At 71.3% G+C, this 55,580-nt stretch carries 52 protein-coding genes and 1 pseudogene (1 of these 53 running past the window's edge); 22 read left to right on the forward strand and 31 right to left on the reverse strand.

The window, feature by feature from the left end; all coding sequences use genetic code 11:
- Window positions 1-12: 12 nt before the first annotated feature.
- Window positions 13-480: an SgcJ/EcaC family oxidoreductase gene (locus tag ACFO0C_RS07185; RefSeq protein WP_378065749.1), complete on the reverse strand. Its 468-nt coding sequence runs from the start codon at window positions 478-480 to the stop codon at window positions 13-15.
- A gap of 202 nt (window positions 481-682) precedes the next feature.
- Entirely contained in the window at window positions 683-1,126 is a 444-nt protein-coding gene (locus ACFO0C_RS07190; protein ID WP_378065750.1) for a MarR family winged helix-turn-helix transcriptional regulator, read from the reverse strand.
- A gap of 72 nt (window positions 1,127-1,198) precedes the next feature.
- On the opposite strand from ACFO0C_RS07190, the gene ACFO0C_RS07195 reads away from it, so the two are divergent.
- Complete coding sequence (locus ACFO0C_RS07195) at window positions 1,199-1,573, forward strand: cupin domain-containing protein (RefSeq protein ID WP_378065751.1); 375 nt, start codon at window positions 1,199-1,201, stop codon at window positions 1,571-1,573.
- 297 nt (window positions 1,574-1,870) lie between these two features.
- Here ACFO0C_RS07195 and ACFO0C_RS07200 read toward each other — a convergent pair whose 3' ends face one another.
- On the reverse strand, window positions 1,871-2,824 hold the full coding sequence (locus ACFO0C_RS07200; RefSeq protein WP_378065752.1) for an aldo/keto reductase: 954 nt from the start codon (window positions 2,822-2,824) through the stop codon (window positions 1,871-1,873).
- A 333-nt stretch (window positions 2,825-3,157) separates the two neighbouring features.
- On the opposite strand from ACFO0C_RS07200, the gene ACFO0C_RS07205 reads away from it, so the two are divergent.
- Window positions 3,158-3,520, forward strand: a complete 363-nt coding sequence (locus tag ACFO0C_RS07205; RefSeq protein ID WP_378065753.1) for a hypothetical protein — start codon at window positions 3,158-3,160, stop codon at window positions 3,518-3,520.
- A gap of 6 nt (window positions 3,521-3,526) precedes the next feature.
- Here ACFO0C_RS07205 and ACFO0C_RS07210 read toward each other — a convergent pair whose 3' ends face one another.
- From ACFO0C_RS07210 to ACFO0C_RS07255, 10 genes are all read right to left on the reverse strand, one after another.
- Window positions 3,527-3,727, reverse strand: coding sequence for a hypothetical protein (locus tag ACFO0C_RS07210; RefSeq protein ID WP_378065754.1), 201 nt, complete (start codon window positions 3,725-3,727; stop codon window positions 3,527-3,529).
- Between the two features lie 52 nt (window positions 3,728-3,779).
- Window positions 3,780-4,604 carry a class I SAM-dependent methyltransferase gene (locus ACFO0C_RS07215; protein WP_378065755.1) on the reverse strand — a complete coding sequence of 275 codons (825 nt, stop codon included), beginning with the start codon at window positions 4,602-4,604 and terminating at the stop codon, window positions 3,780-3,782.
- Window positions 4,601-5,920 carry a GH1 family beta-glucosidase gene (locus tag ACFO0C_RS07220; RefSeq protein ID WP_378065756.1) on the reverse strand — a complete coding sequence of 440 codons (1,320 nt, stop codon included), beginning with the start codon at window positions 5,918-5,920 and terminating at the stop codon, window positions 4,601-4,603. The genes ACFO0C_RS07215 and ACFO0C_RS07220 overlap by 4 nt, the downstream gene beginning before the upstream one ends.
- Window positions 5,920-6,927: an ABC transporter ATP-binding protein gene (locus ACFO0C_RS07225; protein ID WP_378065757.1), complete on the reverse strand. Its 1,008-nt coding sequence runs from the start codon at window positions 6,925-6,927 to the stop codon at window positions 5,920-5,922. The genes ACFO0C_RS07220 and ACFO0C_RS07225 overlap by 1 nt, the downstream gene beginning before the upstream one ends.
- Window positions 6,924-8,009: an ABC transporter permease gene (locus ACFO0C_RS07230; protein WP_378065758.1), complete on the reverse strand. Its 1,086-nt coding sequence runs from the start codon at window positions 8,007-8,009 to the stop codon at window positions 6,924-6,926. Before ACFO0C_RS07230 ends, ACFO0C_RS07225 begins: the two co-directional genes overlap by 4 nt.
- Before the next feature lie 4 nt (window positions 8,010-8,013).
- The gene (locus tag ACFO0C_RS07235; RefSeq protein WP_378065759.1) at window positions 8,014-8,994 is read right to left on the reverse strand and encodes an ABC transporter permease; all 981 of its coding nucleotides are present in this window, start codon (window positions 8,992-8,994) and stop codon (window positions 8,014-8,016) included.
- Window positions 8,991-10,073 (reverse strand): ABC transporter ATP-binding protein, encoded by a 1,083-nt coding sequence (locus ACFO0C_RS07240; protein ID WP_378065760.1) that lies wholly within the window; start codon window positions 10,071-10,073, stop codon window positions 8,991-8,993. The genes ACFO0C_RS07235 and ACFO0C_RS07240 overlap by 4 nt, the downstream gene beginning before the upstream one ends.
- A gap of 90 nt (window positions 10,074-10,163) precedes the next feature.
- The gene (locus ACFO0C_RS07245) at window positions 10,164-11,852 is read right to left on the reverse strand and encodes an ABC transporter substrate-binding protein (protein ID WP_378065761.1); all 1,689 of its coding nucleotides are present in this window, start codon (window positions 11,850-11,852) and stop codon (window positions 10,164-10,166) included.
- Between the two features lie 174 nt (window positions 11,853-12,026).
- Entirely contained in the window at window positions 12,027-13,028 is a 1,002-nt protein-coding gene (locus ACFO0C_RS07250) for a LacI family DNA-binding transcriptional regulator (RefSeq protein WP_378065762.1), read from the reverse strand.
- Window positions 13,029-13,182: 154 nt separating this feature from the next.
- A complete protein-coding gene (locus ACFO0C_RS07255; RefSeq protein WP_378065763.1) occupies window positions 13,183-14,025 on the reverse strand; it encodes an NAD-dependent protein deacetylase in 843 nt (280 codons plus the stop codon).
- Window positions 14,026-14,122: 97 nt separating this feature from the next.
- Between ACFO0C_RS07255 and ACFO0C_RS07260 the strand changes: the two genes are divergently transcribed.
- The 3 genes from ACFO0C_RS07260 (at window position 14,123) to ACFO0C_RS07270 (ending at window position 16,338) form a co-directional block, all read left to right on the forward strand.
- Window positions 14,123-14,455, forward strand: a complete 333-nt coding sequence (locus ACFO0C_RS07260) for a hypothetical protein (protein WP_378065764.1) — start codon at window positions 14,123-14,125, stop codon at window positions 14,453-14,455.
- 342 nt (window positions 14,456-14,797) lie between these two features.
- Window positions 14,798-15,184, forward strand: coding sequence for a hypothetical protein (locus ACFO0C_RS07265; protein ID WP_378065765.1), 387 nt, complete (start codon window positions 14,798-14,800; stop codon window positions 15,182-15,184).
- Between the two features lie 92 nt (window positions 15,185-15,276).
- A complete protein-coding gene (locus tag ACFO0C_RS07270) occupies window positions 15,277-16,338 on the forward strand; it encodes an App1 family protein (RefSeq protein ID WP_378065766.1) in 1,062 nt (353 codons plus the stop codon).
- Here ACFO0C_RS07270 and ACFO0C_RS07275 read toward each other — a convergent pair.
- On the reverse strand, window positions 16,335-16,508 hold the full coding sequence (locus ACFO0C_RS07275; RefSeq protein ID WP_378065767.1) for a hypothetical protein: 174 nt from the start codon (window positions 16,506-16,508) through the stop codon (window positions 16,335-16,337). The two genes, ACFO0C_RS07270 and ACFO0C_RS07275, sit on opposite strands and share 4 nt — an antisense overlap.
- 17 nt (window positions 16,509-16,525) lie before the next feature.
- Here ACFO0C_RS07275 and ACFO0C_RS07280 point away from each other — a divergent pair, with 17 nt between their 5' ends.
- Window positions 16,526-17,176 (forward strand): hypothetical protein, encoded by a 651-nt coding sequence (locus ACFO0C_RS07280; protein ID WP_378065768.1) that lies wholly within the window; start codon window positions 16,526-16,528, stop codon window positions 17,174-17,176.
- Window positions 17,177-17,291: 115 nt separating this feature from the next.
- Window positions 17,292-20,222, forward strand: a complete 2,931-nt coding sequence (locus ACFO0C_RS07285) for a helix-turn-helix transcriptional regulator (protein WP_378065769.1) — start codon at window positions 17,292-17,294, stop codon at window positions 20,220-20,222.
- A gap of 393 nt (window positions 20,223-20,615) precedes the next feature.
- Here the strand turns inward: ACFO0C_RS07285 and ACFO0C_RS07290 are convergent.
- A pseudogene (locus tag ACFO0C_RS07290) lies at window positions 20,616-21,995 on the reverse strand (DEAD/DEAH box helicase); the annotation flags it as partial.
- Between the two features lie 127 nt (window positions 21,996-22,122).
- Between ACFO0C_RS07290 and ACFO0C_RS07295 the strand changes: the two are divergent.
- Window positions 22,123-22,977, forward strand: a complete 855-nt coding sequence (locus ACFO0C_RS07295; protein WP_378065771.1) for a sigma-70 family RNA polymerase sigma factor — start codon at window positions 22,123-22,125, stop codon at window positions 22,975-22,977.
- A 53-nt stretch (window positions 22,978-23,030) separates the two neighbouring features.
- Here ACFO0C_RS07295 and ACFO0C_RS07300 read toward each other — a convergent pair whose 3' ends face one another.
- Complete coding sequence (locus tag ACFO0C_RS07300; RefSeq protein ID WP_378065772.1) at window positions 23,031-23,558, reverse strand: hypothetical protein; 528 nt, start codon at window positions 23,556-23,558, stop codon at window positions 23,031-23,033.
- Window positions 23,559-23,733: 175 nt separating this feature from the next.
- On the opposite strand from ACFO0C_RS07300, the gene ACFO0C_RS07305 reads away from it, so the two are divergent.
- Complete coding sequence (locus tag ACFO0C_RS07305) at window positions 23,734-26,037, forward strand: HelD family protein (protein WP_378065773.1); 2,304 nt, start codon at window positions 23,734-23,736, stop codon at window positions 26,035-26,037.
- 315 nt (window positions 26,038-26,352) lie between these two features.
- On the forward strand, window positions 26,353-27,288 hold the full coding sequence (locus ACFO0C_RS07310; RefSeq protein WP_378065774.1) for a GNAT family N-acetyltransferase: 936 nt from the start codon (window positions 26,353-26,355) through the stop codon (window positions 27,286-27,288).
- A gap of 173 nt (window positions 27,289-27,461) precedes the next feature.
- Here ACFO0C_RS07310 and ACFO0C_RS07315 read toward each other — a convergent pair whose 3' ends face one another.
- Window positions 27,462-28,385: a sigma-70 family RNA polymerase sigma factor gene (locus ACFO0C_RS07315; RefSeq protein WP_378065775.1), complete on the reverse strand. Its 924-nt coding sequence runs from the start codon at window positions 28,383-28,385 to the stop codon at window positions 27,462-27,464.
- Between the two features lie 666 nt (window positions 28,386-29,051).
- On the opposite strand from ACFO0C_RS07315, the gene ACFO0C_RS07320 reads away from it, so the two are divergent.
- Window positions 29,052-29,552 carry a DUF456 domain-containing protein gene (locus tag ACFO0C_RS07320; RefSeq protein WP_378065776.1) on the forward strand — a complete coding sequence of 167 codons (501 nt, stop codon included), beginning with the start codon at window positions 29,052-29,054 and terminating at the stop codon, window positions 29,550-29,552.
- Window positions 29,553-30,138: 586 nt separating this feature from the next.
- Here the strand turns inward: ACFO0C_RS07320 and ACFO0C_RS07325 are convergent.
- Together ACFO0C_RS07325 and ACFO0C_RS07330 are read right to left on the reverse strand one after the other, a co-directional pair.
- Window positions 30,139-31,605: a D-alanyl-D-alanine carboxypeptidase family protein gene (locus ACFO0C_RS07325; protein WP_378065777.1), complete on the reverse strand. Its 1,467-nt coding sequence runs from the start codon at window positions 31,603-31,605 to the stop codon at window positions 30,139-30,141.
- Complete coding sequence (locus tag ACFO0C_RS07330) at window positions 31,602-32,033, reverse strand: hypothetical protein (protein ID WP_378065778.1); 432 nt, start codon at window positions 32,031-32,033, stop codon at window positions 31,602-31,604. Before ACFO0C_RS07330 ends, ACFO0C_RS07325 begins: the two co-directional genes overlap by 4 nt.
- 184 nt (window positions 32,034-32,217) lie before the next feature.
- Between ACFO0C_RS07330 and ACFO0C_RS07335 the strand changes: the two genes are divergently transcribed.
- Window positions 32,218-32,568 carry a histone-like nucleoid-structuring protein Lsr2 gene (locus ACFO0C_RS07335; RefSeq protein ID WP_378065779.1) on the forward strand — a complete coding sequence of 117 codons (351 nt, stop codon included), beginning with the start codon at window positions 32,218-32,220 and terminating at the stop codon, window positions 32,566-32,568.
- Window positions 32,569-32,744: 176 nt separating this feature from the next.
- On the opposite strand, the gene ACFO0C_RS07340 is transcribed toward ACFO0C_RS07335, so the two are convergent.
- The 4 genes from ACFO0C_RS07340 to ACFO0C_RS07355 form a co-directional block, all read right to left on the reverse strand.
- Window positions 32,745-33,623 (reverse strand): LLM class flavin-dependent oxidoreductase, encoded by an 879-nt coding sequence (locus ACFO0C_RS07340; RefSeq protein WP_378065780.1) that lies wholly within the window; start codon window positions 33,621-33,623, stop codon window positions 32,745-32,747.
- A 15-nt stretch (window positions 33,624-33,638) separates the two neighbouring features.
- Entirely contained in the window at window positions 33,639-34,118 is a 480-nt protein-coding gene (locus tag ACFO0C_RS07345) for a MarR family transcriptional regulator (protein ID WP_378065781.1), read from the reverse strand.
- 77 nt (window positions 34,119-34,195) lie between these two features.
- Entirely contained in the window at window positions 34,196-35,338 is a 1,143-nt protein-coding gene (locus ACFO0C_RS07350; RefSeq protein WP_378065782.1) for a PP2C family protein-serine/threonine phosphatase, read from the reverse strand.
- A 229-nt stretch (window positions 35,339-35,567) separates the two neighbouring features.
- Window positions 35,568-35,954 (reverse strand): ATP-binding protein, encoded by a 387-nt coding sequence (locus ACFO0C_RS07355; protein WP_378065783.1) that lies wholly within the window; start codon window positions 35,952-35,954, stop codon window positions 35,568-35,570.
- Between the two features lie 130 nt (window positions 35,955-36,084).
- On the opposite strand from ACFO0C_RS07355, the gene ACFO0C_RS07360 reads away from it, so the two are divergent.
- Together ACFO0C_RS07360 and fgd are read left to right on the forward strand one after the other, a co-directional pair.
- Window positions 36,085-37,884, forward strand: coding sequence for a sigma-70 family RNA polymerase sigma factor (locus ACFO0C_RS07360; protein ID WP_378065784.1), 1,800 nt, complete (start codon window positions 36,085-36,087; stop codon window positions 37,882-37,884).
- A gap of 45 nt (window positions 37,885-37,929) precedes the next feature.
- Window positions 37,930-38,928 carry a glucose-6-phosphate dehydrogenase (coenzyme-F420) gene (fgd, locus tag ACFO0C_RS07365; protein ID WP_378065785.1) on the forward strand — a complete coding sequence of 333 codons (999 nt, stop codon included), beginning with the start codon at window positions 37,930-37,932 and terminating at the stop codon, window positions 38,926-38,928.
- Between the two features lie 76 nt (window positions 38,929-39,004).
- Here the strand turns inward: fgd and ACFO0C_RS07370 are convergent, their stop codons facing one another.
- On the reverse strand, window positions 39,005-40,351 hold the full coding sequence (locus tag ACFO0C_RS07370) for a glycosyltransferase (protein ID WP_378065786.1): 1,347 nt from the start codon (window positions 40,349-40,351) through the stop codon (window positions 39,005-39,007).
- Between the two features lie 193 nt (window positions 40,352-40,544).
- On the opposite strand from ACFO0C_RS07370, the gene ACFO0C_RS07375 reads away from it, so the two are divergent.
- The 5 genes from ACFO0C_RS07375 (at window position 40,545) to ACFO0C_RS07395 (ending at window position 44,349) form a co-directional block, all read left to right on the forward strand.
- Window positions 40,545-41,396, forward strand: a complete 852-nt coding sequence (locus tag ACFO0C_RS07375) for an LLM class F420-dependent oxidoreductase (RefSeq protein WP_378065787.1) — start codon at window positions 40,545-40,547, stop codon at window positions 41,394-41,396.
- Entirely contained in the window at window positions 41,393-42,052 is a 660-nt protein-coding gene (locus tag ACFO0C_RS07380) for an HAD family hydrolase (protein WP_378065788.1), read from the forward strand. Before ACFO0C_RS07375 ends, ACFO0C_RS07380 begins: the two co-directional genes overlap by 4 nt.
- 35 nt (window positions 42,053-42,087) lie before the next feature.
- On the forward strand, window positions 42,088-43,734 hold the full coding sequence (locus tag ACFO0C_RS07385) for a sodium:solute symporter family protein (RefSeq protein WP_378065789.1): 1,647 nt from the start codon (window positions 42,088-42,090) through the stop codon (window positions 43,732-43,734).
- A gap of 13 nt (window positions 43,735-43,747) precedes the next feature.
- Window positions 43,748-44,008, forward strand: a complete 261-nt coding sequence (locus tag ACFO0C_RS07390; RefSeq protein WP_378065790.1) for a hypothetical protein — start codon at window positions 43,748-43,750, stop codon at window positions 44,006-44,008.
- Window positions 44,009-44,097: 89 nt separating this feature from the next.
- Window positions 44,098-44,349, forward strand: coding sequence for a hypothetical protein (locus tag ACFO0C_RS07395; protein WP_378065791.1), 252 nt, complete (start codon window positions 44,098-44,100; stop codon window positions 44,347-44,349).
- Window positions 44,350-44,353: 4 nt separating this feature from the next.
- Here the strand turns inward: ACFO0C_RS07395 and ACFO0C_RS07400 are convergent, their stop codons facing one another.
- The gene (locus tag ACFO0C_RS07400; RefSeq protein ID WP_378065792.1) at window positions 44,354-45,439 is read right to left on the reverse strand and encodes a PQQ-dependent sugar dehydrogenase; all 1,086 of its coding nucleotides are present in this window, start codon (window positions 45,437-45,439) and stop codon (window positions 44,354-44,356) included.
- Window positions 45,440-45,532: 93 nt separating this feature from the next.
- On the opposite strand from ACFO0C_RS07400, the gene ACFO0C_RS07405 reads away from it, so the two are divergent.
- The 3 genes from ACFO0C_RS07405 (at window position 45,533) to ACFO0C_RS07415 (ending at window position 49,553) form a co-directional block, all read left to right on the forward strand.
- The gene (locus ACFO0C_RS07405; RefSeq protein WP_378065793.1) at window positions 45,533-47,053 is read left to right on the forward strand and encodes an alpha/beta hydrolase; all 1,521 of its coding nucleotides are present in this window, start codon (window positions 45,533-45,535) and stop codon (window positions 47,051-47,053) included.
- A gap of 70 nt (window positions 47,054-47,123) precedes the next feature.
- A complete protein-coding gene (ggt, locus tag ACFO0C_RS07410) occupies window positions 47,124-48,914 on the forward strand; it encodes a gamma-glutamyltransferase (RefSeq protein WP_378065794.1) in 1,791 nt (596 codons plus the stop codon).
- Window positions 48,915-48,971: 57 nt separating this feature from the next.
- Window positions 48,972-49,553, forward strand: a complete 582-nt coding sequence (locus ACFO0C_RS07415; protein WP_378065795.1) for a hypothetical protein — start codon at window positions 48,972-48,974, stop codon at window positions 49,551-49,553.
- Window positions 49,554-49,557: 4 nt separating this feature from the next.
- Here the strand turns inward: ACFO0C_RS07415 and ACFO0C_RS07420 are convergent, their stop codons facing one another.
- The 6 genes from ACFO0C_RS07420 to ACFO0C_RS07445 form a co-directional block, all read right to left on the reverse strand.
- Window positions 49,558-51,708, reverse strand: coding sequence for an ATP-binding protein (locus tag ACFO0C_RS07420; RefSeq protein WP_378065796.1), 2,151 nt, complete (start codon window positions 51,706-51,708; stop codon window positions 49,558-49,560).
- Window positions 51,709-51,900: 192 nt separating this feature from the next.
- Entirely contained in the window at window positions 51,901-52,581 is a 681-nt protein-coding gene (gene trmB / locus ACFO0C_RS07425) for a tRNA (guanosine(46)-N7)-methyltransferase TrmB (protein WP_378065797.1), read from the reverse strand.
- A 42-nt stretch (window positions 52,582-52,623) separates the two neighbouring features.
- Complete coding sequence (locus tag ACFO0C_RS07430; RefSeq protein ID WP_378065798.1) at window positions 52,624-53,604, reverse strand: TolB family protein; 981 nt, start codon at window positions 53,602-53,604, stop codon at window positions 52,624-52,626.
- Between the two features lie 402 nt (window positions 53,605-54,006).
- Window positions 54,007-55,026, reverse strand: coding sequence for a DMT family transporter (locus tag ACFO0C_RS07435; RefSeq protein ID WP_378065799.1), 1,020 nt, complete (start codon window positions 55,024-55,026; stop codon window positions 54,007-54,009).
- Between the two features lie 138 nt (window positions 55,027-55,164).
- Entirely contained in the window at window positions 55,165-55,290 is a 126-nt protein-coding gene (locus ACFO0C_RS07440) for a hypothetical protein (protein ID WP_378065800.1), read from the reverse strand.
- A 134-nt stretch (window positions 55,291-55,424) separates the two neighbouring features.
- Window positions 55,425-55,580, reverse strand: the end of a protein-coding gene (locus ACFO0C_RS07445; protein WP_378066076.1) for a hypothetical protein. 459 nt of this gene lie beyond the right edge of the window; only the last 156 of its 615 coding nucleotides appear in the window; its start codon lies beyond the right edge, outside the window; the stop codon is at window positions 55,425-55,427.

A 55,580-nucleotide genomic window follows, 5' to 3' on the forward strand; every position in this document is an offset into this window, starting at 1 on the left:
TGCCGCCCGGCGTCAGGTCAGGAGCTGCTTGGTGGCTGCCTGGGGTGACAGCTCGGCGGTGTGGGCGGCGGCGGCTTCGGGGTGGCCGTGGTACTGGGCCGGGGTGCTCTGGAACAGGACGATCCGCCAGCCCGGCAGCCTCAGCTCGGCCACCAGGGTCTGCACCGCGTTCAAAGCGGGATCGAGCGTGTCCCCGCCCGGCGGGATCATGCCGGCGACGGATCGGAGCAGGACGGCTCCGGGGCCCAGGGCACGGAGGTCACGGATCCTTGCCACGAAGGCGGCGGTCGGATGATCCTGGAAGATCGGCCCGAGGTGTTTGCCGACGTCGACTCCGTCCACTTGGCTGCCGTCGAACCCGACGAGTGCCCCGTCTTCGGCGAACAGACCGGCGAACCGCTCGGCGTCCCGGTCGTTCCACGCAGTGAGCAGATTCCGGTAGAGCTCACGGACGGCTGCTTCGGCACGAGTCTCACCCATGCCGAGAACACTCCCACGCCGGCGGCGTCAGCGGCGACCACTCCTTCGGCTGAGCCGATTCCCGCTCGTTGCGGTGGCGGCTGCGCCGACTCGTGGTTGTCGTGGTGGCGGCGGCGCCGGTTGGTGGTTGTCGTGGTGGCGGCTGCGCCGATTCGTGGTTGTCGTGGTGGCGGCTCAGGCGATTCCCGGTTTCGGTGGTGGGTTACCAGACGGGGCGGATCCGGCCGGGGGTGGCCAGGTGGGCCAGGGCGGTTCTCAGGGCGATCAGTTCGGCGGGCGTCAGGGCGGCGGCGAGCGGGGCCAGCGTCTGGGCCGCGGCATCGTCGGCCGCTCGCGTGCAGGCGTGACCCTTTTCGGTCAGAACCAGGAGGCGTGCTCGGGCGTCGGTGGGGTGGGGGCGGCGTGCCACGTACCCCTTGGTGATCAGCTCCTCGGCCATCTGGCTGGCCGCCTGTTTGGTGATCTCCAGGTGTTCGGCGAGTTCGGTGACGGTGGCGCCGGTGCCGGACAGACGGACGAAGGCGAATCCGTGCGCGGGGCGCACGTCGGTGAACCCGGCGGCCCGGACCCGGGAGTCGATGCCGTCGACCAGCGCACGGGCCGCGCTGAGGAGAAGCACCGGGAGGTCTTGGAGATCGTCACTCACGAAAGCAGTTTGACACAGAAGTCAAGCTGCTTGACTATTTGGTCAAGTGGCTTGACTAAGTGAGGAGTGGGAGTGTCGATCTATCGCGGTACCGAGGCAGTGGTTCACCGGATGCACGGGAGCGTCTTCCACGCGTTCGCCTCGCCGTCCACCGGCAGCCGGGAGCTGTGCACCTGGCGGGTGGAGATCGCGGGCGGGGTGAGCGGTGTGCCGCACCGGGTGGGGCGTGACGAGGTGCTGATGGTGTCGGCCGGTGAGTTGTCGGTCAGCCTGGACGGCGTCGCCGGCCGGGTCGGTGCCGGTGACGTGCTGGTGGTGCCGGCCGGCACCGAGTTCCGGGTGAGTAACGAGGGCGCGGAGACCGCCGAGGCCTGGGTGGTCACCAGTGCCGGCTTCGAGGCGACCCTCCCGGACGGGACCACCATCACCCCGCCCTGGGTGAGCTGACCTGCGGCCGTTCCCGCCGGAGTGCGGTTCGACGATCTTGCCCGGCTGGTTGTCACCGTTGTCTCCGGCCTCGTGAGGCAGCGTGACGGCCAGCCGTAAAGATCCGGCTGGTTCTCGCCGTTGTCTCCGGGGTTGTGAGGCAGCGGTGGCGGCCGGCCGGGCAAGAGCCGGCCGCTGGGCGGGTGGTCAGGGGCCGGCCGGGCAAGAGCCGGCGGGCCGGTGATCAGGGGCCGGTCGGGCAAGAGCCGGCGGGCGGGTGATCAGGGGCCGGCCGGGCAAGAGCCGGCGGGCGGGTGGTCAGGGGGTCAGGGCGGTGACGGCCTTCAGCTCGTCGCTGGTCAGGGGGCCGCGCGCCTCGGCCGCGAGGCATTCGGCGAGTTCGGCGCGGTTCTTGACGCCGAGGATGACGGTGGCGACACCCGGGACGCTGAGGGCGTACCGGTGGGCGAGCGAGGCCGGGCTCTCGCCGAGCGAGGCGGCGAGATCCCGGAACGGCGCGGCCCGCGCGAAGTTGACGGCGGCCGGGTGATCGGCGGGCACCTCCCGGTCCAGGGCGTCCGTGAGGGACCCGGCGGCCACGACCCGGATGGCGGTGACGGCGACCCCGGCTCCGGCGGCCGCCCGGACGAGGCCGGCGTTGTCGGGCCGGACGTCGTCGCCGTGGATCCAGAGGTCCCCGCTCTGGTCGAGGGCGTTGACCACGATCTGGGCCGTGTCCGGCCGGGGTGTCCCGGCGAAGGTGTCGAGCAACGGTTCCGGATCGCCGACGGCGGTGATGCCCCAGGCCCGGATCAGCCCCTCGTCGCGCAGTGACTCGAACACCGGGACGATCTCCTCACGGTATCCGGAAGGCGTGACGGTTCCGGAGAGGACGGTCCCGGCCTGCCGGAACTGGGTGTGCAGGACCAGCACGTCGAGGTGGTCGCGTTCCAGCCGGGTCAGGCTGGCGTGCAGGCTGCTCCGGATCCGGGCCGCGAAGTCGCGCCCGTCGTCGTCGGGCAGCTGCACCTTGCTGGTGATCATGACGTCGGAGGCCCGCCCGCGGAGTGCGTCGGCCACGGCGACCTCGGACTCGAAGCCGGAGCCGTAGCTGGGCGCGAGATCGAGCATGGTGATGCCCGCGTCGAGTGCGGCGTGGACGGTCGCGACCGCTTCCGCCCGGTCGGTGCCACCCCAGACGCCGCCGATTCCGCCACCACCGAGAGTGAGCGCGCTGACACTGCCGAGTCGCCCGAAGGCACGTGATTCCATGATGTTCTCCTCTTCGTTCCCGGCTGTCCGAATCGACCGTAGAACCTGGAGCGCGCTCCAGATCAAGTCCTCGGCGCGAAGGATCAAGTCCTTGACTCGATTCGGCGCGCCGTCGGCGAAGAGGTGTCCACCACGTGAATAATCCGTGCTTCCGCGCGCCTCAACCAGGGAGGATGGCGCCCGCGGGAAGGGGGAGCGGTGGATGTCGTGACGCAGTGGGTGACTACCGAATGGACCAAACGCTCCCGGGGTGGTCCGGGAGCCGCACGTCGGAGCGAGGTGCCTCAGGGCTTCCGCCTGCCCGGGAAGAGGCGCGGGGTGGTGCACGAGGTGATGATCACCGAACGTAATGACTTCCAGCCGATCGAGTCGTTCGGCGCGGAGCCTCCGGAGCGCGAGCCGGGCCTCGCGCGTTCCGGTCTGCGGCTGGTCCGGGCGGACAAGGGGGTACGGGTGGAACTGCTCCTGGCCCGCCACGGCGCCCCGTCGCGAGCCCGCCGTCCACCGGCGGTGTGGCTGGCGCCGGGCGAGTGGCTGCGCTGGCAGGTGAACTACCGGATGTCGTGGCCGGTGATCGAGGGCGGCCGCTGGGAGTACAAGCAGGACACCCTGAACATCGCGGTGGGCCCGGCCGATCCGGAGCTGTTCTTCGGCGAGCCCACCCGACACATCGACGAGAGGGGTTTCCTGAGGTGACGAGCCCTACTTGCTGGGCTCCGGAACATCACAGGTGACCTTGGGGTTGACGCCCATCCAGTTGAGCGGGCCGGCGACGGTGGTGACGATGACCGTGCCGGCTTCCGCGCAACTGGCGTCTTCACTGTCGGAGAAATAGCCACGCTCGTAGGCGGCGATGACGCCGAGGACGAGCCAGATGACGATGAGAACCGCACCGATACGCATTGAGAGCCTCCAAACCGGGGATGAGCGGCTCATACCCCGGCGGCGGCGATCATTAAACGGGCTTGCGGGCCTGCAGCGTGTACGTGTGCGGCAGCCGCTCCGGCTTCTCGGTGAGCTGCCACTCCTTGTTGTCGAGCTTGCGCATCCGCCCGGGCAGGGCCTCCCACGGCACACTCTGGTGCTCCTCCAGCCCGGTGAGCACCAGCCCGGCCTCGAGGACCGCGGTGACGATCTCGCCGAGACCGTGGTTCCACTCGTGGGTGAGACTGTGCTGGAACTGGTGGTCGGACTCCACATAGGTGCCCGGCTCGTCCCAGACCTGTGGCTCCACCTGCTCGAAGTAGGGCTCGGTGATGGAGAGCAGCCCGTCGGTGCGGTAGTAGTCGAGCGCCCACAGCACCGGGTGCCCCTCGCGGATGAACAGCCGGCCGCCGGGCGCGAGCAGTGACGCCACGGTCTGCGCCCACCGTTTGATGTCGGGCAGCCAGCCGATCGCCCCGATCCCGGTGAACACCAGGTCGAAGTCGCCGTCGAGCACGGACCGGGCCTGGTAGACGTCGCTCTGGACGAACGGGATGTCGGCGCCGGCCCGGGACGCGATGGACCGGGCCTGGTCGAGGGACTCGCCGGAGAAGTCGAGGCCGGTCATCCGCGCGCCGAGCCGGGACAGCGAGATCGTGTCGGTGCCGATGTGGCACTGGAGATGCACCCCGCGCAGCCCGGCCACGTCGCCGAGCCGGGGTAGGTCGAACCGCACCACGTCGCTGATGTAGGCCGGGTCGTCGACGAAACTCTGCACCCGGTAGCCGGGCGACGCCGCGTGGGGCGCCGCCCGTTCGTTCCACAGAGCCTTGTTGATCTCGATGTAGTCCGTCATGGGGCGGACGATATGCGATCCCTGAACCACAGCGCACTGCGTTTAGGCGTACGCCGCTGGGTCTCGTAGTCGACGTGGACCAGGCCGAACCGTTTCGCGTACCCCTCGGCCCATTCGAAGTTGTCCATCAGCGACCAGGCGAAGTATCCGCGCACGTCAGCGCCTTGGGCGCGGGCCGCGGCGACCGCGTCGACGTGGGCCGCGAGGTACGCGGTCCGTTCGGTGTCCTCGACGAAGCCGTCGGCGTCCGGGTGGTCGGGGTAGACCGCGCCGTTCTCGGTGACGACGAGCGGATACCCGTAGTCGCGGTGCAGGCGCAGCAGCAGCGTGGTGAACCGGTCCGGGGTGATCGGCCAGCCCAGATCGGTCTGCGGCACGTCCGGTTTGATCTCCCGCACCACCGGCAGCCCGGACGCGTCGACGGTGTTGCCGTCCAGGTCGCGTCCGGCGAAGTCCTGCCCGAAGTAGAAGTTGACTCCGAGCGTGTCGATCTGGGTCCGGGAGATGATCTCCAGGTCGCCGTCGCGGACCGGCAGTTCGATACCGCGGACGGCCAGGTCGGCCAGCACGTCCTCCGGGTAGCGGCCGTGCTTCAGCGGGTCCAGGAAGATCCGGGCCACGTTGCCGTCGGCCCGCCACGCCGCCGCCACGTCCAAGGGGTCGTCGGAGGCGGGGGTGGCGGTGCCGATGTTCAGCGGGATGCAGATGTTGTTGTCCGGCCGCTTGATCATGTTGGCGATCAGCCCGTGTGCGAGCAGCAGGTGGTGAGCGGCCGCCGCGGCGACCGCCGGCTCACGCCGCCCGGGGGCGAACACCCCGTACTCGTAGCCGAGATAGGCCACGCACCAGGGCTCGTTGACCGTCCCCCAGTTGCGGACGCGGTCGTTCAAACGGTCGAAGACCATCTCGGAGTACTCGGCGAGCCGGTACGCGGTGTCCCGGTTGCCCCAGCCGCCGGCGTCCTCCAGCTCCTGCGGCATGTCCCAGTGGTAGAGCGTCAGCCACGGTTCGATGCCGTTGGCCAGTTGCTCGTCCACCAGCCGGTCGTAGAAGTCGAGGCCCTTGGCGTTGGCCGGGCCGCGCCCGTGCGGCTGGACCCGCGTCCACGACACCGAGAACCGGTAGGCGTTCACGCCCAGGCTCTTGATCAGGCGTACGTCGGACGGCATCCGGTGGTAGTGGTCGCACGCCACGTCGCCGGTCTCGCCGACGACGTCACGGGCGAAGGTGTCCCAGATCGACGCGGTCCGCCCGTCCTCGGCGGCCGCGCCCTCGATCTGATAGGCCGACGTGGCCACCCCCCATGTGAAGTCCATCAGCCCACCGGCTCCTCGGTCGGGTGCAGCCAGCAGGCGACCGACCGGGTCTTCCCGTCACCGGTGCCGGGCCGCCCGAGCACCGGGATGTTGCCGGCGCACGGGTCGAACGCCTTCGGGCACCGCGGGTGGAACGAGCATCCGGTCGGCATGCCCTTGAGGTCGGGCGGCGATCCCGGGATGCCGGTCAGCTCACGGCGCGGGCCCCTCAGCGCCGGGAAGGACCCCAACAGACCTTTGGAGTACGGGTGGAGCGCGTCCTTGTAGATGGCCGAGGCGGGTGCCTCCTCCACGATCCGGCCGCCGTACATGATCGCGATCCGGTTGGAGAACTCCACCAGCAGCGACAGGTCGTGCGTGATGAAGATGACCGAGAAGCCCAGCCGCTCGCGCAGCTCGATGAGCTGGCCGAGGATCTGCCGCTGCATGACCACGTCGAGTGCCGTGGTCGGCTCGTCCATGATCACGACCTGCGGCTGGAGGATCAGCGCCATGCCGATCATCACGCGCTGACGCATGCCGCCGGAGAGCTGGTGCGGGTAGGCGTCCATCCGGTCCGGGCCGATGCCGACGAGCTTGAGCATCTCCCGGGCGCGGGCGGTGCGCTCGCTCTCGGTCATCTTCGGCTCGTGGGCCTGGAGCACGTCGGTGAGCTGGGTGGAGATCTTGTGTACCGGGTTCAGCGAGTTCATCGCACCCTGGAACACGATCGCCGTCTCGGCCCACCGGAACTTGCGGATCCGGTCGTCGGAGAGCGACAGCACGTCGTACGGGTCACCCTCGGCGGGGTGGTAGATGACCTGGCCGCCGGTGATCACGCCGGGCGGGGCGAGCAGACGGGTCATGCCGTAGGCGAGGGTCGACTTGCCGGATCCGCTCTCCCCGGCCAGGCCCAGCACCTCGCCCCGGTGCAGGGTCAGGTTCACGTCGCGGACCGCGCGGACACCCTGCTCGCCGAGGCCGTACCCGACGTTGAGGTTCTTGATCTCCAGCACCGGGTCGCTCATGACGCGGCTTCCTCTCGTACGACCGCCGTGACGCCGTTGTGGTCCACCGCCGGGATCGGGCGGGCGTGGGTGTGCGGCTCGGGGGAGTTGCTCAGGACCGGCGTGAAACCGATGCGCATGCGGACCGTACGCCCGGAATTGGTCTTGATCTTGGTTTTGCCGGCACTGCGGAGCCGGGGGCTGACGAACTCGTCGATCGCGAAGTTGATCAGCGAGAGCGCCGTGCCGAGGATCGCGATGGCCAGGCCGGCCGGGACGAACCACCACCAGGCGGAGCGGGCGAGCGCCTGCTGGCCCTGCGCCCAGAACAGGATGGTGCCCCAGTTCCAGGTGTTGCTGGAGGTGATGCCGATGAAGGCCAGGGTGATCTCGGAGAGCACCGCGAAGATGACCGTGCCGACGAAGCCGGAGGCGATCACCGCGGTCAGGTTCGGCAGCAGCTCGAAGATGATGACCCGCCAGCTGCGCTCACCGGTGGCGCGGGCCGCCTCGACGTAGTCGCGCCGGCGCAGCGAGAGCGTCTGCGCGCGCAGCACCCGGGCGTTCCAGGACCACGAGGTGAAGCCGATGACCAGGGCGACCACCATCTCCCCGGCGTTCTCCATGATCGACGTGACGATGATGATCAGCGGCAGCGCCGGGATCACCAGGAAGACGTTGGAGAGCGCGGAGAGGGCCTCGTCGGTCTTGCCGCCGACGTAGCCCGCGGTCACCCCGATGATCACCGACAGGATCGTGGCGACGATGCCGGCCACGAACCCGACGAAGATCACACTGCGGGTGCCGACCAGCAGTTGGCTGTAGACGTCCTGGCCCAGGTGGGTGGTGCCCATCCAGTGGTCGGCCGACGGGCCCTGCATCAGGTCGGGGCCCCGTGCGCCCGGGTCGAACGGCGCGATCCACGGGCCGATGATCGCCAGCAGGATGTAGATCCCGAGGACCACCAGGCCGGCCGCGGCCTTGCGGTTGCTCAGGAACAGGAACTTGCGGCGCTTGGCCTTCCCGGGCTTGCCGGGCTCCGGCTGGGCCATCGACCCCTGACCGGGGATGACCTGCTCGATGCTCGAAGTGGGGATCGTCATCGGGTCAGCCCTCCTTGCGGGTGCGCGGGTCGAGGAGCAGGTAGGCGATGTCCGCGAGCAGGTTCGCCACCAGCACCGAGATCGTGATGATCAGGAAGACGCCCTGCATCAGCGGGTAGTCGTTGGCGCCCAGCGCCTGGAACAGCTGGAAGCCGATGCCCGGGTAGGAGAAGACGATCTCCACCAGGAAGGTGCCGCCGACGATGAAACCGAGCGACAGGGCGAAGCCGGACACGTTCGGCAGCAGCGCGTTGCGGGCCGCGTAGCTCAGCGCCACCCGGCGCTCGGGCAGGCCCTTGGCGTGCGCCACGGTGATGTAGTCCTCGCTGGAGACGGTCACCATCATGTTGCGCATGCTGAGGATCCAGCCGCTGACCGAGGAGATCAGGATGGTGAACGCCGGGAGGAGGCTGTGCTGGAGCGCGCTCGGGATGAAGTACATGTCCCAGGCCGGCACCAGGCCGACCTCGGCGCCGCCGCCCGACGGGAAGAAACTGTCCGGGCCGGTGAGCAGGTAGATCGCGATGATGCCGAGCCAGAAGTACGGCACCGAGGAGAAGAACGTGGTGACCGGCAGGAGGCCGTCGGTCCACGAGCCGCGCCGCCAGCCGGCCAGCACGCCGAGACCGGTGCCGATCGTGAAGCTGAGGATCGTGGTGACACCGACCAGCATCAGCGTCCACAGGATGCTGTCGGACAGCACCTCGGAGACCGGGGTCGGGAAGAACGTGAAGGACAGGCCGAGGTCGCCGGCGAACAACTGCTTCCAGTACTCGACGTACTCCGACCAGATGTTGCCGTCCTTGTCGATGCCGAACAGCACGTAGAGCGAGTTGATCGCCTGGGTGCTGAGCTGGCCCTGATACTTCGTGATCAGCGCCTGCACCGGGTCACCCGGGATCATCCGGGGGATGAAGAAGTTGAGCGTGATCGCCGCCCACGCGGTGAACAGGTAGAACGCCACACGCTGCAGAAGGAACTTCATGAGGTCACCGCCGACCCGGGCCGCTGGGCGGCGACCGTAGCCTCGTCGTAGAGCCAGCAGGCGGCCCAGTGCCCGGGCTTGTCACCGATCTCCAGCCGGACCGGCAGGTCGGTCGTGCAACGCGCCATCGCCATCGGGCAGCGCGGGTGGAACCGGCAGCCGGACGGCGGGCGGATCAGGCTCGGCGGCTCGCCGTTGCCGCGGTCCTCGTCCGACGCGTCGATGTCGGTGGTCAACCGGTCCGGGTCCGGGGCGGAATCGATCAGGAGCCGGGTGTACGGGTGAGCCGGCGACTGCGTGACCGTCTCGCTGTCGCCGCCCTCGACCATCCGGCCCGCGTACATCACCAGAGTCTGGTCGGCGAAGTACCGTGCCGACGCGATGTCGTGGGTGATGTAGAGGATCGCCAGGTTCAGGCGCTCCTTGAGGTCCCGCAGCAGGTTCAGGACACCGAGCCGGATCGAGACGTCGAGCATCGAGACCGGCTCGTCGGCGAGCAGGGCCTCGGGTTCGGCGCCCAGGGCGCGGGCGATCGCCACACGCTGCCGCTGGCCGCCGGAGAGCTCGTGCGGGAACTTGTCCAGGTAGCGCTCGGGCGGGGTCAGCGACACCCGGTTGAGCAGCGCGTGCAGGGCCTTCTCGAGGTCCTCCGCGGTCTTGCCGGCGTGGCCGTGGATCTTCAGCGACCGGGTCAGGTGATACCGGATGGTGTGCACCGGGTTCAGCGACGCGAACGGGTCCTGGAAGATCATCTGCACCTGGGCGCAGTACCGGCGGAACGCCGAGCCGGACTTCACGGCGGTGGACCGGCCGTGCAGGCGGATGTCCCCGGAGGTCCGCGGATAGAGCTGGGCCAGCAGCCGGGCCACGGTGGACTTGCCGGAGCCGGACTCGCCGACGAGGGCGGTCACCTGGCCCCGGCGCAACGTCAGGCTCACGTCATCGACGGCGTGAACCGCGTCGTGCTTCTTGCTGAAGAGGTCTCGCATCTTCCGGCGGACGGGGAAGTGCTTGGTCAGGCCGATGGCCTCGAGCACCACCTCACCGGCCGGCGTCTCAGCGTCGGGGGTCGACGTCATGCCGAATTCCTTCATGCAGGCGTGGGCACTTTTCACTGGCGCGGCTCCCCGCCCGGTACGAGACCGGACGGGGAGCCCCTGTCAGACGGGTCAGGCGGCGGGCTTGAGCGCCAGGACCACCATCAGCGCACCGGCCTGGGTGGGCTGTCCGGGCGCGTACGAGTCCGCGTCGGACGGCCAGCCGACCCACTTCTTGGTGCTGTACGCGGCGCCGACGTTGTCCGAGCCGATCGGCAGCATCGGAGCCTGCTCCACGAAGATCTTCTGCAGGGTGGCGAGGGCGGTCTTGCGGGACGCCTCGTCGGTCGCGTTCGAGTAGGCCTTGAGGGCGGCGGTCGCCTCCGGGCTGTCGAAGCGGCCGAAGTTGCCCTGCTGGGCGGCGGTGCCGATCGGCTTCTTCAGGTCGCCGTCCATGACGGTCTGGTAGATGTCGAACGGCGTCGAGCCACCGTTGGTCCACCGCATCGTGGCGCCGAAGTCGCCCTTCTGCACGTTGGTGTCCCAGACGTTCTGGTTCGGCTTCTCGACCTCGGCCGCGATACCGATCTTGCTCAGGTTGTCCTTGATGATCTCAAGGGTGGTCTGGTAGTCGGACCACGGCGCCGGGTCGGACAGCTTGATGGTGACCGGCGCGCCGGACTTGTCCTTGAGGACGTTGCCGTCGAGCGTGTAGCCGGCACCGGTCAGCAGGGTCTTGGCACCCTCGACGTCGACCGAGAAGGTCTTGCCCTTGTACTCGTCGGCGATGTAGGCGTCACCGGCGCCCTCCGGCAGACCGGTGACGCTCTTGATCTCCGGGTGGAAGTAGCCGGCCTCGGCCTGGGTGAAGATGTCCGCGCGGTTGATGACCATGTTCATGGCCTGGCGCAGCTTCGGGTCGTCGAACGGCTTCCTGGTGGTGTTGATGTAGAGGCCGTGGATGCCCAGCACGCCCGGCGCCCAGATCTTGTGGTTGGCCGGGTCCTTGGCGATGAAGGTCTGCTGGTAGTCCGGGATGAAGACGAAGCTCCACTCGGACTGGCCGCTGGCCAGGGCCGTGAGCTGGGTGTCGTTGCCGGAGTACGAGGTGTACCGCAGCTCCTTGACCTTCGGCAGCTCCTGCCAGTAACCGCTCTCACGGGACTCGAGAATGATGCCCGTCTGGGCCCACGTCTTCAGCACGTACGGGCCACTGCCGACCGGCGTCTTGATCGTGTCGGTGGCCGGGTCCGCGATCGTCGACCAGATGTGCTTCGGGACGATCGGGATCTGCCCGATCACCTTGTGCTGGGTGGTGAACTGCGACGAGGTGAACGTGATCTTCACCTTGTTGCCCTCCGACGTGATCGCGTCGAACGGGATGGCGAAGATGTTCAGCGCCTCGTTCTTCTTGATCAGGTCGTAGGTGAAGACGACGTCCTCGGCGGTCAGCGGCTTGCCGTCGGACCAGGTGGCACCGTCCCGGATGACCAGGTCGACGGTCTTCCAGTCGGCCGACCAGGTGATCGAGCTGGCCAGCCACGGCTTCAGCGGCTGGTCCGGCTTGGTGTTGTTCCACTGGCCGAGGGGCTCGTAGATCATCCAGCGGTAACCGAGGTTCGACGCCGACGAGGAGCCGATGAACGGGTTGTTGTTCTCGGTCTGGGTGCTGTTCGGCATACCGATGGACAGGAAGCCGGCAGCCTTCCCGTTAGCCGCGTTGTCCTTGTTGGCGGCGTTGGGCGAGTCGCTGCAGGCGGCCATACCGCCGCTGGCGAGCACACCCGCCAGGGCGACCGCGAAAAGCTTACGACGCTGCATCGAGAGTTCTCCTCGTGAATTCATCGCGTGGTTGAGAGGGGTGAGAAGGGTGAGAGGGGGTGCCCGAGGGCGTGCGGCATCGCGTGACCGGCTGGCTGCCGGCCCCGGATGCCATCGATCCCCGGCCGTCGCAGCGGCCGGTCGCTGGTTATGGGGTTCGTCGTACGGGCGGGATCAGCAGACGGTGGACTCTCGGACGGTGAAAGTCGCCGGGATGATCGTCGGGCGGTTCGGTAGCGGTGTTCCCTCGAAATGGGAGAGCAGCGCACGTGCCGCCGCCTCACCCATCTCGCGCATGGGCTGATGGACCGTGGTCAGCGGCGGCTGGGTGTGCGCCGCCATCGGGATGTCGTCGAAGCCGACGACCGAGACGTCCTCCGGGATCCGCCGGCCGTGCTCCAGCAGCGCCTGCATGGCGCCGGCCGCGGAGACGTCGTTGTGGCAGAAGACCGCGTCGAAGTCGATGCCGGCCGCGATAGCGCGGTGGATCCCCTCGGCGCCCTGCTCGAAGGTGAAGTCGCCGAGCAGGATCCGCTCCTCGCCGATCGGGTGACCGGCCTCGGCGTAGACCGCGGCGAACCCGTCACGGCGCTGCTGGGTGCACCCGAACCGGGACGGCCCGGTGATCATCAGCGGCCGGTGCCGGCCCACCTCGATCAGGTGCCGGGCGGCCGATCCGGCGCCGATGTGGTTGGTCGTCCCGACGCTGGGGATCTGCCCCGACATCTGGTCGCGATCGTCGATCAGGACCATCGGCAGACCCCGGGCGTGCAGGGTGGCGATGTAGTCGAGAGTGCCCTCCGGCTCGATGACCAGGAGCCCGTCGAAGGACTTGGCCGCGACCTGGGCACCGAACTGGCGCATCGAGTCCTCGCCGCGGTTGCAGGTGAACAGGAGCAGCCCGTACTCCTCGGCCTCGAGGACGTCGACCGCTCCCTGCACCACCTCGCCCATCCACGGCCAGGTCAGGGAGGGCACGAGCATGGCCACCACCCGCGTCCGCCCGCGGGCCAGGTTGACCGCCCGTGCGCTGGGCACGTAACCGAGCTCCTCGATCACCGCGCGGACCCGCGCGGCGGTCGATTCGTCCAGCTCACCCTTGCCGTTGAGAACCCGGGACACGGTGGTCTTGCTGACCTTCGCCCGAGCCGCCACATCGGCGATGGTGATCGGCACACTCGCTCCTCAGTTGCTTCCGGTTGGTTGCCCCGGGGTTTCGGAACCGGTTTCGGGACCGGTTTCGGCAGTCAACCTCAGTGAGAGCCGTCACGTCAACGTGCTGAGCGACCTATTTCGATTTCAAGACGGTAACCGAGATCGGTAAACAGTCTTAAACGGTAATCGGGGCGAGATTCGGGAGAACCACCCCGAGCGGGGCGTCGATCATCAGATCCGCATAAGGCTCCCCGCGGGTCACGCCGCGATTGACGATCGCCACCCGGATCCCGTCCCGGACCGCCCGCAGGACGAACCGGCGCCCCGACATGACGGTCAGCGAGGACCCCAGGACCAGCAGCGTGCGCGCGCCGGCCACCAGTGCGAACGAGCGCGAGACCCGCTCCGGCGGCACGGTCTCGCCGAAATAGACCACGTCCGGCTTCAGCATGCCGTCACAGGTGAGGCAGTCCACCACGGTGAACCCGTCCACCTCGGCGTCGTCCAGCTCCACGTCACCGTCCGGGTTGATCGTCACGGCCACCGCCTCGAACCGCGGATTGGCCGCCGACAACCGGTCCTCCAACTCGGCCCGGCCGGACCGCTCGCCGCACCCGAGACACACCACCCGGGCCAGATTGCCGTGCAACTCGATCACTTCCCGCGCGCCGGCCGCCTGGTGCAGACCGTCCACGTTCTGCGTGATCAACCCGGCCAGCAGGCCCCGCTCCTGAAGACGGGCCACCGCCCGGTGCCCCTCGTTGGGCCGCGCGTCACCGATCGTCCGCCAGCCCAGGTGACTGCGCGCCCAGTACCGCCGGCGGGCCACCGGATCGCCGGTGAACGTCTGATAGGTCATCGGCGACCCACGCCGGGCCGACCCCGACGGGCCGCGGTAGTCGGGGATGCCGGAGTCGGTGGACAGACCGGCGCCACTGAGCACCACCACGCCACCCTCGGCGACCCACTCGTCCAGCCGCGCCACCTGCTCCACCATCTCGAGGTCCATGACGACCATCGTCCCTCGCGCGGGTGACCGCACACGCAACCCGTACGAGTGGTGGAGCCGAGTTCGTCCGATGCGTCCCCGGGGACCGGCGAGTAGGTTGATGGACGTGATCACGGTGGCGCAGCCGGCCGCTCGTCCCTGGGACGGGCAGCGGATTCTGCGTTTCCTGACCGGGCTGGCGATGCTCGCCCTGGCGGTCACCCTGCGCCTGCCCGGACCTGCGCTTCCGGCCCCCGCCGCCGCCCCCGTGGCACCGGCCGCGGTCGCCGGGGCCGCGGAGGTGACCGCCCCCGATCCGGAGATCTACGAGTCGGAGCGGGTCGCGCCGCCCGCGGTCGGCGAGGCCGACGTGGCGCCCGCCACCGTGACGTTCGCCACCCGTATCCCGCGTGGCGAGGCCCCGGGAACCACCGGTTCCCGCGCGCCCCCGGCCCTCTGACGGGTCCCTTCCACCGACCCGTCACCGCCGGCCGTAGATCGACCTACCACTGGGGTGCACCAATGGAATCCGTCCTGCAAACCTTCCTGAACGCGGTCCCGCAGGCGACCGTGATCTGGCTCGCCATCCTGCTCGTCCTGGCCGTCGCGGTCGCCGTCGCGGCTCTGCCCCGCGGCCTGACCACGGCCGCACCGGCCGCCGAGGAGAACCGTCTCGCCGACGGTCTGGANNCGCCGGGCCGAGTGGCTCGCCGCCCAGCAGACCGTCGACGAGACCTGGGCGGCGTACGAACAGGCCTCCGACGACGCCCGCCGGATCGGCGCCACCACCGCGTTTCCGCTGATGAGCCGCCGTCGCAAGCCCGGCGAGAACGTCGACCGGCAGCGCTACCTGCACCGTGCCGCGACCGAGCTGTGCCGCACCCAGGACCTGTCGATCGCTCAGCTCAACGACGTCTACGCGCACCGCGGCTGGAACCCCCGGCTGCACCCGGTCCAGCAGGAGCCGGTCCTGCTGAACGCGGTCCGGGCGCACCGCTTCGAGGCGTACCAGAGGGCGGTCGAACGGGAGCGTGCCGCGTGGCGGGGCGCCGAGGCCGCCGCCGAGACCCTGCGCGGCCTGCGCGCCGAGGCGGCCGCCGCCCGGCTCCGCGGCCCGGTCACCGAGGCCGGCGAGCAGCAGATCTTCGCCGAGCACTGGACACCGGCCGAACTCCCCGCCGCCGCCTGATGTCCACCCTGGATCCGCCGACCGTTCCCAGCGGACCGTGACAGGCGCCGGGTAACGTGGCCGGGCGGGCGGCCTGAATCGGCAAGGAGGCGATGGTGACGATTACTCCCGCGGGTGGATCCTCGCCCGTGGTCCGGATCCACCGGGCCGCCCTGATCGAGGATGCCGTCCACGAGATCGTCGAGCGCCGCCTGCGCGGCCGAGGGTGGAAGCCGTACATCACGGCCTACACCGGATACGGCGCTCCCGGCTGGGCCCGCGTGATGGCCCGCGTGCTCCTGGCCAGGCCCGGCATGGTCCGCAGGCGCCGGGAGAAGGTGCGTGGCTGGCGCAGTTTCACCACCACACCGGTGAGCAGCGCCCTGGTCCGCATCGAGCTCGGCGGCACCGTCACCGAGGCTCGCACCGACCGCAGCGGCTACCTCGACGTCCGCGTCAAGGGCGACCTCGACCCCGGCTGGGGGAGTGCGAAACTCTCCACCGAGGGCACCGCCCCGGTGGACGCGCCGATCCGGGTGATCGACCCCGGCGTCAAATTCGGTGTGATCTCCGACATCGACGACACCGTGATGGTCACCACGCTGCCGCGCCCGCTGCTCGCCGCGTGGAACACCTTCGTCCTGGACGAGCACGCCCGCGCCGCCGTCCCCGGCATGGCCGTCCTCTACGAGCGGCTGGTGCACGCCAATCCCGGCACCCCGGTCGTCTACCTCTCCACCGGCGCGTGGAACGTGGCGCCCACCCTCACCCGGTTCCTGAGCCGCCACCTCTACCCGGCCGGCCCGATCCTGCTCACCGACTGGGGCCCCACCCCGGACAGGTGGTTCCGCAGCGGCCGCGAGCACAAGCGCAAGTCGCTGCGCCGCCTCGCCGAGGAGTTCCCCGACGTGCGATGGCTGCTCATCGGCGACGACGGCCAGCACGACCAGGAGATCTACTCCGAGTTCGCCCGTGAGCATCCGGAAAATGTGGCCGCCGTGGCGATCCGCCGCCTCTCACCGACCCAGGCCGTGCTCGCCGGCGCCATCCCCGGCCCGTCGGAGACCGCCGAGGTCGTGCCGTCCGGCGGCAAGACCTGGTTCTCGGCCCCCGACGGCGCCGGTCTCTGGTCGCTGCTGCGCGACACCGACCTGGTCCGCAAGCCGAAAAGCTAGGGTTTCTCCAGCTCAGGCTTGATCGCTGCCTCGGCCGCCCGCTCGTGCAGACGGCCCCGGATCTCCTCCGGCGTATAGGCCCGCCGCTTGCGCTCCGACCGGGCGATCACCACGCCCGTCGCCGCGACTCCCGCCAGCCCCGCCAGTCCCGCTATCTTCCACCAACGCATGAGCCGAGAATAGACATGTGGGAGCAGAACTCAGCCTCGACGAGGCCCTCGACCTGACCCGTACCGGCGACATCTGGATCTTCCGGGGACGATCCGGGCCGGACCGGGCCATCCAGACCCTCACCAACAGCCCGGTGAACCATGTCGGCATGTCCCTGGTGATCGACGACATGCCGCCGCTCATGTGGCACGCCGAGCTCGGCAAGTCGCTCCCGGACATGTGGTCCGGCAAGTTCCAGCGCGGCGTCCAGCTGCACGATCTGCGCGACGCCGTCACGGTCTGGGCCCGCCGGTACGGTCAGCGCGGCTGGCTGCGCCAGCTCGACCCCGGCGTCACCCGGATCATGGAGGACAAGGCCCTCAAGACGGTCGCCCGGCTCGACGGCACCCCGTTCCCGTCGACGTCGCAGCTGGCCGGGCGGTGGGTGCGCGGCCGGGTCCCGCAGATCCGGATGCCGTGGCAGGACCGGCAGGAGAGCGAGGCCACCCTGGAGAAGGCGTACTGTGCCGAGGTCGTCGCGGTCACCTACGAGGACATGGGGTTGTTGCCGCGCGGCCGCAAGGCGAACTGGTACGACCCGGGCCGTTTCTGGAGCGGCGACGAGCTTGAACTGTGCGCCGGCTTCACCCTCGGCGACGAGATCGCCGTCAGCGTCCCCGAGGCCTGACGGCCTTCCGGGTCCGTCGTGCGTGACGGCTTCGAGGCGGCTCGCGGTCCGTCGTGGAGATTAAAGACCCGCTCGGGTACGTCCCCCGCGCCCGGCACGACGGCAGGATGTCCTCATGGAGTCCCGCCTGGTCGCCAGGGTGACCGAAGTGGCCACCCTGGACCGGCTGCACGCCGCCGCGTCGGCCGGCTCGGGCGCGGTCGTACTGGTCACCGGTGAGGCCGGCATCGGTAAGACGGCCGTGGTCGAGGAGTTCGTGTCCCGGGCGGCCGCGGCCGGCGCCACCGTGCTCACCGGCCGCGCCGACCCCGACGAGGGCGCCCCCGCTTTCTGGCCGTGGCTGCGCCTGCTCGACTGCGGGCTGCCCGGCCTCGGCCCGGAGACACTGGCGACCGGAGGCCCCATCGGTGGCGGCACGGGCGGCCCCGGCGAGTCACCGGCGGCCGCCCGGTTCCGTGCCGTCCGGGCGACGGTCACGGCACTGGGCGTCGCGGCGGCCGGACGGGGCGGCGGGCTGATCCTCGTCCTGGAGGACCTGCACTGGGCCGATCCCGCCTCGCTCACCCTGCTGGCCGCCCTGTCCCGCGAGGTGGCCGCTGTCCCGGTACTGGTCGTCGCCACGGCCCGGACCCTCGACACCGACCTGCCGGAGGCGGTGCACCTCGCCCTGCGGCCCTGGGACGGTGCGACCGTCGCCGACTACCTGGCCCGGCGGGCCGCCGGCCCGGTACATCCGACCTGGCCACCGCTCGTGCACCGGCTCGGCGGGGGCAACCCGCTCTACACCCGGGAGTTGGCGCGGCTGGTGGCCGTACCGGAGAAGCCCGCCGGGGACCTGGACCTGCCGGACGGCCTGTTGCGGCTCGCCGGCCGCCGCACCGGATCCCTGACCCCCGCCTGCCGTGACCTGCTCGGTCTCGCGGCCGCCCTCGGCCCGGACGTGGACGCCGTCCTCCTGACCCGTCTGATCACCCCTTCCACGGCCGAAGAACTGCCGCCGGAGGTCGGTGTGGAGTCCCTGCTGGCCGAGGCGATCGGGGCCGGGGTGCTCGCCGAGGACCCGTGGGCGCCGGCCCGGCTCCGGTTCGCCCACGAGCTGCTCCGGGAGGCGTGTTACGCGCGGCTCAGCCGGGCCGAGCGGATCGGCGCGCACCGCCGGATCGCGGTCGCGCTGGAGGAGTCGGGCGCCCGGTCCGAGGAGACGGCCCGGCACCGGGTGCGGTCCGCCGTCGACGAGGACTCCCGGCGGGCCGCCCGCGAAGCCTGCGCGGCCGCGGCCGCCGAAGCGTCCCGGCGATTCGATCACCGCGCCGCCGCGACGTGGCTCGGCCAGGCACTGGACCTGTTCCCGGCCGACCCGTGGCTGCGTCTGGGCCGGGCCGGGGCGGTCTGCCGCGACGGGCGCCTGGCTCTCGCCGTCGCCGACTGCGCCCTGGTCATGGACACGGCCGAGGCGACCGGTGACGCCGGCCTGGCGACGGCGGCCGCCCTCGTCGTCCGCGGCTACGGCGGCCAGGTCGCCCCGGCCGTCCTCCGGCTCTGCGAGCGAGCCCTCACCGTCAGCGGCCTGATCGCGGCTACCGGTCCGAGACCAGGAAACGGTCCATCCTCGGCTGCCGGATTGCCTCTCGGGGGAGCGGCTGCCGGATCGCCTTCTGGGGGAGCGGCTGCCGGATCGCCTTCTGGGGGAGCGGCTGCCGGATCGCCTTCTGGGGGAGCGGCTGCCGGATCGCCTCTTGGGGGAGTGGCTGCCGGTGACGCCGCGCACGCCGAACTGCTCGCCCACTACGCGTTCCTGCTGGTGGAGACCGGCGACCACGCCCGCGCCGAACCCGCGAGCCGCCAGGCGATGACCCTGGCGGAGCGAACCGGCGACCCCGGCGCGCTGGCCGCCGCGGTGCACGCCCGCCACGAGGTCCTCGACCCGTACGCGGCGACCGAGGAGGTGCTCGATCTGGCCCGGCGCAGCCGTGATCTGGCGGTGGCGTCCGGCCGGGCCGACGCCGAACTGTGGGGACGGCTGTGGCGGCTCGACGGTCTGCTCACGCTGGGTGATCTGGCCGGGTTCGACGCCGAGGTGTCCGGGCTGGCCGCGCTGACCGAGCGGATCGGCTGGCCGGTGGCGCGCTGGCATCTGCTGCGGGCCCGGGCCGCCCGGCTGTTCCTGGCCGGCCGGATCGCCGCCGCCCGAGGTGCCGCCGACGACGCGTTCGCGCTGGCCGGGACGTTCGAGGAGCAGCCGATGCGGGAGTTGCATTCGGCGTTCGCCGGTTCGCTGGCGCCGTTCACCGGTGAGCCGCCGCAGTGGCCGGGTGATCTGCGGGACGCCGTGGCGCGGTTCGGTGCGGAGCCGATCGCCGCCGCCAACATCGGCCGTCTCGCCGTGCTGGCCGGTGACCGGGACACCGCCGCCGACTGTGCCCGCCTGTTCCGCGGGATGCTGCCGGACCTGCCGCCGGACAGCCGCCGGCTGTTCGTGGTGCTGAGTGCCGCCGTCGTGGGTGCCTGGATCGGCGATCTGGATCTGGCCGCCGACGGCTACCGGCGGGTGCTGCCCTATGCGAACCGTTTCCTCAACATGACGACCGCCTGCTATGGGGTGGTGGCCCGCCCGCTCGGCACGATCGCCTCGGCGCTCGGCGATCGGGAGGCCGCGGAGCGGCACTTCACCGAGGCGATCGGCTGGGAGCAGGAGGCCGGTGCCGCGCCGTTCACCGCACTGGCCTTTCTGGCGTACGCCCGGAGCCTCCACGACACGGACACGCACCGGAGCCGCACCCTGGCCGGGAAGGCGCTCACCATCGCCCGCCGCCTGGACCTGCCCGCGATCGCCGCCGAGGCCGCCGCCCTGTCCCGCGACGACCTGACCGCCCGCGAGCGGGAGATCGCCGTGCTGGCCGCGGAGGGCCTGGCCAACCGGGTGATCGCCGCCCGCCTGCACATCTCCGAACGCACCGTGGAGACGCACGTCCGCAACGCCCTGGCCAAGCTGGCCGTCACCAACCGCACCCAGCTGGCCGCCCGGCTCCGCGACGGCCGGCGATGAGCCGCCCGGCCGGTGACGGAGCCGCCCGGCCGGTGACGGAGCCGGCCGGCCGGTGGCTCAGACGGCGACCGCCGCCCGTTGATCAACGGACGGCGATCGATGATGCTGTGCTCGAACAGTCGTTGATCAACGACCGGTGCGGCGGCCCCCGCCTCGTGCCGAGAACGCGGCCGCGCCTCCGCCGGTGGACGGTGAGGAGGCACGGGTGGCGCCGCCGGCCGGGGTGCCGGACCGCTGGGAGGAGGCACGAGTGGTGCCTCCGGATGGAGTGGCGCGCTGCTGCGGCGTACCCGAGCGATGGTCCGAACCGGAACCACGGCCCTGCCCGGACCCGGCCGGAGACGTCCGCCGGCGCGCAGCCTGCCCGTTGTTGTCGCCGGTGGCGGCGCGCTGGCGACCCTGACCGGTGCCGGACGTCGCGGGCGCCGTGGCCGTGCCCTCCGCTGTGGAACGGCCGCGACCCCGCCGGGGACGGCGGGACCGGGACCGGCCGGCCGAACCGGTGTCCTCGGGGGACGCCGGGCGCGACGGTGCAGCCGGCGTCGACGGCGCGGCCGGGGGAGCGGGCGCCACGAAGGTCCGCTCACCCGGCGCCAGCTCGGACAGCAACGCGTCGCCGGGCCGGGTGCGGGTGGTGATCGGGCGGATACCGGCCTTGCGGGCCAGGTCACGCACGTCGGCCTGCTGCTCGTCGGTCATCAGGGTGATCACCGTGCCGCGGTTGCCGGCCCGCGCGGTCCGGCCGGAGCGGTGCAGGTACGCCTTGTGCTCGACCGGCGGGTCGGCGTGGATGACCAGGCTCACGTCGTCGACGTGGATGCCGCGGGCCGCGATGTCGGTGGCCACGAGCGTGCCCGCGGAGCCGTCGGAGAACGCCGACAGATTGCGGTTACGCGCGTTCTGCGCCAGGTTGCCGTGCAGCTCGACGGCCGGGACCCCGGCCGCGTTGAGCTGGCGGGTCAGCACCTTGGCGCGCCGCTTGGTGCGGGTGAACACGACGGTCCGCCCGGGCGCGGCGAGCAGCTCGACGAGGATGCCGAACCGGTCGTCGTCACGCACGTGCAGCACGTGGTGGTCCATCTCGATCGGTGCCTGGGCGGCCGAGTCCACGTGGTGGGTGATCGGCTTGTGCATGAATTTCTGCACCAGCACGTCCACCCCGTTGTCCAGGGTGGCGGAGAAGAGCAGCCGCTGGCCGCGGGCCGGGGTCTGCGACATCAGCCGCCGCACCACCGGCAGGAAGCCCAGGTCGGCCATGTGGTCGGCCTCGTCGAGGACGGTCACCTCGACCGCGTCGAGGGAGGCGTGGCCGCCGCGGATGTGGTCGTCGAGCCGGCCCGGGCACGCCACCAGCACGTCGACGCCCGCTTTGAGCGCCTTGATCTGCGGGTTGGGCCCGACTCCGCCGAAGACGACCAGGGTACGCAGACCGGCCGCGTCGGCAAGCGGGCGCAGCGTCGCCTCGATCTGGGTGGCCAGCTCACGGGTGGGCGCCAGGATCAGCGCGCGCGGGCGGCCCGGTTGGGGTTTGCGTGCCGCGGCGGTGAGCCGGGCCACGAGCGGGATCACGAAGGCGTACGTCTTGCCGGAACCTGTACGCCCCCGGCCCAGCACATCCCGGCCGGCCAGCGTGTCAGGCAGGGTGGCCGTCTGGATGGGGAACGGGGTGGTGATCCCGAGCCGGTCGAGCGCCGTGTTGAGGACGGCGGGCACGCCGAGCTCGGTGAAGGAAGTCATGAAGATGGAAACTCCGAGTGGTCGATTACTGATCATTCTAGCTCGGCACCCTCCGCAACCGGTTCGCACCCGAAGGCGAACCTGACCGCACTCAACGCGCCCCATCTTTCTCCTCAGCGCCGGACATCCCCCCTGACCGGCCGGTACCTGAGGAGACCCCCTGATGAGCGCTGAGACACCTGCCATCGAGCGGCGTGGCGAGGACATCGTCCGGGCGAACATGCCGCTCGTCGGGCATCTGGTCCGGGAGATGCTGGCCCGGGTTCCCTCGCACGTGAACCGGGACGACCTGTTGTCCGCGGGCTACGCCGCACTGGTGGCGGCGGCCCGGGGCTTCGACCCGGAGCGAGGGGTGCCGTTCCCACGGTTCGCGGCGGCCCGGGTACGCGGGGCGCTGCTGGACGAGCTGCGCGGCCTGGACTGGGCCAGCCGTTCGGTCCGGCAGCGGGCCCGTCGTGCCGACTCGGCCCGCGAGGAACTGATGGCCGAACTGGGCCGTACACCGACCGTCCAGGAGGTGGCCGACAAACTCGGCTGCACCGTGGAGGACATCGAGCACGGCGAGGGCGACGTGCACCGCGCGACCGTCTTCAGCCTGCAGGGTTTCGCCACCGCGACGGCCGACGACATCGTCACCGAGCCGGGCCTCGGCCCCGAGGAGATGCTGCTGCGCCGGGAGCGGTTCGGCTACCTGCGGCACGCGGTCGACGCGCTGCCGGAGCGGCTCCGCGTCGTCGTCGAGGGCTACTTCTACGGTGAGCGCCCGATGGCCCAGATCGCCGCCGAGCTCGGGGTCAGCGAGTCGCGGGTGTCGCAGCTGCGCGCCGAGGCGCTGCTGCTGCTCCGGGACGGGCTGAACACCCACCTGGACCCGGCGCTCGCGGCGGAGAACCCGCCGAAGGAGGGTTGCGTGGCCCGGCGGCGGGCCGCGTACTACGACAAGATCGCCAGCCGGGGCACTCTGCGTACCCGGCTGGCCCTGACCGGCCCGGACGGCCTGCCGGTGGTGGCCGCCTAGACCCCGCGGGAGAGAGGGGCCCGCCGCGGTTCGCGGCGGGCCCCAATAAATTCTCAGGCGTTGGCGCAGGTGCCGGCCTTCTTCTGGGCGGCGATCGCCTTCGTGGCGCCCATCTTGTAGAGGCTCAGGCCTTCCTTGGCCGGCTCCAGCTTCCAGGCGTCCTGCTCGTAGACCATGGTGTACGACTGCGCCGCGACCAGCTGCTTGGCGATCACGACGGCCTTGTCGGTGCCCTCCAGCCGGGCACTGGTCAGCTGGATCGCCAGGCCCTTGCGGGAGCAGGCGGTGTTCAGTTTGACGTAGTCGTCCTTGGTGATCGCCTTCTTGCCGGCCGCGGTGTACATGTCCCAGGCTCCGGCGAAGTCACCTCCGCTGAACCGGTCGAACACCGTCTGCGCGGCGGCCTTGGCACCGTCCAGGGTCTTCGGCTGGGGACCACCGGCTTCGGCCGCGGCGGCTGCGGCGTTGCCGGCCGGCTGCTCCTTGCTCTCCTCGGAACAGGCGGCGGCGAGCGTGAGCGTGGCGGCCGCGGCGAGGGCCACGGCGCCCAGACGCAGGTGCTTCGGGTGGCTGTTGTCCATGCTCCGGTTAATGGCGGCCGCCCGCCGCGCGTAACGGCCCCGGCGTGTCGATGACGGGTTCCGGACACTTGCGCCCGCGGCCGTAACCCGCCGCGCCTCGGCTATTCTGGTCGTTTGCCGAATGCTCCATGGGCAAAGAAAAAGGCAACCATAAGAATGGCTGCCGAACGCCGGAATGATACCACAAAAAGGGGCGACTTTGTCAAGCTCGAACGCCGACATCGATTCTGAGCAGGCGTACTTGACCACGCTCTACCAGCGCCTGGATCAATTGCGTGAGCAGGCCGACAACCGGCTGCGCGCGATCCTCCTGGAGGCGGGCGGCACCCCGCAGGGCCGCACCCAGCGGGAAGCCACCCGCGCCCACTATGCCGAGCAGTTGGCACAGTTCAATTCCGTCGAGAACGGGCTCTGCTTCGGGCGGCTCGACTTCGCCGCGGACAGTCCGCGCTATATCGGACGGCTCGGCCTCTTCGCCGAGGACCGTGACGAGGGCCCGCTCCTGGTCGACTGGCGTGCCCCGGCCGCCCGGCCGTTCTATCTCGCCACCGCTGTGCACCCGGAGGGCGTGACCCGCCGCCGGCACCTGCGTACCCGCGGGCGGATCCTCACCGGCATCGACGACGAGACCCTCGACATCGAGGCCGGCGACGGCACCGGGCGCGAGGACGTGACCGGTGAGGCCGCGCTGCTGTCCGCGCTGACCGCCAACCGGACCGGCCGGATGCGCGACATCGTCGAGACCATCCAGGCCGAGCAGGACGAGGTGATCCGCTCCGGGCTGCCCGGCGTGCTTGTCGTCCAGGGCGGGCCGGGGACCGGCAAGACCGCCGTCGCCCTGCACCGGGCGGCGTATCTGCTCTACACCTATCGCGAGCAGCTGACCCGTACCGGCGTGCTGATCCTCGGCCCGAACACCACGTTCCTGCGCTACATCTCCCAGGTCCTGCCGGGCCTGGCCGAGACCGGTGTGCTGCTGGCCACCCTCGGCGACATGTTCCCCGGCGTCCGCGCGCACGCCGCCGAGCCGCCCGCGGTCGCCGCGATCAAGGGCGGCGTCGACATGCTCGACGCCCTGGAGAACGCCGTCGCCGACCGGCAGACCCTGCCCGACGGCTTCGTCGAGGTCGACCACGACGGCTACCCGCTGCGCATCGAGCGCGAGGTGCTGCTCGCCGCCCGGACCGCGGCCCGCCGCTCCGGCCGCCCGCACAACGTGGCCCGGCAGATCTTCGTCACCGAGGCCATCCACCAGCTGTCCCAGCAGATCGCCGAGCGGATCGGCGCCGACCCGCTCGGCGGCGACAACCTGCTCTCCGAGGCCGACCTCGCCGAGACCCGCCGCGAACTGCGCGAGGACATCGACGTCCAGCAGGTCCTGTTCGACTTCTGGCCGGTCCTCACCCCGCGCCAGGTGCTGCGCGACCTGCTCAGCGACGCCGACCGGCTGGAGTCCGCCGGGCTCCCGGCCGAGTTGCTGCGCCCCCGGACGGCCGGCTGGACACCAGCCGACGTCCCGCTTCTCGACGAACTCGCCGAACTCCTCGGCGTCGACGACACCCTCAAGGTCCGCGAGCGGCAGCGCCAGAGAAAAGCAGCCATCGAGTACGCCGAAGGCGTCCTCGAGATCGTCGAAGGCTCCCGGTCGCTCGACTTCGAGGACGAGGGCGCCGAGAAGGACGAGATCCTGTCCGCCCTCGACGTCGTCGACGCCGGTGCCTTCGTCGAGCGCCACGAGGTGATCGACACCCGGACCGCCGCGGAACGAGCCGCCGCCGACCGCACCTGGGTCTTCGGTCACATCATCGTCGACGAGGCGCAGGAACTGTCCCCGATGGCCTGGCGCCTGCTGATGCGGCGCTGCCCGAGCCGCTCGGTCACCGCTGTCGGCGACGTCGCCCAGACCTCCGAGCTGGCCGGCACCAACAGCTGGGAGCAGGTCTTCGAGCCGTACGTCGCCCAGCGCTGGCGCCTCGTCGAACTCAGCGTCAACTACCGCACCCCGGCCGAGGTGATGGCGGTCGCGGCCGACGTGCTGGCCGCCGTCGATCCCGCGCTGCGGCCGCCGCGGTCGGTGCGGTCCGCCGGCGTCTCCCCATGGGCGCGGCGTGTGCCCGCCACCACCCTTTCCGAAGAGCTGATCGCCGAGGTACGGAAGGAGGCCGCCCTCATCGAGGAGGGCCGTCTCGGCGTCCTGGTGCCCGAGCGGCTCGAGGACTCCCTCGGCGCCGGCCTGCTGGCCGCCGTTCCCGGAGCGGCCGTCGGCGAACAGCCGGACCTGCTCAACCACGTGGCCCTGATGACCGTCCGCCAGGCGAAGGGCCTGGAGTTCGACTCGGTCCTGGTGGTGGCCCCTGACGAGATCATCGCCGAGTCGCCGCGCGGCCTCTCCGACCTGTACGTGGCGGTCACCCGCGCCACCCGCCGCCTCGGAGTGATCCACACGGCCGACCTCCCGAAGGTCCTCGCCTCCCTGTAGCCCTCGTCGTGGCGCCCTGCGGCATGCGGGGCGCCACTTCCACTCCGCGTCCCCCTTTCATCCGCGCCTTCGCTTTCACCCGCGCCCCGCGCCTTTGCTTTCACCCGCGCCCGCGCCCGTGCCTTCGCCTTCATCCGCGCCCGCGCCTTCGCCTTCACCCGCGCCTTCGCCTCCCCTTCACCCACGCCTTCGCCCACAACCGGTCTGGCGTCCGGCCAGCCGGACGCCAGACCGGTAGCTCCGCCTTCGGCTCACGCGCCCGGTTTCCTTCACGGCGATGGCCGGTTTGTCTGGTTTGGGCATTTACAGTTGGTTGTGGCTGAATTCAGAGTGTCGGCGGCCAGCGCTGACGACGTGCGTGTGATCGCCGGGTGGGCCGTCGCCGAGGGGTGGAACCCGGGCGACGGGGACGAGAGTGCCTTTTATCCGGCGGACCCGGGCGGCTTTTTGGTCGGGCGGCTGGACGGCCAGATGATCACGTCGATATCCGCGATTCGCTACGGAAGCGAACACGGATTCATCGGTCTCTACCTGACCGTTCCGGAATTCCGGGGGCGCGGATTCGGGTACATGACGTGGCAGGCCGGGATGGAACGGCTCGCCGGACGCAACGTCGGGCTCGACGGGGTGGTCGCCCAGCAGGACAACTACCGGAAGTCCGGTTTCCGGGACGCCTGGACCACCACCCGCTATCAGGGAGTGCTCGGCGGTCTGGCCCGTACCGCCGGAATCGAGGTCCTCGACGCCCGCAGCGTCGGATTCGGCGAACTCGCCGCCTATGACCGGCGCTTCTTCCCGGCGGAACGGGACGCCTTCCTGGCCCTGTGGATCACCCTGCCCGGCCGGCGGGCGCTGGTCGCCCGGCGTAACGGCGTCGTCGTGGGATTCGCGGCGCGGCGACCGGCCGGGGACGTGGACCGGATCGGGCCCCTCTTCGCCGACTCACCGGAGATCGCCGAGTCCCTGCTGGCCGAACTGAGCGGCACCGGGGACGGGACCCGTCCGGCCACCGTCGGTGGCGCGGCCCTCATCGGCGGCGGGACCGCCCTGCTCGGCGGCGGCGTCGTCCCGGCCGGCGCGGACGAGGTACCGGTGATGATCGACGTGCCGGTCGACAACCGGGCGGCGAACGCGCTGGCCGAACGGGGCGGGCTCAAACCGGCCTGGGACACGGCGCGGATGTACACCGGCGGCGTCCCGGAGATCGACCGGCCCGGGATCTTCGCGGTCACCTCGCTCGAACTGGGCTGAACCGGGCCGCCTCGGCTGAACCGGGCCGCCTCGGCTGAACCGGGCCGCCTCGGCTGAACCGGGCCGCCTCGGCTGAACCGGGCCGCCTCGCCTGAACCGGGCCGGCCCGGCCGTACCGGGACGATGATGGGCTCGGCGTCCGGAGACGCCGAGCCCGCGCTCGTGAAGAAGGGTCAGGCGGCCGGAGCCGGCTTGACGCCACGCCCGATGGACGTGTGGCCCTGGGCGTTGGTCATCGCCAGGCGGCTGCGCATGGTGGTGTTGCTGGCGATGTTCGCGTAGTAGGTGGCACGGCGGCGGGCCGTGATGCTCTCCGGATTGTCCGGGACCGGCGCCATCTCCGGGTTGAGGTGCGTGTTGAGGCCGTCGCGGAGCAGCGACAGCGCCTCCGCGCGCAACTGGGAGACCCGCGACTCGGTGACACCCAGATCCGCGGCGATCTCCGCCATCGGGCGCTCCTGGAGGAAGTACTCGGTGACGACCGTCTGGAGACGCTCGGGCAGCGAGTCGATGGCGTGGTGCAGGTAGCCGATCTGCTCGCGGCGCAGCAGCATCTCCTCGGGGCCCGGCTCACGCTCGGTGACCAGGTCGTCGGCACTGCTGGTGGTGAAACCCTGCAACGAGAGTACGGTCGCCCGCTGCACATCGGTGTCGGTCTGGTGCAGGTCGGTCGTGGTGGTGCCGAGCGCCTGCGCCAGCTCCTCCGGAGTGGGCGTACGGCCCAGCGTGGTGGTCAGCTGCTGGCGGGTGACGTCGGTGTTGCGGGCCTTCGACCGCACCGAGCGGGTCGCCCAGTCCAGCGCGCGCAGCTCGTCGAGCAGGGCGCCGCGGATCCGGGTGCCGGCGAAGCGGTGGAACGGGACGCCGCGCTGCGGGTCCCAGCCGCGGGCCGCGGTGACCAGGGCGTGCAGGCCGGCGCTGGTCAGATCGTCGCGGTGGATGTGGTTCGGGATGCGGCTGAGCATGTCCCGCACCAGGTGTCCGACCAGCGGCATGTGCGTGCGGATCAGGTCCTCCTGCTCGCGCACGGTGAGCACGGGCGTGGCGGAAGCGGTGTCGGCGGTGAGGTCGGCAGCGGTCGTCACGGTGCTGGTCATCTGGTTTCCCCCGGTTGCTCGTCGGCGCCCCTGGCTGGGTGGGCACCGGCTGACAGGAGAAACTTTCAAGTGCGGAGGGTGCGCCTTCCGGTCACGGACAGTTGCCTACCGGTTGCTTCGATCCGGGCCCGTGCACCGGCCTCGCTCATCCGGCCGGCCGTAGCCGACCTACGCGGCCGTCCCGGCGCGAAACACCCGGCTCGGCCTGGACCGCTCGGCTCGGGCCGCCCGGCCTGGACCGCTGCGCCTGGACCGCTCGGCTCGGGCCGCTCGGCCTGGACCGCTCGGCTCGGGCCGCTCGGCTCGGGCCGCTCGGCCTGGACCGCTGGGCCCGGGCCGCTCGGCCTGGACCGCTCGGCTCGGGCCGCCCGGCCTGGACCGCTCGGCTCGGGCCGCCCGGCCTGGACCGCTGGGCCCGGGCCGCCCGGCCTGGACCGCTCGGCTCGGGCCGCCCGGCCTGGACCGCTCGGCTTCGGCCGCCCGGTCTGCTTTCCGCCCGAGCTGGAACAGCCCGTTCTGCTGGTCCGCTCGGTTCCCGGATGGTCGTGCGGGTCCGTCCGGCCTCTGTCCGGCCGGGGCGGTTCGCTCGTTCCGCGATGGCCCTTTCGATCGGCTTGCGTGGGGCCCGGTTGAGGGTTCCGTCAGTGGTGCGGCAAGGTGTGGCGCATGGATCTGAGCGACACGAGCGCGATCATCACCCTCATCTCCGGCCTGGTGATCTTGACCGGGGTGATCGGCGTGATCGTGCCGGTGCTGCCCGGACTGCTGCTGACCTGGAGCGGAGTGCTCCTGTGGGCGCTGCTCGGCGGCGGTTCCGGCAGCGCGCGGCTGCTGGTCGCGATCATCGCCACGCTGATCGCCGGTCTCGGCATGGTGGTGAAGTTCGTGTGGCCGGGCAAGAAGCTGAAGGAGACCGGCGTACCCGCTTCGGCCGTAGCGGTCGGTGGCATCCTCGGCCTGATCGGCTTCTTCCTGGTGCCGTTCGTGGGTCTGGTGCTCGGTTTCGTGCTCGGCGTGTGGCTGATGGAGCTGCGACGCCTGGGCTCGGAGCGAGCCTGGCCATCGACCCGCTCAGCGATCGGCGCGGTCGGCTTGTCCCTCCTGGTCGAACTGGCCGCCGCCCTGCTGATCGCCGTTCTCTGGCTTTTCGGCCTGGCCTTCGCCTAGCGCGCCCACCAGATCATTGCGCGGCCTCCGGCAGACCCGCGGCCTCTGGCGGGGCCCGTGGCTTCTGGCAGGCCCGCGGCTTCTGGCGGGGCCCGTGGCTTCTGGCAGACCCGCGGCCTCTGGCGGGGCCCGTGGCCTCTGGCGGACCCGCGGCCTCCGGCGGACCCACACGGAGCCGCCGAAGGCGTAGGTCACGCTTTCAATCCGTGAATGCCAGGGCACGGGGTGCCGATGCGCCGTTGCTGTTGCGTGCAACGGGAACGCTCAACTCGTCAGCCCAGCGGATCTTGACCATTTTGCCACCGGTTTCGGTGGTCGACCGGTCAAGATCGGCAGGGTCAACCGCTGAGCGAACCCGCTCCGCCGTCCGCCCTTTCCGCCCGCAACGGGCGAAAGCCGAACGGGCGAAGCCGCGACGAGCTCGACGGGTGGGTGAACCGGTCCGGACGAACAAAGAGACCGCCTCGGCACCACGAAGATCGTCGTCGCCGGCTACATGGCCGGCCCGGCCACCGCGACCCATGAACGGGATCCGGTGCCCGAGACGATCCTCACGGCTATCCCGACCGGCCGTGGCCGGTGCGGGTCAGCCTGTGGCGGGTGGGAGCGGCCTGGGCGGGTCTGTCTTTCGCAAGCGGCGCTGGCGACGCTGCGTCAGCAGGAGCAGCAGCGGGACAGCGGTCAGCGCTGCCGCCACCGAGACGGCCGCGACCACCGTGAAGCCGGTCGGGCCGCCCGGGTGGGCGGCCTGGACACCGGCGCCCGCGCCCACGGTCGCCGCCTCCGTGGTGGCCGCCGCGGACTTCTCGGCGGCCGCGACCTCCTCCGGCGTGACCAGCTTGCCGACGGATGCTCCGGCCGGCTGGGCGAAACCCCAGTCGAGCAGTGCGGCACCCTGCTCCCAGCCGCGCAACGGCCGGGCCTCGGCGCCGAGCAGCGTGGCCACCAGCGTCCGCCCGTTGCGGGTGGCCGCGCCGACGTAGCTGTGCCGGGCCAGAGTGGTGAAGCCGGTCTTACCACCGAGCGCGCCCGGGTAGTTGTAGATCAGCTTGTTCTCGTTCTGGAATTGGAAACCGCCGGCCTTCGGCTTCTTCTGCGCGGGCATCTGCGCCGAACGGGTCAGCACATACTTGCGGAAGTCGTCGCTGCCGAAACAGACCCGGGCGATGAGCGCCAGATCGTACGCGCTGGTGAACTGCCCCTTACCGTCGAGCCCGGACGGGGTGACCGCGTGTGTCTGGCGGGCGCCGATCGAGGCCGCCTTCGCGTTCATGGCGGCGACCGTCTTCTTCAGACCGTCGGGACCGCCGCCACCGGCCAGCCGGGCGAGCGCGTTGGCCGCGTCGTTGCCGGAGTTGAGCATCAGGCCCAGCCACAGCGTCGAGATCGAGTAGGTGCCGCCGACCACCAGGCCGACGGCCGAACTGCCCGGCTCGATGTCCAGGTCGCCCCGGGTGACGGTCATCTTCTGGGACGGGTCGAGCTGATCGATCGCGGTCGCGGCCAGCAGCATCTTCTGCACGCTGGCCGGGGTCTGGTGCACGTGCGGCCCGCAGGCGCCGAGCACCTCACCGGTGTCGAGGTCGGCGACCAGCCAGGTGGTCGCGGTGAGTGCCGGAACCCCGGTGCTGCCCTCGGGAACGATCAGGCCGTGCGTGGCGAGGGCCGGACCGCCGACGGCCATGTCCTCGGCGACCTCGGCCGGCGGGGTGGGCCGCGGCGGCGCACTCGGCTTGGCGACCTTCGGCTTGGGACAGGGCACCTCGGCGAGAGAGACGCCGGCAGAGGACGAACCGGCAGAGGACGAACCGGTGGAGGCGAGGCCGGTGGAGGCGCGCGAGGGGAAAGTGGAGGCGAGGCCGGTGGAGGCGCGCGAGGAGAAAGCGGAGCCGAGGCCGGTGGAGACCCGCGAGGAAGCAGGAGCGGGGCCGAGGGAAGAGATGGAAGCGCGGGAGGCGGTGGTGGGAAGTGACGCGGCGGAAGCGGCCGCGGGATGCAGCAGGGCGGGCGTGGCCAGCAGGAATGCGGCCAGCGCCGCCGCCACTGTCCTCATGGCCAGCGCTCCCCGGCGGTCAGCCGGCGCTCCAGCAGGGTGGACAGGGGAATCGGGTCGCCGTCGCCCCCACCGGCACCGACGATCAGGCGGGCGGTGCTCGGCGACAGGTCCGCCCCGGTGAAACGGGCCCGCAGCGACGGGGCGACGGTGAGCACGTAGTAACCTCCGTCCTCGCCGACGGCGACCGAGCGGTCCGATTTCAGATACCACCCGCGGACGTGCGTCTTGTAGGTGGAGCGCCCGTCGAGGCTCCGCGCGGCCAGCACGTGCGGCCGCAGCCCGAGCTCGCCCGCCCGATGCACGAAGTCGTCGAGCAGCGCATCGGCGCGGCGTGCCTCCGCGGCTCGGTCGGCCTCCAGCGCGGCGGCACGAACGGCCACGGCATGCCGTTGCTGCTCGCGCCAGTCGGCCTGCTCGTCCCGCATGGCGCCGACCCTAACGTGGGAACCCGGCCCTCGGCCAACCGGGCTTTGACGGATTCGGCTCCCATTCCCCGTCCCATTCCGATAACCGACGGGAAAGAATTGCCGGATCGCGGTCAGGAGTTGCGCCAAGGACCGGTTGCGCGCCAGACTGGGCGCGGTTGAATTATTCTTCTCGGGAGTCGTTATGGCGCGGCAGGTAATCACCACCCTGATCGACGATCTGGACGGCAACAAGGCGGATCGGACTGTCGAGTTCAGTCTCGACGGCGTCAGCTACACGATCGACCTTTCCGAGGCCAATGCCGGAAAGCTGCGTAAGGCTCTGGACCCGTTCATCAGTGCGGGCACCCGGCTGGGACGCACCTCGCCGGGGCGTATCCCGTCGCGTGGTGCCGCTCCGGTCCGGACCGCCGGTTCCCGTGACGAGAACCGGTTGATCCGCGAGTGGGCGATCAGCAACGGGCACAAAATCTCCGAGCGGGGCCGCATTCCGCAGGAGGTCAGCAACGCCTACCGGGCCGCGCACGGCCGCTGATTCGTGCCGTTCCCGCCGTGCCGGTGCGTTGCCGGCGCGGCGGGTGCCCGCTGCTCCCGGGCCGGCCGGGTGAGAAATCCCACTCGATCTTCGGCGAATCGTTAAGAGTCCGAATTGGACGCGGAAATACTTTCCGGGCGCCGGTCGTCAAGGCGTGACGGGCACCAAAGGCAATCTCAAAGACGCAGTCGGGGCAGTTCGGCGGCCACGGCCTCCAGCACCTTCTCGTCCCCCGCGTACCAGCTCGACTCGCGCGGCCAGTGCGTGATCACGTCGGTGAATCCGAGATCGCTCGCCCGGCCGATCGCGTCGGTGAACGCCTCCACACTGCTCATCGAGAAGATCGGTGACGTGTCGAGATTGAGGTAACGGTCCACCGAGTCCAGTGGCCGGCCGGCCGCTTCCAGCGCCGCGGTGAACCTGTCCCGGAGCACTGTCACCTCTTTCCACCACAGCTCGGCACTGTCCAGATGCTGCGGGCCGGTGGTGACCCAGCCGTCGCCGTGCCGGGCGGCCAGGCGCAGCGCCCGGGGACCGTTGGCGGCGACCACGAACGGCGGCCGCGGGTCCTGCACCGGGCCCGGGACGGTACGGGCGTCGACGGCCGAGAACCAGTCGCCGGACCAGGTGGTCGACGGCTGCCGCAGGAGGGTGTCGAAGAGCTCCAGGAACTCGGCGAACCGGTCGACGCGGGCGCGCGGGGTGAGCTCCGGCTCACCGAGGACCGCCGAGTCGAAGCCGGTGCCGCCGGCGCCGAGCCCGAGGATCAGCCGGCCACCGGAGATGTCGTCGAGAGCGGTGGTCTCCCGGGCGAACCGCACCGGGTGGCGGAAGTTCGGCGTCGCCACGTAGGTCCCCAGGCGGATGCGTGAGGTGACCAGGGCGGCGGCGGTGAGCGTCGGGACCGCGTCGAACCAGGGGCCGTCGATCAGGTCACGCCAGCCGAGGTGGTCGTAGGTCCAGGCGTGGTCGAAGCCCCACTCGTCGGCGAGCCGCCAGCGCCGGCTCGCGACGGCCCATCGCTGGTCGGGAAGGATCACGATGCCGATACGCACTCGGCGAAGCCTACTTCAGGCGCTCTGCCGATCCTCGCGACCCGTACCGTCCGTGGTGGCCGTCTCGAAGGTGGCGGCCGCGGCCTCGAAGGCCTGGAGCGCCCGCAGCAGGTCCTGCCGGGCACCGGCCGGCATCCGCTCCAGGACCTCGGCGAGCGCGGCCTGACGCCGCTCCCGCAGGTCGGCGAGGAGCCGCCGGGACGCCGGGGTCAGCAGGAGCCGGACCTCGCGGCGGTCGCGGGGGTCGGCGACCCTGCGCAGCAGGCCGGTCGCCTCCAGCCGGTCACACAGCCGGCTGCCCGACGACGGCACCACGTCGAGTGCCTCGGCCAGCCTGCTCATGTTCGTGTGCCGGTTCTCGGCGACTATGGTCAGAACGCGCAGCTGGGCGGGCGGCAACATGGGCTGCTGGGCCAGCCGCGCCCGTTCGAGGACGGCCACCAGCGCCTCCACCGACGACTCGACAGCCGCGGCGATCTCGGTGGCACGATCCATCCCGTATCCCCGTCATAGCAAAGTCGGCGGGCCTGTGAACCTCTATGCATACCCGGTCGGGTGCCGCCATAACATCATCAGCGTCGCCAATCCAAGCAGACCATGACCGCGTCATCATCCGGCTCGGCTCCGGCATGGTAGTCACGCAGGCCCCGCATCACCGTACCGACAGCCTCTCCGGCGGGCTGCAACCGTGTCCTGCGAAGTGCGCTGAACAGCCCGGATTCGCCGAAACGGGGGAGCCCGCCGGGTATGGCGGCGTGGACGCCGTCGCTGACGACCAGCATCCGGTCGCCGGGTTCGAGCTGGAATCGCTGGATCTCGTAGTGGGCCTCGCCGAACATGCCGAGCGGCAGCTGCTGCTCCAGCGCGACCTGCTCGACGCCGCCGCCACGGGCGATCAGGCAGTGCGGCGAACCGGCGTCGACGGCGGCCACCGCACCGCTGACCAGGTCGATCTCCAGAAGCAGTGTAGCGGCGTGGACGGCCCCGGTGTAACGGGAGTGCACGGCGTCGGAGGCCAGCTCGGCCTGCTCGACGATGTCGGCGCCGAACCGGCGGGCGTTGCGCATGGCGTTGACGGCGAGCGAGGTCAACAGGGCCGCCTCCATCCCGTCGCCGTGGCCGTTGAGCACGGTGATGGTCAGCCGGTCGCCGTTGAGTGCCCAGTCGAAGTGGTCGCCGCGGACGTCGTACGCCGGCTCGAGCTGCCCGGCCACCAGGAAGCGGTCGTCGCCGAGCGCGCGGCCCGGAAGCAGGTCCCACTGGAGCTCGGCGGCCATGGTGAGCCGCCCCCGGCGGCGGGCCCGGTGGTAGCGGTCGGTGGCCGTCTCGGCGGCGCGCAGCGCGGTCGCCAGGTCGTCGCTGTCGGCGGTGAGACGCTCGGACAGCTCGCCGGAGGGTGGGCCGGGCAGCTCCACCCGGAGCACGCCGATGCGCTCGCCCCAGCTGGTCAGCGGCAGGTGCAGCCGGACCTGGCCGGCCGGGGCGCGCTCGATGCCGGGCTGCCGGCTGGCGAAGCAGCGCATGGCGGCGGTCGTGTCGGTGGTCTCGGGCTCGCCGATCAGGGGGTGCAGACGGGTTCCGGTGAGGTCGGGCATAAGGACCTCGACGGCGCCGGCGGAGAAGTGGCGACGGAGGTGGTCGGCGGCTACCTCGGGCAGACGGTCGGGCGGTGCGGCCCGCAGGAGCGAGCCGAGGGGTGCCGGCTGGTCAGACATTCCAGACTCCTCTCACGAAGCGATGTACAGCGACGACGGCGAGCGGGTGCAGCGACTACGGCGAGCGGGTGCAGCGACTACGGCGAACAGGTGCAGCGACTACGGCGAACAACGACGACAGGACAGCAGGAGGCACAGCGGCGACAGTGATGCCGCAACCGGTTATTTGTTATACGGCAAGCAAATCGCGCCGGGGCACCCACCCAGGGCGACCCGGCGCGACAGGCCCTCAGGCGAAGGACTTCTCGAAGTGGATCAGGCTTCCACTGCGCGGGCTGGAGTGCATGCGCACGTTCTCGCCCAGCGCCCTGATCAGGAGAAGGCCCCGCCCGCGCTCACTGGTCGGTGAGGGGGTGACGTCCGCCGCGGGATCGAAGCCGGAACCGTCGTCCATCACATCGATGGAGCAGCGGTCCATGCCGACGTCCAGGCGAACCTCGAAGCTGTCCGCCCCGGCGGCGTGCTTGACCACGTTGGCGCACGCCTCGGTGAGGGCGATCTCCAGATCGGCGCCGGCCTGACGATCCACGCGGAGGATCGTCAGGGCGCACCGCAACAGCCTGCGCACGGCGGGAACGCTGTCCACCTCGCGGGGCAGATTGAGCTGAACCGACATGCGCATGCCGATTCTGTGCCCGATCACCCGCCCGCTTAACCGTGACGCCGATGACCCGGTCCGGTGATTCGTGTTATCCATGTGGGCCGCGACCGTCTCCCTATGCAGCGGAGACACGGAGTGGAGAGACATGGTGGGACAACCTGACACGGCGACCGTCATCGCGGCCCGCGCCGGCGACCCGGTGGCGGTCGACCGGCTGGTGGCCGGATATCTGCCGCTGGTCTACACCATCGTGGGCCGGGCCCTGGAGGGGCACGCCGACGTCGACGACGTGGTCCAGGAGGTCATGCTCCGGGTGCTGCGCAACCTCGGCGAGCTGCGCGATCCGTCGGCCTTCCGGTCCTGGCTGGTCGCGATCACCGTGCGCCAGGTTCGGGAGCGTTTCCGGGCCCGCCCGCCGGCCGACCAGCTGGACCCGGACCTGCGCGACCCGGGCGCCGACTTCACCGACCTGGCGATCACCCGCCTGGAACTCTCCGGGCAGCGCCGCGAGACCGCCGAGGCGACCCGCTGGCTCGACGACGACAACCGCGAACTGCTCTCGCTCTGGTGGCTGGAGGCGTCCGGCGAGCTGACCCGGGACGAGATCGTCGACGCCAGCGGCCTCGGCCGCCAGCACGCGGCGGTCCGGATCCAGCGGATGAAGGCCCAGCTGGAGACGGCCCGGGCGGTGGTCCGGGCACTGCACGGCCCGCCCTGCGCGGAGCTCACCGGCGTTCTCACCGGCTGGGACGGACATCCCAGCGCGCTCTGGCGCAAGCGCATCGCCCGGCACACCCGCGACTGCCGGCTCTGCGCGCCGGCCTGGCAGAACCTCGTCGAGGCGGAACGGTTGCTGGCCGGCATGGCGCTCATCCCCCTGCCGCCGGGCCTCGCGATTTTCAAGAGTACGGCTACCGGCGCCGTTTCCACGGCGGCGACGGCGGGACCCGCCCCGATCATCGCGAAGGCAGGCGGCGCGGTGGCCCAGAAGGTGCTCGCCGGACTGCTGGCCACGGGAGTCGTGGCGGGCGGCGGCGCGGCAGTCTGGTCGTACAACACCCCGGCGGAGCCGATCACGACGGCGGCCGCCGTCGCCTCACCGCAAGCACCGCCTGCGTCGGCCTCGGCGCCCTCGCCCACGCCGACGGTGACCAAACCGTCGCCGTCCCCCTCGCGATCGTCGGCGCCCGCCGCGCCGCCGGTGGTGAACATCTCCGCCAAGAAGGGCGCCGCGGTCTGGAAGTTCGCCGGGTCGAAGGCGGCGCTCAAGGACGTCGGCGCCTCCTGGTACTACGGGTGGGGCCCGAACGACAACGAGGTGCCCGGGCCGGCGAACGTGGAGTTCGTGCCGATGATCTGGGGCGCCGCCAACGTCACCGACGCGACACTGAAAGAGGTCAAGGCCGAGGGCGACGTGCTGCTCGGCTTCAACGAGCCGGACCTGGCCGAACAGTCGAACATGACCGTCGAGGCCGCGCTGGCCGCCTGGCCCGAGCTGGAGGCGACCGGGATGAAGCTGGTCAGCCCGGCCGTCGCGTTCGGCGGCGACACGGCCGGCGGCTGGCTGGACCGCTTCATGGCCGGCGCGAAATCGAAGGGCCTGCGGGTCGACGCGATCGCCCTGCACTGGTACGGCTCCGACTTCAGCTCCGCCTCGGTCAACCAGTTCCTCGGCTACGTCGACGCCGTGCACAAGCGCTACGGCAAACCCATCTGGATCACCGAGTTCGGTCTGATCAATTTCAGTGGCTCACCGAAATACGCCAGCGACGCACAGAAGGTCGCCTTCATCAAGGGCACCACCGCCGGGCTGGAGAAACGCTCGTACGTCGAGCGCTACGCCTACTTCGGGCTACCTGCCGTGGGCGACAGCGCCGACTTCGGGCTCTACCGCGACGGGGACAGCCCGACCGCGGCCGGGAAGGCGTACCGGGCGGCCGGGTGACCCTTTCCACATCGGAGGCTGCCGGTGCGAGGTTAGTCTTCGTTCATGATTCGGTTCGGGTACAAGGCGTCGGCGGAGCAGTTCGCGCCGGCTGAGCTGCTCAAGTACGGCATTCTGGCGGAGGAGCTGGGCTTCGACTCGGTGTTCGTCAGCGACCACCTGCAACCGTGGCGGCACGACGGCGGCCACGCCCCGGCAGCCCTGCCCTGGCTCGGGGCGTTGGCCGCCCGGACCGAGCGGGTGCTGATCGGGACCAGCGTGCTGACCCCGACCTTCCGCTACCACCCGGCCGTCGTCGCGCAGGCCTTCGCGACCCTCGGCTGTCTCGCCCCCGGCCGCGCCATTCTCGGCGTCGGCTCCGGCGAGTCACTCAACGAGGTGCTGCTCGGCACCCAGTGGCCGGACGGCAAGGAGCGGTTCGCCCGTCTCAAGGAGGCGGTGCTGCTGATCCAGAAGCTGTGGGCCGAGGACCGGGTGACGTACGAGGGGCAGTTCTACAAGACCGAGAACGCCACCATCTACGACAAGCCCGACCAGCCGGTGCCGATCTACATCGGCGCCTCCGGCCCGGCCGCGACCCGGCTCGCCGGGCGGATCGCCGACGGGTTCATCACCACCAGCGGCAAGGGGCACGGTCTCTACACCGACACGCTGCTCCCGGCGGTCACCGAGGGCGCCGAGAAGGCCGGCCGCAAGATCGACGACCTGGACCTGCTGATCGAGGTCAAGGTGTCGTTCGACGACGACATCGAGCGGGCACGCAACGACACCCACTACTGGGGCGCGCTGGCGCTGTCGCCGGAGGAGAAGACCGGCGTCGAGGACCCGGTCGAGATGCAGCGGCTGGCCGACGCGCTGCCGGTCGAGCGGACCGCCACCCGGTGGATCGTCTCGTCCGACCCGGCCGAGCACGCGGCCAAGGTCGCCGAGTATCTGGACATGGGCTTCAAGCACCTGGTCTTCCACGCGCCGGGCCCCGACCAGGAGCGCTTCCTGCGCCTCTACTCGCAGGAGATCCTCCCGCAGCTCCGCGCCCGCACCTGACGCCCAGCCCGCCCGCCGTCCGCCCAGCAGGTCTGACGTCCGGCCGGTCATACGGACGGCGGGTTGGCTGGACGTTTCATACCGAGCGGAGGTGGCCTCGGGTGCCGCCGGAACCGCTGCCCTCGCCGTTTATCACCCGCAGGTTGGGACGGCGGCCGATGTTCAGGTCGGTCTGGCCGTCGCGCCAGCGGCGCCGGTTCGGTGAGTCGGCGTTCGGGCGGTCGTTGCCGGGGCGGCCGGCCGTCGCGCGACGGTCCGGGGTGGTGTCGGTGCGACGGCGGTCCGGGCCGCGGCGCTCGCTGCCACGCCGGCGCTCCGTCATGCCGATGCCGGCGCTGTTCGGGTGGTCCAGGTTCGTGGGGGCGACCCGGTTCGGGGCCGGCCAGCGGCGCAGGGCCGGATCGGTGGGCCGGTGATCGGCACCGGGTCGGCGTGGAGCGTTGACGGTCCCGGCGAAGAACGCGAACCCGGGCCGATCAGAACCGCCGAAAGATGCGAAACCGGACCGTCCTGGGCTGCCGAAAGGTGCGAAACCGGACCGGTTCGGGCTGCCGGAAGGTGTGGCGCCGGGACGATCAGGGCCGCCGAAGCCCGCGGTGGCGGCATGATCCGGGCCGGTGGGAGAGGTGCGGTCCGGCCCGGCGGGCCGCGGGCGGGGGACGCGGCGGTCGGGGCCGGTGGCGGCCGCGACGGTGGGTGCGGCGTCCGTAGCGGTGGAGGGGGCGCGGGAGGTGCCGCCGGTCAGGACGACGATGCTCTCCGCCCCGATGGTGTCGGTGTCGTGGCGCAGGGCCAGGCGTTCCCGGACGATCGCGGCCAGGGCGGCCGGCAGGGCCGCCCCGCCGCGCTGCGGATAGAACTCGACGGGCACCTCGGCGACGCGCAGCCCGGACATCCGGCAGCGGGCCGCGAGCAGTGCCTCGACCTCCCGGCCGTCGCCGCGTGCCGGGTCGGTGCCGGCCACCGGGGGCAGGCCGAGCCGGTCGGCCCGTTCGCGCCGGAAGGCCCGGAATCCGGTGCCCGCGGCGGAGGGGCGGCAGCCCAGCAGCACGCTCATGAACCAGAGCAGGACCAGGTCGGTACGGCCCGCGTCCCGGACTCCTTCGGCCACGTCGGCTCCTTCACCGATCAGCTGGTCGGCGGTGGTGCCAAGCGCTTCGACGAGGCGGGGCAGGTCGGCCGGATCGCACGAGCCGTCGCCGGGCAGCGTCACGACGACGGACCCGGTCGCGGCGGCCACCCCGCAGGCGATCGCGTTGCCGGCACCGTGGCGGGTCTGGCGGATCACCCGGGCGGCCCGGGGGAGGGGCAGGACGGTGTCCTCGTCCGGCCCGACGACGAGAATGATCTCGCCGACCGGGGGCAGTCCGGCGAACAGCAGCGGCAGGCTGGTCACCGAGTCGAGAGGGATCACAACGCTCACGGAGAGTAAGTGCGGCACTGGCATGAAAAACGACTCCCGACTCGGCGGCGTTGCTGAGCCCGAAGCTACCGGGCCGCAACCTGCCTGCACCCTGGCCCTTCGGCTGATGGTGATCATCTACGCGGACCGAACCGGGGAGTGACGGCCCGTGTGCGTCGTCGCGCCGTCACCGACCGTACAAGAATTGGGTAGGGTGATCGATGTGAGAATCGGCCTGCACATCTCCTCCTTCAGTTGGCCCGACGGCGCGCGGCGTCTCGGTCCGGTCCTCGCCGACATCGCCTCCGCCGCCGACGACGCGGGTTTCGACCGGATCAGCGTGATGGACCATGTCTGGCAGATCCATGTGAACGGGCCGCCCGAGATGGAGATGCTGGAGGCGTATACGGCTCTCGGTTTCCTGGCCGCGCACACCAGCCGGGCGCAGTTGCTGACCCTGGTGACCGGTGTCGTCTACCGCGAGCCTGGCCTGCTCGCCAAGGCGGTGACCAGCCTCGACGTGCTCTCCGGGGGCCGCGCGATGCTGGGCGTCGGCGCCGCGTGGAACGAGGAGGAGTCCCGCGGGCTGGGCCTGCCGTTCCCGCCGACCGCCGAGCGTTTCGAGCGGCTGGAGGAGGCGTTGCGGATCTGCCGGCAGATGTTCGACGGCGACGAGACGGCGTTCGCCGGTGCGCACTACCGGCTGGACCGTCTGCTCAACTCGCCGTTGCCGCTGCGGCGCCCGCCGATCCTGATCGGTGGTGGCGGGGAGAAGAAGACGTTGCTGCTCGTCGCGAAGTACGCCGACGCGTGCAACCTGATGAACGACGATGCCCTGCCGCACAAGCTGGACGTGCTGAAACGGCACTGTGACGCGGTCGGCCGGGACTACGACGAGGTCGAGAAGACGGTGCTCTACCGGTTCACCGACGACCTGGCCGAGACCGAGCGTGCGGCCCGCCGGCTCGCCGGTCTGGGGGTGACCGTCATGCACGGTCCGGTCCGTGACTCGTGGCAGAAGACGGCGGATTTCCAGCGGACGGTGGAGGCGGTGGCGGGGCTGTGACGATCGAGGCGGTCGTGTTCGACCTGGACGGGGTCATCATCGACACCGAGGAGGTGTGGGAGGAGGTCCGGCGCGGCTATGTGGCCGAGCACGGGCGGGAGTTCCTGCCCGACTCGCAGGATCGGATGATGGGTATGAGTACGGGGGAGTGGTCGGCGCACCTGGCCGACGAGGTGGGCGTTCCCCGTACCGCTGCGGAGGTCGCGTCGGACGTCCTGGGCCGGATGGCCGAGCGTTATCGCAAGGATCTCCCGTTGATTGCCGGGTCCGTCGAGACGGTCCGGGCGCTCGGCGCGCGGTACCGGCTGGCGCTGGCCAGTTCGTCGGCCCGGGTCCTGATCGACCAGGTGCTGGCGACGTCCGGGCTGACCGGCGAGTTCGAGGTGACGCTCTCCACCGAGGAGGTGCCGCGCGGTAAGCCGGCGCCCGACGTCTACCTGACCGCGGTCGCGAGACTGGGTCTGACGCCGGGGGTCTGCGCCGCCGTCGAGGACTCCAGCAACGGGCTGCGCTCGGCTGCCGCGGCCGGCCTGACCGTGATCGCGGTGCCGCACGGCGTCTACCCGCCGGCCGACGATGCGCTGGCCGGGGCCGCGCTGGTGGTGAAGGCGGTCACCGAGGTGACTCCGGAGGCGGTTTCGAACCTTCATCGATAGGGGTACGTCGCGGGTCACACTCATGGAGGTGGCCCGTGACGGGACTCCGGCTCGACGTGGGGTTCGTCGACTATCTGATTCTGGCGATCTATTTCGTCACCGTTCTCGGCGTCGGGTTCGCGGCCCGGCGGGCGATCAAGAGCAGCGCCGACTTCTTCCTCTCCGGGCGGTCGATGCCGGCCTGGGTGACGGGTCTGGCCTTCATCTCGGCCAACCTGGGCGCGCTGGAGATCGTCGGCATGGCCGCGAACGGCGCGCAGTACGGCCTGATGACTCTGCACTACTACTGGATCGGCGCGGTGCCGGCCATGGTCTTCCTCGGCATCGTGATGATGCCGTTCTACTACGGCTCGCAGGTGCGCAGCGTCCCCGAGTTCCTGCGGCGGCGGTTCAACCGGCCGACCCACCTGTTCAACGCGGTGAGTTTCGCGGTGGCTCAGGTGCTGATCGCCGGCGTCAACCTGTACGCCCTCGCGCTCATCCTCCAGGCGCTGCTGGGCTGGCCGCTCTGGACGTCGATCGTGGTCGGCGCGGCAATCGTGCTGTCCTACATCGTGCTGGGCGGTCTCTCCTCGGCCATCTACAACGAGGTCCTGCAGTTCTTCGTGATCATCGCGGGCCTGCTGCCGATCACCATCATCGGCCTGGTCAAGGTCGGCGGCATCGACGGGCTGTTCGAGAAGGTCCGGCAGAGCCCGCTCGGTGAGGCCGGCCTGCACACCTGGGCGGACACCGGCGGTACGGACAATCCGCTCGGCGCCAGCTGGATCGGCATCGTCTTCGGCCTCGGTTTCGTGCTGTCCTTCGGCTACTGGACCACCAACTTCGCCGAGGTGCAGCGGGCCCTGAGCGCCAAGGACATGAGCGCGGCCCGGCGTACGCCGATCATCGGTGCCTTCCCGAAGCTGCTGATCCCGGCGGTGACCGTGATCCCCGGCCTGATCGCCCTGGTCACGGTGCAGGGGCTGGGCGCCGAGGAGGGCGATCTCACCTACAACAACGCGATCCCGCTGCTGATGCGGGACCTGCTGCCCAACGGGGTGCTCGGGGTCGCGGTGACCGGTCTGGTGGCGTCGTTCATGGCCGGTATGGCGGCGAACGTCAGCGGCTTCAACACGGTCTTCACCTACGACATCTGGCAGGCGTACGTCCGCAAGGACCGGGACGACGCCTACTACGTGCGGGTGGGGCGGATCGCGACGGTCGCCGGCATCGTGGTCGGTATCGGCACGGCGTTCATCGCGGCCGGGTTCGACAACATCATGAACTACATCCAGGCCCTGTTCTCGCTGTTCAACGCGCCGCTGTTCGCCACCTTCATCGTCGGCATGTTCTGGAAGCGGATGTCGGCGTGGGCCGGTTTCTGGTCGTTGTTCCTGGGCTTCCTGTCCGCGTTCGTGCTCTACATCCTGCACCTGACCGAGATCGTGAAGTTCAACTCCGACCTGGAGCAGAGCTTCTGGGGTGCCGGCCTGGCCTTCGTGGTCGCCGTCGGGGTGGCCCTGATCATCACCCCGTTCACGCCCGGCAAGCCCGACGACGAGTTGCGGGGGCTGGTGTACGGCCTGGGTGGTTCGGCCGGTGACACGTTGGCCGCCGACCGGGTCTGGTGGCGCAACCCGGTGCTGCTCGGTGTGGTCGCCGTGGTCCTGGCCATCGTCCTGTACATCCCCGTCTGGTAGAGGAGGAACGACCATGGCGGAACGCAAACTGGCCCGGCTGTTCGACGTGCGACGGGTGATCGGCGGCCTGTTCGTGGTGTACGGCGTGATCGTCACCGTGATCGGCGTCCTCGACGGCCCCTCGGAGCTGGAGAAGGCGCAGGGCGTACGCATCAATCTCTGGATGGGTCTCGGCATGCTGGCCCTCGGCCTGCTGATGCTGCTCTGGCTGCGTCTGAACCCGCCGCCGGAGCCGGACGGCCCGCCGGCGGAGGAGGCGGACCGCGAGGCCTGATTACCGGTTCGGTGTGCCCGGGTTGCGATCGGGTTAGAGGGGGCCCGTGAATCGTCAACCCGGGCCCCGGTCCGACCGATTACCGGGGCATGGAACCACTCGCCTCAATCAGCGGCCTCGCTACCGAGGCCAGCCGTCGGCCCATCGGCTGGCAGGTGCAGCTCCGCGTCGACTATGTCGTCAACAAGGTGATGCAGACGCATCGCGGTCAGTCCGAAGACGTCGTCAAGCAGGCCATCCAGGACCAGCTGCGCGTCTACGGGGTGACCCCCAACAACCGGCAGGTGAGTCAGTACGCGACGGCCATATCGGCGTTGCCTCAACTACCACCCGCCGGCTGAACGTTCACTTCGCCGGGAACCTCAGGATGCGGTCGTCGCCGTCGCGTGCGTCGCCGCGGCCGTCGGTGTTCGACGTGGTCAGCCACAGCGAACCGTCCGGCGCCACGGCGACCGTACGCAACCGTCCGTACCTCCCGGTGAACTCCGCCTTCGTCGAGCCACCGCCGAGCGGCACCGTCCACAGTCGTTCGCCCTTGAGCGCGGCGACGTAGAGGGTGTCGCCGGCCACGGCGGCGCCGCTCGGGGACGCGTCGTCGGTGCCCCACTGCACGATCGGGTTCACATACCGGTCGTCGTCGGTGCGGCCCTCGACCTCGGGCCAGCCGTAGTTCTTCCCCGCCTCGATGACGTTGACCTCGTCCCAGCGGTCCTGCCCGAACTCGATGCCGTACATCCGGCCCTGCGCGTCCCAGGCGATGCCCTGCACGTTGCGGTGGCCGAGACTCCACACCGGCGAGCCCGCCCACGGGTTGCCGGGCGCCGGCCGGCCCTCCGGGGTGAGCCGCAGGATCTTGCCGGACGGGTCGTCCCGGTCCTGCGAGCGGGACTCCTCACTGGCGTCGCCGGTGCCCACGTAGAGCATCCCGTCCGGGCCGAACGCGATCCGCCCGCCGTTGTGCCGCCCGCCCCGGGTGATCCCGTCGAAGATCACTTCCGGGTCGCCGCCGGACAGCTTGAACCGGACGATCCGGTTGTCCTGGGCCGCGGTGAAGTAGGCATACACCCAGTCGTCGCGCACGGCCAGGCCGAGCAGGCCGCCCTCGCCGCCGGACTCCACGCCACGCACCCGGTAGACCTCGCGCGGCTCGCCACCCGCCACGATCTCCAGGATCCGGCCGGTGTTGCGCTCGGCCACCAGTGCGCTCCCGTCGGGCCGGAAGGCCAGGCCCCAGGGCACGTCGATGCCGGTGGCGACGGTCTCCGGTGCTGCCAGATCGGGCGTCCCGGCCGGGACCGACGGCGCGGGGGTCACCGCCCCGGTCACCGACGGGATCGGGGCGACGGTCGGCGGGGCCGCGGAACCGTCGGAGGAGCAGGCGGTCAGGACGGCCAGACCGGCTGCCGCGGCGGCGAGTCGCGTGATGGTCATCTCTCCACCGTGCCACGGCCGCCGCGCAACGGCATGCCTCGTCTGCGGTAAATGATGTTGTTTGCCGGAATCCCCCGGTGGATCCGGACCAAGATGGGACCGGTGCGAGCTTTGGGACAGCCGGTCACGGCCGCGATCCTCACCCTCACCACCCTTCTGGGGTACGCGCCACAACCGGCCCTGGCCGACCGGTCCATCGGCGCGCCGCCCCGGGTTCTGCGGTTCGATCCCGCCGTCGGGCCGATCCGCTGGTCGACCTGTCCCGAGGACGACGAAGTCCAATGCGGCCTGATCCGCGTGCCGGTCGACTGGACCGTGCCGTCCGGCCCGCAGATCGACGTCCAGCTGGCCCGCAGCCCGGCCGGCGACCCGGCCCGCAAGCTCGGCGTGCTCATGGTCAATCCGGGCGGCCCCGGTGTCTCGGCCGTCAACCTCGCGCTCGACCACGACTACTTCGGCGCCGAGATCCGCCGCCGTTTCGACATCGTCGGCATCGACCCGCGCGGTGTCGGCCGCAGTGCCCCGATCCTGTGCGACCAGGACCTGGTCGACGCGAAACCGCCGCCGCTGTACGCCACCGAGGCCGAGTTCCAGCGGGCCGAGGAGTACAACCGGCGGCTCGCCGCGGACTGTGCCGGGCGCAGCGGGCCGGTCTACGAGCATGCCGACACGATCAGCGTGGTCCGGGACATGGAAGCCGTCCGGATGGCCCTCGGCACCGACCGGATCAGCTTCTTCGGCGCCTCCTACGGCACCCTGCTCGGCCAGCTCTACGCCGAGCGCTACCCCGAACGGGTCCGCGCCCTGGTCCTGGACAGCGTGATGGACCACAGTGCCGGCGTCGACGCGTTCCTCACCCAGACCGCCGACGCCGTGCAGGGGGCGTTCGACCAGTTCGTGGCCTGGTGCGCGCGGGACGACCGGTGCGTGCTGCGCGGGCGGGACATCCCGGCGATGTGGGCCGAGCTGATGCGGCGGGCCACCGCCGGTGAGCTGGCCGACCCGTACGACCCGCCGTCCCGGATCGACACGTGGGAACTCATCTCGGCGGCGTTCAGCGCGTTCTACGACCCGCAGTGGTACTCGTTCGCCCACTACCTGGAGGAGGCGTACGACCCGGAGCCCACCGCCGGCGGCCGCCGCGCCCTCCCGGTGCTGGAGGACCTCACCCCGCACAGCTTCCCCGCGGTCATCTGCCAGGACTGGTCACTGCCGGTCGGCGGCTTCACCGGGTACCGGGACCGGCTCCGCGCCCTGGCCGCCCGCGCACCGCAGATGCGCGCGTCGCCACTGGCGCTGACCGCCGTCTCCGGGTGCCTCGGCCGGTCCGCCGCCCCGGTCAACCCGCAGCGGCCGATCCCCGCGGCGGCCGGCCCGGTCCTCGTCGTGAACTCCCGTTACGACCCGGCCACCGCCTACCCCTGGGCGCAGCAGGTGGCCCGGCAGCTCGGCCCGTCCGCGAGGCTGCTCACCTATCAGGGCTGGGGACACGTCGCCTACAAGCACAGCGACTGCGTGAGCGCGGCCGTCGACCGGTACCTCACCGATCTGGTGCTGCCCGCCGACGGGACGAGCTGCCCGGCGGTCGAGCCCAAGCCGTTCGGTGTCGGCTGACCGTTGCCTTCCACCGGCCCGGCCGGGTAGGCAGAGATGGATGACCGGCTATGTCCAACCTGGAGGACCGATGCGGTTCCTGCCCGCGCTGACAGCACTGTCACTGACCACCCTGGGGTTCGTGGCCGCCTCCCCACCGGCCTTCGCGGCGGCCGCCGTCAAGGAGCCGACCGCCACCGGGTACGGGGGAGCGGTCGCCACCGTCGACGCCGACGCCACCGCCATCGGGCTGGACGTGCTGCGCCGTGGCGGCAACGCGGTGGACGCCGCGGTCGCCACCGCGGCCGCGCTCGGCGTGACCGAACCGTTCTCGGCCGGCATCGGCGGTGGCGGCTTCTTCGTGTACTTCGACGCGCGGACCGGCCGGGTCTCCACCATCGACGGCCGGGAGACCGCACCGGCGAGCGCCACCGACCGGTACTTCATCGATCCGGCCGACGGCCTCGCCTACGACTTCACCGAGGCCCGGGTCAGTGGCCTCTCCGCCGGTACCCCGGGCACCCTCGCCACCTGGGAGGAGGCCCTCGACCGCTGGGGCACCCGCTCGCTGGCGTCCTCGCTCCAGCCGGCCGCACGCCTCGCCGACCGCGGCTTCACCGTCGACGCCACGTTCCGCCAGCAGGTCGCCGACAACGCCGCCGCGTTCGGGCAGTTCACGTCGAGCCGGGAGCTCTACCTGCCGGGCGGGGCGCCACCGGCCGTCGGATCGGTCCAGCGCAACCCGGACCTGGCCGACACCTACCGGCTGATCGCACGGAAGGGCACCGGGGTCTTCTACCGCGGGGCCGTCGCCGGCGACATCGTCGACACGATCCAGCACCCGCCGGTCGCCGCCGACCCGTGGAGCACGTGGGCCTACCCGATCCGGCCCGGCGTGCTCACCCGGGCCGACCTGGCCGGCTACCGGCTCCGGTTCCCGGCGCCGACCCGGTCGGACTACCGCGGGCTCACCGTCTACGGCATGTCCGCGCCGTCCAGCGGCGGCGTCGCGGTCGGCGAGGCGCTCAACATCATCGAGGCGGGGCTGCCCACCTCGGCGACCACGACCGACAAGCTGCACCACTACCTGGAGGCGACGGCCCTCGCCTTCGCCGACCGGAATCGGTACGTGGGGGCGTACACCGAGCCCTCGGTCCTGCAGAAGTTGATCTCAGATCCCTGGGCCGGGCAGCGGGCCTGCCTCATCGACCGCACGAAGGCCCTGGTCAAGCCGGTCGCACCGGGTGACCTGAACGGCTCCGGATGCGCCACGACTGCCACCGGCCGGCCGGTCGAGGAGGGGCAGAGCACCACGAACCTGACCGTCGCCGACCGCTGGGGCAACGTCGTCGAGTACACCTTCACCATCGAGGCGACCGGCGGGAACACGATGGTCGTGCCCGGCCGCGGGTTCGTCCTCAACAACGAGCTGACCGACTTCAACTTCGCGCCCACCCAGGGCGACGCCCCCGATCCCAATCTGCCCGGGCCGGGTAAGCGGCCGCGCAGTTCGATGTCACCGACCATCGTCCTCAAGGACGGCAAGCCGTTCCTCGCGCTCGGTTCGCCCGGCGGCGCCACCATCATCACCACCGTCACCCAGCTGCTGCTCAACCGCCTCGACCTGGGCATGACCCTGCCCGAGGCGATGGCCGCGCCGCGCGCCTCCCAGCGCAACAGCGCCGGGATCCAGGCCGAGGCCGCGTTCCGCCTCCGGTACGGTCCGGCGCTCACGCCGCTCGGGCACACCTTCGGTGCCGACGCCCCCGAACTCGGCGCGGCCACCGCCATCGAATTCACCCGGGGCGGCCGTCTGATCGCCTCGTCCGAGCCCGTTCGCCGAGGTGGCGGGGCCGCCGGAGTGGTACACCCGGCACGCTGAATCTTTGCGACTCCCCGATCGGTCGGCCATCATGGTCCGGTCGATCGGGGAGAGGCAATGAGTTTCGAGACCAAACCACCGCACGAGGGCAACCTGGAGACCTTCGGCCTGGCCACCCGCCGGGTGATCCGTTTCAGCATCGCCTTCCTGGTGGTCCTGCTGCTCTCTGCGGGCCTCGTGCTGGGCGGCGTCACCGCCGTGCAGAACGCGGCCGACCCGACCGAGGTCCTGTCGAGCGCCCCGCTGCTGCTCACGATCATGATCCTCGGCTTCGTGACCTTCGTCAGCATGATCGGCCTGCTGGCGTCGACGATCGTCTGGATCGTCAGCGCGCACAAGGTGTCACCCACCGGCCCGGGCGCGGCCGGGTACGGCGGGCTGTTCGTCACCCTGCTGCTGATCAGCCTCAGCTACATCCTGCCGCTGACGTTGCTGGCCCAGGCCGGCTTCCGGATCGGGGCGTGGCTCGCCCTGGTCGCCGGGGTGGTCGCCGCCCGCGGCCGGATCCGCCGGGAGACCGGCCGGGCCGACCTCGGCGGGCGGCCCCGCACGATCCTGCAGAGCGACGACTGGGACGCCTCGAAATGGGACCCGGAGGTCCAGCGCGACATCGACCGCCGCGGCCGCCCCACCGAGTAGTCGTCTAGCGCGCCTCCAGGGGCAGTTTGACCAGCACCGTCGTTCCCGCCTCGCCGCCGGTCAGCTCGATGCTCCCGTGATGCTTCTCCACCACGGCGCGACTCAGCGTCAGGCCCAGCCCGCTGCCCGGCAGCACCCGATCGTGGCCGCGGGCGGTCCGGAAGTGGCCGGTGAACAGTTGCTCCCGCTCGGCCCGCGGCACGTCGCCGGCGGCGTCCGACACCGACAGTTCGGCCGCCCGCCCCGTGCTGCGCAGCGACACCGCCACATGACCGCCGTCCGGGCTGAACCGGACCGCGCTGCCCAGCAGGTTCTCCACGATGTGCCGCAGCCGGTCCCGGTCGCCCGGCACGATCAACTCGCCCGGCAGGTCGGCGTCGATCACCACGGGCGCCCCGTCGATGGCGACCCGCGCCCGGTCCACCACCTCACGGACGACAGCGGCAAGATCCATGGGGGTACGGCGTACGTCAGCATGCCCGGCGTCCAGCGCCGACAGCTCCAGCAGCTCGTTGATGATCTCCCGGAGCTGGTTGGTGTTGCGCTCGATCACCGCGATCAGACGCGGGCCGTCCCGGACCAGGCCCGGCTCGTCCGCCTCACGCAGCAGCTCCGTGTAGGCGCTGATCGACGTCAGCGGGGTGCGCAGCTCGTGCCCGATCAGCGCCAGATACTCGTTCTTGCTCCGGGTCAGCTGCCGCTGCAGGTCCTCCACCCGGCGCCGCTCCACGAACTGCCCCAGATGCGCGGCGATCCCCGACATCAGCGGGACGAGTTCGTCCTCCGGATCCTCCACCGCGTCGGCGAACACGGTCAGCACCCCGATCGGGCCGGTGCCGTCGTGCACCGGGATCGCCAGCGCCGTGTGCAGGCGGTCGGCCGACGTGTCCGGGGAGATCAGGCTCTGCGGGCGGCCCACGTCGCGGATCCACAACGGTTTGTCCACCTGCCATGCCCGGCCGGCCAGGCCCTGGCCGTACGCCAGCCGCTCCGGTACGGGAATACTCGACGGCCAGCCCGGGGTGCTCCAGCGCGCCGCCGCCCGGATCGTCCCGTCGTCGACCATCCACAGTTCGGCGTGCACCCAGTCCAGGGTCGCGACCACCGCCTCCAGCACCCGTGGCCCGGCCGCCTCGATGCTCGGCGCCTCCGCCAGCGCCGTGGTCACCGCCAGCTCACAACTGCGGAACCGTTCCGCCCGCCGCTGCCGGGTCACGTCCTGCACCGCCTGTACTGCCCCGACCACCCGGCCGTCCAGCCCGCGGATCGGCTGCGCGTCCATCAGGAAGAACCTGGTCCGGCGGCTCCGCCCGTGCGCGGCCACCGGCTGGTCACGGACCCGCTCCCCGCGCAGCGCCCGGAACAGGCCCAGCTCGTCGCGCCCCAGCGGCACCCCCGAACTGTCGGCCAGCCCCGTCACGTCCTCGACCGCCGAATCCCCCCACAGCCGGCGCATCCGCTCGTTGACGAACACCACCCGGCCGTCGGCGTCACACGCGGCCACCCCGTCGTGCAGGCTGTCCAGCACCGCGTCCAGAAACCGGTGCTGCTGCTCCAGTTCGTGCCGGGCCAACTGCTCACCGATCAGCAGTGTCGCCACATCGGCGGCCTCCGCCACCGCGGCCACCTGCTCGGGCGTCCAATCCCGGGGCCGGTGGTCGTAGGCGCAGCACACGCCCAGCACCATGCCCCTCCGATCGTGCACCGGATAGCCCAGGTAGGCGCCGCCACCGTCCCGCAGCGTTCCCGCCGGCACCCGGTCGTCGGCCGCCGCGTCCGGCACCACGAGCACGTCGCCGGTGCGCGCCACGATCCCGCCGAGCGAATGCTCCAGGTCGGTGTGGTTCACCTCGTCCCAGTCGGCGGCGAGACCCCAGCTGCCGTACAGCCGCAACGTCTCACCCTCGACGAACTGGACACAGGCGCTCGGAGCGCCCGCCGCCCGGGCCGTCAACGCTGCCAGCTGGTCGGCGGATCCGCTGGTCAGAACCCCGCGATGCGGCGGGTGCCCGAGAAATCCGGCGGCCGCCGGCGAGCGTGGGAGCTCGTCGACGGCCGTCCCCCCGTAAGGCTCGGCCGTGGGCTCGGGAGACGCGGCTTCCACCGCGTGCGCCCGTCCGGACCGCCCGGCATCGCCGGGGCCTTCTCGCCGCATGGCCGACCTCCACCTCAAGCCTAGATGCGCGAAAGGGCTAAAACCGGCAAATGTCGCGGCGCGCGTCCTCGGCCCCTTCGTAGCGAGGCGGTTGCGATCCACCTCACACCCTGAGAGTCGGCCACCAACCCGCGAGCCTTTGCCCTGCGCGTGAGGGTGCGGAGCGACGGCCCGGGTGACGGCCGGCCGGGGTCAGCGGCGTTCGTACCGCAGATCGGTGATCGGGCGGCCCGCCGCGGTGCCGCGCCGCTCGAACTTCGTCTCCGGGCGCCCGTGCGGCGAAGCCGGAAGACGCAGCAGGCCCGGATCCGCGTCCAGCGTCTCCGCCATCGCCTCGGCGTAGTCCGGCCAGTCGGTCGCGCAGTGCAGCACCCCACCCGGACGCAGCCGCTCGCGCAGCAGCGCCACGTTCGACGGCTGGATCAGCCGGCGCTTGTGATGGCGCGCCTTCGGCCACGGATCGGGGAAGAACACGTGCACGGCGTCGAGGCTGCCCGGCGCGATCCGGTGGGCCAGTTCCATCGCGTCACCGCGGGCGACACGGACGTTGTCGAGCCGCCGCTCGCCGGTGAGCGCCAGCAGGTTGCCGATCCCGGGCGTGTGCACCTCGACCCCGAGATAGCCCCGGCCCGGGTCGGCCGCGGCCATCGCCGCCGTCGCGTCACCCATCCCGAAACCGATCTCCAGGACCACCGGTATCTCCCGGCCGAACAACGTCACCAGATCCAGCGGCGTACGGTCCCCGTCGACCACCGTCAGTCCGAGGCGGGGCCACAGCGCCGCGTGGGCGTCCGCGTGACGGCTGCTCATCCGCCCACGGCGTGGATGGAACGTACGGATGGGCCGGGCTGCTGCTGCTTCGGTCTCACTCATGGCGCGCCAACGATAGAACCCGCCCCCGTCCCGGCGGAAATCTCAGCGCGGCAGAGGCTGGACACTCGGCTGGGAACCGGACCGCAGCAGGGTACGGCCACCGCCCGCCAGCCCCAGCAGGGTCAGCCACGAGCCGCCGTTGTTCCGGCTGGTCACCACCGCGCGACCGGCGTCGACGTAGGCGAGTTCCCGGTCCAGCGCGCCACCGACGGTCCGTTTCGTGCCGGTGGCCGTGTCGTACTCGACCAGATGGACCGGCTTGTTCCCGGCAGCCGTCTCACCCCCCTGGTAGGCGGTCCAGGAGAGCTTCGCCCCGTCCGGGCGCCAGCTCGGCACCACCGCGAAACCCCGGTTCTGGGTGCCGCCACCCCCGTAGGCGTCGACGGTCTGCTCCGCCCCGGTCGCGACCGTCCCGATCGTCAGGCAGGCGTCATACGTCGACTCGCAGTCCCCGCCCCGGAACGCCACCCGGGACCCGTCCGGTGACCAGGCCACCGCGTCGTCGTACCGGAGCCGCTCCCGCAGCGATCCGGTCGCCGGGCCGGCCGTCGTCTCCGCCGGGAGGTCCTCGCCCCGGCAGTCCCGGGGGAAGAGCACCTCCGGCTGCCCGTCGGCCGCCGTCGCCGGGATCCGGTACACGCCCGGTCCACCCGTGCACGACAGGGAGGCGAACGCGATCCACTTCCCGTCCGGCGACCACGACGCCCCACCCGCCGGCCGTGTGCTGAGACGGCGCTGCCCGGCGCCGTCAGCGTTCATGACCCAGACCTGACCTTTCTTCAGTACGGCCAGCCGGCGCCCGTCCGCGGACCAGCGTGGCCGGGCGTACCCGCCTCCGGTGGTCAGCCGCCGCTCGGTCGCCCCACTGCTGACGTAGACGTCACCGTCCCGCACGTACGCCACCAGACTCGGCAGCCCCGTCACCGGTGCCGCCGCGGCGCCCGTCCCCGGAACCAGCGAGCCACCCAGGCCCACCGCCGCCGCCAGCGTCACACTTCCCGCCACCTGCCCGAACTTCCCCATGGCCGAACGCCCCCCAGGTCCCGCCTGCCACCTACACCAGGAGTCATCGTCCGCAACCGCCCTGCACCTAAGCCGTTCCCGCAACGCAACCCATCCACCCTGTCGCCTGGCCGGATCTTGACCGCTCTGCCACCGTTCTCGGTGCGTCTGGTTCCCGGTGGTCTCGAGTTTCGCCATGTTGCCGATCCAGGCGGAGGCCTGTTGCAGCATCAGGAGCTGGCCGGGCCTTCGCGGCCGGCGTCCAGCGCTGAATCGGCACTGCGCAGACAGCGCTGGACGCCGGCCGGACCGGAAACCGCGCCGACGACCGTGAAGTCACCACACCGCGGGCTTGATCCAGGCATGCCCGCCCGCACGACGGCGAAACTCGCGCAGTGGTCGAATGGCCAAGATCGGCCCAGGTCAGCCTCGTGCCGGTGCGGCTGTCGGCTCGCCCTCGCCGGAGAGGTCCGGCGTGCCGGCCGGGTCGGCGGGAAGCGGATCCGGCTTCCCGCCCGCACCCAGGTAGAGCGTGGCCACCGCCCCGAGCAGCAGCAACCCGCCGGCGATCGTGGCCACGCCGAGCGGCTCGTCGATGAGCAGCACGGCGAGCAGGGCGGCGGTGAGCGGTTCGAGGAGGGTGACCACCACGGCGACGCTGCCGGAGATCCGGCGGAGACCGGTGTAGAACAGCGCATATGCCAGGGCGGTCGTGATCGCGCCCGCATAGACCAGCAGGGCGATCGGTCCGGGCTGCGGGGTGAAGGCCAGCCCCTCGGCGGCGGCGAGCGGAAGGATCGAGACCGCCCCGATCGCGCACGACAAGGTGGTGAGCGTGAGCGGTTCCACGCCCTGGGTGGTGTGCCGGCTGATCGCGGTGGACACGGCGTAGACGATGCCCGAACCGATGGCGGCCAGCAGCCCGAGCCCGGCGGCGGTGGACGCCCCGGGTTCGACGGTGGCGCCGCCGATCAGGATCAGGCCGCCGATGGCCGCGGCAGAGGCGGCCAGGGTCGCGGCACCGGGCCGTCGCCGGGTGCGCAGCGTCTCCCAGGCACTCAGCAGCACGGGCGCGATACCGAGGCTGACCACGGTCGCGATGCTGACACCGCCGAGCCGCACCGCCACGAAGTAGAGCCCCTGATAGGAGGCGAGCCCGACACCGGCGGCGATGATCGCGACCGGTGCGGACCGGAAGGCGGCCCAGATCCGGCGCCGAGCCGGGAACCCGATGAGCAACATGACCACGGCGGCGACGGCGAGCCGGTAGAACCCGATGGCCAGCGCCCCGAGCCCGGTCTGCTCGGCGACGACCTGGACGACGACACCGGCGGTACCCCAGAGGATCCCGGCGGCGGACACCTGCAGCAGGCTGAGCCGGGCCCCGGCCGCCGCGGACGAGAAGAAGGACGAAAAGGCCCCAGAGAAGTACGAGGTGAACACGTGCGCTCCGAAAGGAAGAGTGAGTCGTCAGAGAACGGCGACGGAGCGCACAGCAGAGAAACCGGTCAGCCGTGGCTGACTCGGCGTGGCAGCGCTCCGCTCAGGAGCGCGGCGGCGGAAGAACGCCGGGAAAGGGACTCACGCGACGCAGCCTAGCCGCTCCCCGCCCCAGCCTGTCCACAGGGCGACGAGCACCACACCCACCCACGAGCCGTGCCGTCCGGGCATGCCGCGCCGTCCGGGCATGCCGCGCCGTCCGGGCATGCCGCGCCACCCGCGCCGCGAAGGCTGGGTGGTGCGGGGTGATGGACGGCCGCGGGTGGGCTGTGGCCTCGGGGACGGGTGGTGGCCGGGCACGCCGAGTGGCGCGTGCCCGGCCGGGCGGGCGGGAAGGGTGGTCAGGCGGCCGGGGAAGCGGTGGCGGCCCACATCGCTGTGAAAGCCGCCGCCTCGCCGGCCAGCCAGCTCTCGACGTCAGCCGGGCGGGCCGACGTGTCGAAGCGGTGGGCGACGCCGCGGCGCAGGTCGACCAGGACCGGCTCGGCGTTGGGCAG

Origin of the sequence: Actinoplanes subglobosus (genome assembly GCF_042650585.1) — a bacterium.
In the GTDB taxonomy this organism is placed as follows: Bacteria; Actinomycetota; Actinomycetes; order Mycobacteriales; family Micromonosporaceae; genus Actinoplanes; species Actinoplanes subglobosus.

Excerpts from the sequence above, each read along its gene's own strand:
- ACFO0C_RS07185 (WP_378065749.1), bottom strand. The coding sequence starts at position 480 with ATGGGTGAGACTCGTGCCGAAGCAGCCGTCCGTGAGCTCTACCGGAAT.
- ACFO0C_RS07200 (WP_378065752.1), bottom strand. The coding sequence starts at position 2,824 with ATGGAATCACGTGCCTTCGGGCGACTCGGCAGTGTCAGCGCGCTCACT.
- ACFO0C_RS07205 (WP_378065753.1), top strand. The coding sequence starts at position 3,158 with ATGATCACCGAACGTAATGACTTCCAGCCGATCGAGTCGTTCGGCGCG.
- ACFO0C_RS07210 (WP_378065754.1), bottom strand. The coding sequence starts at position 3,727 with ATGCGTATCGGTGCGGTTCTCATCGTCATCTGGCTCGTCCTCGGCGTC.
- ACFO0C_RS07215 (WP_378065755.1), bottom strand. The coding sequence starts at position 4,604 with ATGACGGACTACATCGAGATCAACAAGGCTCTGTGGAACGAACGGGCG.
- ACFO0C_RS07220 (WP_378065756.1), bottom strand. The coding sequence starts at position 5,920 with ATGGACTTCACATGGGGGGTGGCCACGTCGGCCTATCAGATCGAGGGC.
- ACFO0C_RS07225 (WP_378065757.1), bottom strand. The coding sequence starts at position 6,927 with ATGAGCGACCCGGTGCTGGAGATCAAGAACCTCAACGTCGGGTACGGC.
- ACFO0C_RS07230 (WP_378065758.1), bottom strand. The coding sequence starts at position 8,009 with ATGACGATCCCCACTTCGAGCATCGAGCAGGTCATCCCCGGTCAGGGG.
- ACFO0C_RS07235 (WP_378065759.1), bottom strand. The coding sequence starts at position 8,994 with ATGAAGTTCCTTCTGCAGCGTGTGGCGTTCTACCTGTTCACCGCGTGG.
- ACFO0C_RS07240 (WP_378065760.1), bottom strand. The coding sequence starts at position 10,073 with ATGACGTCGACCCCCGACGCTGAGACGCCGGCCGGTGAGGTGGTGCTC.
- ACFO0C_RS07245 (WP_378065761.1), bottom strand. The coding sequence starts at position 11,852 with ATGCAGCGTCGTAAGCTTTTCGCGGTCGCCCTGGCGGGTGTGCTCGCC.
- ACFO0C_RS07255 (WP_378065763.1), bottom strand. The coding sequence starts at position 14,025 with ATGGTCGTCATGGACCTCGAGATGGTGGAGCAGGTGGCGCGGCTGGAC.
- ACFO0C_RS07265 (WP_378065765.1), top strand. The coding sequence starts at position 14,798 with ATGAGCCGCCGTCGCAAGCCCGGCGAGAACGTCGACCGGCAGCGCTAC.
- ACFO0C_RS07270 (WP_378065766.1), top strand. The coding sequence starts at position 15,277 with ATGGTGACGATTACTCCCGCGGGTGGATCCTCGCCCGTGGTCCGGATC.
- ACFO0C_RS07275 (WP_378065767.1), bottom strand. The coding sequence starts at position 16,508 with ATGCGTTGGTGGAAGATAGCGGGACTGGCGGGGCTGGCGGGAGTCGCG.
- ACFO0C_RS07285 (WP_378065769.1), top strand. The coding sequence starts at position 17,292 with ATGGAGTCCCGCCTGGTCGCCAGGGTGACCGAAGTGGCCACCCTGGAC.
- ACFO0C_RS07295 (WP_378065771.1), top strand. The coding sequence starts at position 22,123 with ATGAGCGCTGAGACACCTGCCATCGAGCGGCGTGGCGAGGACATCGTC.
- ACFO0C_RS07300 (WP_378065772.1), bottom strand. The coding sequence starts at position 23,558 with ATGGACAACAGCCACCCGAAGCACCTGCGTCTGGGCGCCGTGGCCCTC.
- ACFO0C_RS07305 (WP_378065773.1), top strand. The coding sequence starts at position 23,734 with ATGATACCACAAAAAGGGGCGACTTTGTCAAGCTCGAACGCCGACATC.
- ACFO0C_RS07315 (WP_378065775.1), bottom strand. The coding sequence starts at position 28,385 with ATGACCAGCACCGTGACGACCGCTGCCGACCTCACCGCCGACACCGCT.
- ACFO0C_RS07320 (WP_378065776.1), top strand. The coding sequence starts at position 29,052 with ATGGATCTGAGCGACACGAGCGCGATCATCACCCTCATCTCCGGCCTG.
- ACFO0C_RS07325 (WP_378065777.1), bottom strand. The coding sequence starts at position 31,605 with ATGAGGACAGTGGCGGCGGCGCTGGCCGCATTCCTGCTGGCCACGCCC.
- ACFO0C_RS07330 (WP_378065778.1), bottom strand. The coding sequence starts at position 32,033 with ATGCGGGACGAGCAGGCCGACTGGCGCGAGCAGCAACGGCATGCCGTG.
- ACFO0C_RS07335 (WP_378065779.1), top strand. The coding sequence starts at position 32,218 with ATGGCGCGGCAGGTAATCACCACCCTGATCGACGATCTGGACGGCAAC.
- ACFO0C_RS07345 (WP_378065781.1), bottom strand. The coding sequence starts at position 34,118 with ATGGATCGTGCCACCGAGATCGCCGCGGCTGTCGAGTCGTCGGTGGAG.
- ACFO0C_RS07350 (WP_378065782.1), bottom strand. The coding sequence starts at position 35,338 with ATGTCTGACCAGCCGGCACCCCTCGGCTCGCTCCTGCGGGCCGCACCG.
- ACFO0C_RS07355 (WP_378065783.1), bottom strand. The coding sequence starts at position 35,954 with ATGTCGGTTCAGCTCAATCTGCCCCGCGAGGTGGACAGCGTTCCCGCC.
- ACFO0C_RS07360 (WP_378065784.1), top strand. The coding sequence starts at position 36,085 with ATGGTGGGACAACCTGACACGGCGACCGTCATCGCGGCCCGCGCCGGC.
- fgd (WP_378065785.1), top strand. The coding sequence starts at position 37,930 with ATGATTCGGTTCGGGTACAAGGCGTCGGCGGAGCAGTTCGCGCCGGCT.
- ACFO0C_RS07390 (WP_378065790.1), top strand. The coding sequence starts at position 43,748 with ATGGCGGAACGCAAACTGGCCCGGCTGTTCGACGTGCGACGGGTGATC.
- ACFO0C_RS07395 (WP_378065791.1), top strand. The coding sequence starts at position 44,098 with ATGGAACCACTCGCCTCAATCAGCGGCCTCGCTACCGAGGCCAGCCGT.
- ACFO0C_RS07400 (WP_378065792.1), bottom strand. The coding sequence starts at position 45,439 with ATGACCATCACGCGACTCGCCGCCGCGGCAGCCGGTCTGGCCGTCCTG.
- ACFO0C_RS07405 (WP_378065793.1), top strand. The coding sequence starts at position 45,533 with ATGGGACCGGTGCGAGCTTTGGGACAGCCGGTCACGGCCGCGATCCTC.
- ggt (WP_378065794.1), top strand. The coding sequence starts at position 47,124 with ATGCGGTTCCTGCCCGCGCTGACAGCACTGTCACTGACCACCCTGGGG.
- ACFO0C_RS07415 (WP_378065795.1), top strand. The coding sequence starts at position 48,972 with ATGAGTTTCGAGACCAAACCACCGCACGAGGGCAACCTGGAGACCTTC.
- ACFO0C_RS07420 (WP_378065796.1), bottom strand. The coding sequence starts at position 51,708 with ATGCGGCGAGAAGGCCCCGGCGATGCCGGGCGGTCCGGACGGGCGCAC.
- trmB (WP_378065797.1), bottom strand. The coding sequence starts at position 52,581 with ATGAGTGAGACCGAAGCAGCAGCAGCCCGGCCCATCCGTACGTTCCAT.
- ACFO0C_RS07430 (WP_378065798.1), bottom strand. The coding sequence starts at position 53,604 with ATGGGGAAGTTCGGGCAGGTGGCGGGAAGTGTGACGCTGGCGGCGGCG.
- ACFO0C_RS07440 (WP_378065800.1), bottom strand. The coding sequence starts at position 55,290 with ATGCCCGGACGGCGCGGCATGCCCGGACGGCGCGGCATGCCCGGACGG.